Origin of the sequence: Streptomyces sp. NPDC047130 (genome assembly GCF_040643475.1) — a bacterium.
Classification (GTDB): Bacteria; Actinomycetota; Actinomycetes; order Streptomycetales; family Streptomycetaceae; genus Streptomyces.
In genome coordinates, this window is the sequence record NZ_JBEYUK010000004.1 from 170,538 (window position 1) to 227,144 (window position 56,607).

49 protein-coding genes, 2 tRNA genes and 1 pseudogene (2 of these 52 running past the window's edge) are annotated in these 56,607 nt (G+C 72.6%); 25 read left to right on the forward strand and 27 right to left on the reverse strand.

Annotated features, from left to right (window positions below; translation table 11 throughout):
- The 4 genes from ABZ836_RS08110 to ABZ836_RS08125 all read left to right on the forward strand — a co-directional run.
- Positions 1–302: the 3' end of a hypothetical protein gene (locus ABZ836_RS08110; protein ID WP_361140867.1), read on the forward strand. 367 nt of this gene lie to the left of the window's left edge; the window shows 302 of its 669 coding nt (coding positions 368–669); its start codon lies off the left edge, out of view; its stop codon occupies positions 300–302.
- Between the two features lie 107 nt (positions 303–409).
- Positions 410–1,828, forward strand: a complete 1,419-nt coding sequence (locus tag ABZ836_RS08115; protein WP_361140540.1) for a ParB/RepB/Spo0J family partition protein — start codon at positions 410–412, stop codon at positions 1,826–1,828.
- Positions 1,829–1,833: 5 nt separating this feature from the next.
- Complete coding sequence (locus ABZ836_RS08120; RefSeq protein WP_361140543.1) at positions 1,834–3,654, forward strand: DEAD/DEAH box helicase; 1,821 nt, start codon at positions 1,834–1,836, stop codon at positions 3,652–3,654.
- 240 nt (positions 3,655–3,894) lie between these two features.
- A complete protein-coding gene (locus ABZ836_RS08125; RefSeq protein WP_356134337.1) occupies positions 3,895–4,953 on the forward strand; it encodes a DNA cytosine methyltransferase in 1,059 nt (352 codons plus the stop codon).
- Here the strand turns inward: ABZ836_RS08125 and ABZ836_RS08130 are convergent.
- The 7 genes from ABZ836_RS08130 to ABZ836_RS08160 form a co-directional block, all read right to left on the reverse strand.
- Positions 4,941–5,459 (reverse strand): very short patch repair endonuclease, encoded by a 519-nt coding sequence (locus tag ABZ836_RS08130; protein WP_361140545.1) that lies wholly within the window; start codon positions 5,457–5,459, stop codon positions 4,941–4,943. The two genes, ABZ836_RS08125 and ABZ836_RS08130, sit on opposite strands and share 13 nt — an antisense overlap.
- A gap of 9 nt (positions 5,460–5,468) precedes the next feature.
- Positions 5,469–6,443 (reverse strand): NaeI family type II restriction endonuclease, encoded by a 975-nt coding sequence (locus ABZ836_RS08135; protein ID WP_361140548.1) that lies wholly within the window; start codon positions 6,441–6,443, stop codon positions 5,469–5,471.
- Between the two features lie 169 nt (positions 6,444–6,612).
- Positions 6,613–9,591 (reverse strand): Z1 domain-containing protein, encoded by a 2,979-nt coding sequence (locus ABZ836_RS08140; protein ID WP_361140550.1) that lies wholly within the window; start codon positions 9,589–9,591, stop codon positions 6,613–6,615.
- Between the two features lie 9 nt (positions 9,592–9,600).
- Positions 9,601–11,154: an ATP-binding protein gene (locus ABZ836_RS08145; RefSeq protein WP_361140553.1), complete on the reverse strand. Its 1,554-nt coding sequence runs from the start codon at positions 11,152–11,154 to the stop codon at positions 9,601–9,603.
- Between the two features lie 404 nt (positions 11,155–11,558).
- Complete coding sequence (locus ABZ836_RS08150; RefSeq protein WP_361140556.1) at positions 11,559–12,071, reverse strand: nucleoside deaminase; 513 nt, start codon at positions 12,069–12,071, stop codon at positions 11,559–11,561.
- A gap of 25 nt (positions 12,072–12,096) precedes the next feature.
- The gene (locus ABZ836_RS08155; protein WP_361140559.1) at positions 12,097–12,642 is read right to left on the reverse strand and encodes a hypothetical protein; all 546 of its coding nucleotides are present in this window, start codon (positions 12,640–12,642) and stop codon (positions 12,097–12,099) included.
- Positions 12,639–14,366, reverse strand: a complete 1,728-nt coding sequence (locus tag ABZ836_RS08160) for a hypothetical protein (protein WP_361140562.1) — start codon at positions 14,364–14,366, stop codon at positions 12,639–12,641. The genes ABZ836_RS08155 and ABZ836_RS08160 overlap by 4 nt, the downstream gene beginning before the upstream one ends.
- 412 nt (positions 14,367–14,778) lie before the next feature.
- Here ABZ836_RS08160 and ABZ836_RS08165 point away from each other — a divergent pair, with 412 nt between their 5' ends.
- The 3 genes from ABZ836_RS08165 to ABZ836_RS08175 all read left to right on the forward strand — a co-directional run bounded on the left by ABZ836_RS08165 (position 14,779) and on the right by ABZ836_RS08175 (position 18,083).
- Complete coding sequence (locus tag ABZ836_RS08165) at positions 14,779–15,315, forward strand: toxin-antitoxin system, toxin component (protein WP_361140565.1); 537 nt, start codon at positions 14,779–14,781, stop codon at positions 15,313–15,315.
- A gap of 3 nt (positions 15,316–15,318) precedes the next feature.
- Positions 15,319–16,539 (forward strand): MAB_1171c family putative transporter, encoded by a 1,221-nt coding sequence (locus ABZ836_RS08170; protein WP_356134355.1) that lies wholly within the window; start codon positions 15,319–15,321, stop codon positions 16,537–16,539.
- 95 nt (positions 16,540–16,634) lie between these two features.
- Complete coding sequence (locus tag ABZ836_RS08175; protein WP_361140568.1) at positions 16,635–18,083, forward strand: FAD-dependent monooxygenase; 1,449 nt, start codon at positions 16,635–16,637, stop codon at positions 18,081–18,083.
- A 399-nt stretch (positions 18,084–18,482) separates the two neighbouring features.
- Here ABZ836_RS08175 and ABZ836_RS08180 read toward each other — a convergent pair whose 3' ends face one another.
- Positions 18,483–19,142 (reverse strand): hypothetical protein, encoded by a 660-nt coding sequence (locus ABZ836_RS08180; protein ID WP_361140571.1) that lies wholly within the window; start codon positions 19,140–19,142, stop codon positions 18,483–18,485.
- A gap of 214 nt (positions 19,143–19,356) precedes the next feature.
- On the opposite strand from ABZ836_RS08180, the gene ABZ836_RS08185 reads away from it, so the two are divergent.
- Both ABZ836_RS08185 and ABZ836_RS08190 read left to right on the forward strand, forming a co-directional pair.
- Complete coding sequence (locus ABZ836_RS08185) at positions 19,357–19,692, forward strand: hypothetical protein (protein WP_361140574.1); 336 nt, start codon at positions 19,357–19,359, stop codon at positions 19,690–19,692.
- A 77-nt stretch (positions 19,693–19,769) separates the two neighbouring features.
- Positions 19,770–20,858 carry a hypothetical protein gene (locus ABZ836_RS08190; RefSeq protein WP_361140576.1) on the forward strand — a complete coding sequence of 363 codons (1,089 nt, stop codon included), beginning with the start codon at positions 19,770–19,772 and terminating at the stop codon, positions 20,856–20,858.
- On the opposite strand, the gene ABZ836_RS08195 is transcribed toward ABZ836_RS08190, so the two are convergent.
- A complete protein-coding gene (locus tag ABZ836_RS08195) occupies positions 20,843–21,868 on the reverse strand; it encodes a GNAT family N-acetyltransferase (protein ID WP_361140579.1) in 1,026 nt (341 codons plus the stop codon). The two genes, ABZ836_RS08190 and ABZ836_RS08195, sit on opposite strands and share 16 nt — an antisense overlap.
- Before the next feature lie 104 nt (positions 21,869–21,972).
- Between ABZ836_RS08195 and ABZ836_RS08200 the strand changes: the two genes are divergently transcribed.
- Positions 21,973–22,680 carry a VanZ family protein gene (locus ABZ836_RS08200; RefSeq protein ID WP_361140582.1) on the forward strand — a complete coding sequence of 236 codons (708 nt, stop codon included), beginning with the start codon at positions 21,973–21,975 and terminating at the stop codon, positions 22,678–22,680.
- Positions 22,681–23,150: 470 nt separating this feature from the next.
- A complete protein-coding gene (locus tag ABZ836_RS08205; RefSeq protein WP_361140585.1) occupies positions 23,151–24,245 on the forward strand; it encodes a peptidoglycan-binding protein in 1,095 nt (364 codons plus the stop codon).
- Between the two features lie 80 nt (positions 24,246–24,325).
- Here ABZ836_RS08205 and ABZ836_RS08210 read toward each other — a convergent pair whose 3' ends face one another.
- Both ABZ836_RS08210 and ABZ836_RS08215 read right to left on the reverse strand, forming a co-directional pair.
- Positions 24,326–24,934: a hypothetical protein gene (locus ABZ836_RS08210; RefSeq protein WP_361140588.1), complete on the reverse strand. Its 609-nt coding sequence runs from the start codon at positions 24,932–24,934 to the stop codon at positions 24,326–24,328.
- Positions 24,935–25,031: 97 nt separating this feature from the next.
- The gene (locus tag ABZ836_RS08215; protein ID WP_356134373.1) at positions 25,032–25,454 is read right to left on the reverse strand and encodes a DUF5958 family protein; all 423 of its coding nucleotides are present in this window, start codon (positions 25,452–25,454) and stop codon (positions 25,032–25,034) included.
- Positions 25,455–25,636: 182 nt separating this feature from the next.
- On the opposite strand from ABZ836_RS08215, the gene ABZ836_RS08220 reads away from it, so the two are divergent.
- Positions 25,637–26,686: a zinc-binding dehydrogenase gene (locus ABZ836_RS08220; protein WP_356134375.1), complete on the forward strand. Its 1,050-nt coding sequence runs from the start codon at positions 25,637–25,639 to the stop codon at positions 26,684–26,686.
- 28 nt (positions 26,687–26,714) lie between these two features.
- Here ABZ836_RS08220 and ABZ836_RS08225 read toward each other — a convergent pair whose 3' ends face one another.
- A complete protein-coding gene (locus tag ABZ836_RS08225; RefSeq protein WP_361140592.1) occupies positions 26,715–27,017 on the reverse strand; it encodes a hypothetical protein in 303 nt (100 codons plus the stop codon).
- Positions 27,018–27,118: 101 nt separating this feature from the next.
- Positions 27,119–27,517: pseudogene (locus ABZ836_RS08230) on the reverse strand (MerR family transcriptional regulator); the annotation flags it as partial.
- Between the two features lie 553 nt (positions 27,518–28,070).
- Between ABZ836_RS08230 and ABZ836_RS08235 the strand changes: the two are divergent.
- Entirely contained in the window at positions 28,071–29,564 is a 1,494-nt protein-coding gene (locus ABZ836_RS08235) for a SulP family inorganic anion transporter (protein WP_361140869.1), read from the forward strand.
- Positions 29,565–29,937: 373 nt separating this feature from the next.
- Complete coding sequence (locus ABZ836_RS08240; protein ID WP_356134378.1) at positions 29,938–31,068, forward strand: CDP-alcohol phosphatidyltransferase family protein; 1,131 nt, start codon at positions 29,938–29,940, stop codon at positions 31,066–31,068.
- Between the two features lie 502 nt (positions 31,069–31,570).
- Here ABZ836_RS08240 and ABZ836_RS08245 read toward each other — a convergent pair.
- The 3 genes from ABZ836_RS08245 to ABZ836_RS08255 all read right to left on the reverse strand — a co-directional run bounded on the left by ABZ836_RS08245 (position 31,571) and on the right by ABZ836_RS08255 (position 33,715).
- Positions 31,571–31,933, reverse strand: a complete 363-nt coding sequence (locus ABZ836_RS08245) for a beta-Ig-H3/fasciclin (protein WP_361140595.1) — start codon at positions 31,931–31,933, stop codon at positions 31,571–31,573.
- 168 nt (positions 31,934–32,101) lie between these two features.
- Positions 32,102–33,322, reverse strand: coding sequence for a PP2C family protein-serine/threonine phosphatase (locus ABZ836_RS08250; RefSeq protein WP_361140598.1), 1,221 nt, complete (start codon positions 33,320–33,322; stop codon positions 32,102–32,104).
- Positions 33,323–33,538: 216 nt separating this feature from the next.
- Positions 33,539–33,715 carry a hypothetical protein gene (locus ABZ836_RS08255; RefSeq protein ID WP_361140601.1) on the reverse strand — a complete coding sequence of 59 codons (177 nt, stop codon included), beginning with the start codon at positions 33,713–33,715 and terminating at the stop codon, positions 33,539–33,541.
- Positions 33,716–34,595: 880 nt separating this feature from the next.
- On the opposite strand from ABZ836_RS08255, the gene ABZ836_RS08260 reads away from it, so the two are divergent.
- Positions 34,596–35,102, forward strand: a complete 507-nt coding sequence (locus ABZ836_RS08260; RefSeq protein WP_356134386.1) for a L,D-transpeptidase family protein — start codon at positions 34,596–34,598, stop codon at positions 35,100–35,102.
- A 67-nt stretch (positions 35,103–35,169) separates the two neighbouring features.
- Here ABZ836_RS08260 and ABZ836_RS08265 read toward each other — a convergent pair whose 3' ends face one another.
- From ABZ836_RS08265 to ABZ836_RS08275, 3 genes are all read right to left on the reverse strand, one after another.
- Positions 35,170–35,670, reverse strand: a complete 501-nt coding sequence (locus ABZ836_RS08265) for a lamin tail domain-containing protein (RefSeq protein ID WP_356134388.1) — start codon at positions 35,668–35,670, stop codon at positions 35,170–35,172.
- A 93-nt stretch (positions 35,671–35,763) separates the two neighbouring features.
- Positions 35,764–36,789, reverse strand: coding sequence for an SEC-C domain-containing protein (locus ABZ836_RS08270; protein WP_356134390.1), 1,026 nt, complete (start codon positions 36,787–36,789; stop codon positions 35,764–35,766).
- 224 nt (positions 36,790–37,013) lie between these two features.
- Positions 37,014–37,616 (reverse strand): hypothetical protein, encoded by a 603-nt coding sequence (locus ABZ836_RS08275; RefSeq protein WP_361140605.1) that lies wholly within the window; start codon positions 37,614–37,616, stop codon positions 37,014–37,016.
- A 1,668-nt stretch (positions 37,617–39,284) separates the two neighbouring features.
- Here ABZ836_RS08275 and ABZ836_RS08280 point away from each other — a divergent pair.
- Positions 39,285–39,566 (forward strand): hypothetical protein, encoded by a 282-nt coding sequence (locus ABZ836_RS08280; protein ID WP_361140608.1) that lies wholly within the window; start codon positions 39,285–39,287, stop codon positions 39,564–39,566.
- 34 nt (positions 39,567–39,600) lie between these two features.
- On the opposite strand, the gene ABZ836_RS08285 is transcribed toward ABZ836_RS08280, so the two are convergent.
- Positions 39,601–40,092 (reverse strand): heme-degrading domain-containing protein, encoded by a 492-nt coding sequence (locus ABZ836_RS08285; protein WP_356134396.1) that lies wholly within the window; start codon positions 40,090–40,092, stop codon positions 39,601–39,603.
- Positions 40,089–41,168 (reverse strand): Gfo/Idh/MocA family oxidoreductase, encoded by a 1,080-nt coding sequence (locus tag ABZ836_RS08290; RefSeq protein ID WP_356134398.1) that lies wholly within the window; start codon positions 41,166–41,168, stop codon positions 40,089–40,091. Before ABZ836_RS08290 ends, ABZ836_RS08285 begins: the two co-directional genes overlap by 4 nt.
- 162 nt (positions 41,169–41,330) lie before the next feature.
- Between ABZ836_RS08290 and ABZ836_RS08295 the strand changes: the two genes are divergently transcribed.
- The 5 genes from ABZ836_RS08295 (at position 41,331) to ABZ836_RS08315 (ending at position 45,522) form a co-directional block, all read left to right on the forward strand.
- On the forward strand, positions 41,331–42,188 hold the full coding sequence (locus ABZ836_RS08295; protein WP_361140612.1) for a hypothetical protein: 858 nt from the start codon (positions 41,331–41,333) through the stop codon (positions 42,186–42,188).
- 35 nt (positions 42,189–42,223) lie between these two features.
- Positions 42,224–43,003, forward strand: coding sequence for an HAD-IIA family hydrolase (locus ABZ836_RS08300; RefSeq protein ID WP_361140615.1), 780 nt, complete (start codon positions 42,224–42,226; stop codon positions 43,001–43,003).
- Between the two features lie 147 nt (positions 43,004–43,150).
- Complete coding sequence (locus ABZ836_RS08305; protein ID WP_361140618.1) at positions 43,151–43,717, forward strand: hypothetical protein; 567 nt, start codon at positions 43,151–43,153, stop codon at positions 43,715–43,717.
- A 2-nt stretch (positions 43,718–43,719) separates the two neighbouring features.
- Entirely contained in the window at positions 43,720–44,376 is a 657-nt protein-coding gene (locus ABZ836_RS08310; protein WP_361140621.1) for a class F sortase, read from the forward strand.
- Between the two features lie 117 nt (positions 44,377–44,493).
- Positions 44,494–45,522, forward strand: coding sequence for a glycoside hydrolase family 6 protein (locus ABZ836_RS08315; RefSeq protein WP_361140624.1), 1,029 nt, complete (start codon positions 44,494–44,496; stop codon positions 45,520–45,522).
- Positions 45,523–45,577: 55 nt separating this feature from the next.
- Here ABZ836_RS08315 and ABZ836_RS08320 read toward each other — a convergent pair whose 3' ends face one another.
- The 3 genes from ABZ836_RS08320 to ABZ836_RS08330 all read right to left on the reverse strand — a co-directional run bounded on the left by ABZ836_RS08320 (position 45,578) and on the right by ABZ836_RS08330 (position 50,362).
- Entirely contained in the window at positions 45,578–47,524 is a 1,947-nt protein-coding gene (locus tag ABZ836_RS08320) for a kelch motif-containing protein (protein ID WP_361140627.1), read from the reverse strand.
- A complete protein-coding gene (locus ABZ836_RS08325; protein ID WP_361140630.1) occupies positions 47,521–49,875 on the reverse strand; it encodes a glycosyltransferase family 2 protein in 2,355 nt (784 codons plus the stop codon). Before ABZ836_RS08325 ends, ABZ836_RS08320 begins: the two co-directional genes overlap by 4 nt.
- Before the next feature lie 413 nt (positions 49,876–50,288).
- Positions 50,289–50,362 (reverse strand) — tRNA-Lys (locus ABZ836_RS08330).
- A gap of 186 nt (positions 50,363–50,548) precedes the next feature.
- Here ABZ836_RS08330 and ABZ836_RS08335 point away from each other — a divergent pair.
- From ABZ836_RS08335 to ABZ836_RS08345, 3 genes are all read left to right on the forward strand, one after another.
- Positions 50,549–51,889, forward strand: a complete 1,341-nt coding sequence (locus ABZ836_RS08335) for a peptidoglycan-binding protein (RefSeq protein ID WP_361140633.1) — start codon at positions 50,549–50,551, stop codon at positions 51,887–51,889.
- A 133-nt stretch (positions 51,890–52,022) separates the two neighbouring features.
- The gene (locus tag ABZ836_RS08340; protein ID WP_361140636.1) at positions 52,023–53,441 is read left to right on the forward strand and encodes an SPFH domain-containing protein; all 1,419 of its coding nucleotides are present in this window, start codon (positions 52,023–52,025) and stop codon (positions 53,439–53,441) included.
- 151 nt (positions 53,442–53,592) lie between these two features.
- Positions 53,593–54,198 carry a lytic polysaccharide monooxygenase gene (locus ABZ836_RS08345; protein WP_356139310.1) on the forward strand — a complete coding sequence of 202 codons (606 nt, stop codon included), beginning with the start codon at positions 53,593–53,595 and terminating at the stop codon, positions 54,196–54,198.
- Positions 54,199–54,251: 53 nt separating this feature from the next.
- On the opposite strand, the gene ABZ836_RS08350 is transcribed toward ABZ836_RS08345, so the two are convergent.
- From ABZ836_RS08350 to ABZ836_RS08360, 3 genes are all read right to left on the reverse strand, one after another.
- Positions 54,252–54,325, reverse strand: a tRNA-Lys gene (locus ABZ836_RS08350).
- Positions 54,326–54,463: 138 nt separating this feature from the next.
- On the reverse strand, positions 54,464–55,225 hold the full coding sequence (locus ABZ836_RS08355; RefSeq protein WP_361140871.1) for an IclR family transcriptional regulator C-terminal domain-containing protein: 762 nt from the start codon (positions 55,223–55,225) through the stop codon (positions 54,464–54,466).
- 193 nt (positions 55,226–55,418) lie between these two features.
- A complete protein-coding gene (locus ABZ836_RS08360) occupies positions 55,419–56,153 on the reverse strand; it encodes a decarboxylase (RefSeq protein ID WP_356139308.1) in 735 nt (244 codons plus the stop codon).
- A gap of 121 nt (positions 56,154–56,274) precedes the next feature.
- Here ABZ836_RS08360 and ehuB point away from each other — a divergent pair, with 121 nt between their 5' ends.
- On the forward strand, positions 56,275–56,607 hold the 5' portion of the coding sequence (gene ehuB, locus ABZ836_RS08365) for an ectoine/hydroxyectoine ABC transporter substrate-binding protein EhuB (RefSeq protein WP_361140640.1). The gene runs 570 nt beyond the window's last position; 333 of the gene's 903 nt are visible here — the first part of the coding sequence; it begins with the start codon at positions 56,275–56,277; its stop codon lies beyond the right edge, outside the window.

Here is a 56,607-nt window from a genome sequence, read left to right on the forward strand (position 1 = left end):
TCGGTACGGACGCCACCTCCCAGCTCGACGTGGCCCGCCGTCAGGTCAGGCTGCCCAACGGCCAGATCGAGATGCAGCTCGTCATCGAGTGCAACCGCTGCCGGATCGGCAACAGGAATCTGGTGGCCAACGTCGATGATCTGCTGAGCCGCATCAACCTGCTGCCGGCGTACGAGAAGAAGATCCTCGCCGGCTGGGTGGTGGACGACGCGCGCCACCTCAGCGAGCTGGAGAGGATTTGGGCTGATTACCGCTCGCTGCCGGCTGAGGCCCGCCAGCACGTGAAGGACGCCCTCTGCTGACCACCTAGGGCCGGCGGGGCGGTGGCGGTGCCTAGCCTGGTCTCCGCCCCGCCGGCTCAGCACCTCACCAGCCGCTCCCGCTACTGACTTAGAGAGACTTCTGACTCATGCAGACCGACTTCGGCACGCCACCGGAAGCACATGAGATCCGCGAAACCGTCGAGCAGCGACTGAAGGATGTGCACGACGGACAAGGTGTCCCAGAGACCCTGACCGTAGAGTTCCGGGGGCAGCCCCGGCATGTTGAGGTCATCGACATGCCCGTCCACCGCCTCTTCTATAACCCGGGCACTCACCGGATCCGTGCACAGCGCAGCCACGACCCCGAGCAGGACGGGCTCCTCCAGAAGGCGCCCTGGCGGGGCGAAAGCCAGGCGTATCTCCATGAGTTGCTGAAGGCGCTCCCCTCAGACCCGTCCAAGGAAGACCCGAGGTTCCGTGATCTGCTCGACAGCCTGCGGGATCACAAGCAGCTTGAGCCCGGACTCATCACCCGGGACGGAATCCTCGTCAACGGCAACACCCGCAGGGCCGCGCTCAAGGAGCTGGGCTTCGACAGTATCCGCGTGGGAGTGCTGCCGGCCTCGACGACGTGGGCGGACATTCACGCCGTCGAACTGTCGCTGCAGCTGCGTCCAGACCGTCGCCGGGAATATTCCTACATCAACCACCTGCTTGCGCTGGATGAGCAGCTGGCCTCCGGCAGGCACATCAGTGAGGTCGCCAAGGAGTTCCACACCACTTCTCCCGCCTGCGAGCGGGACATCTGGATTCTGAACCAGCTGCGGGAGCTGATCGACCGCAGTGAGCAGAGCGGCCGCAAACTGCGTCTGATGGACTTCGAGGAGGCGAAGGAGAAGCTGTTCGAGCTCTACCGCGCCTACACGAAGGAACACGCCAAAAACAAGGAACAGGCTGACCTGCTGAAGGAAGCCCGGCTGGTGGCGATCGCTCTTAACTTCTCCAAGACCGACGTCCGTTTCATCGGACCGAAGTTCCACGCACAGTATCTCGACCAGCGGCTCCCCGATTCGGTAAAGAAGGCGACAGCGGCTCAGGCTCCCGCCGCTGTCACCATTCCCGGGCTCAACCGGACCGTGCAGGCGAGTGGTGCAGAACTCGCCAGCGCCCGGGCGCTCACGGATTACGTGCTCAAGGCCAAGGCGGTCCAGGTGGGGCGCGGGAAAGAGGCGCCCCCCGAGGCCGTGGAGGCCGCTAAGACCGTCGACGATCTGAAGGCCGTCTTCGAGGAGGCCGTGGTCTTCGCAGGCAAGGACGTCCGGCTCCGCAAGAAGCGGCAGGCCGCTCCCGACCGGGTCACCGAGGCATGCAAGAGCTTGGAGCAGTGCATCACGGATCTGGTGATGGCCCGAGGCAAAGGCAGCCTCGACGAGGGGGCTTTCGATGACGCCCTGCTCAGCCTCCGCTCAGTGATGCACCGCCTTGCGGTGGAAGCCGGGAAGAGCATTCCGCTTCCCGACGAAGGGCTGACCTGGCTCCGCAGCGTGACGAAGTCACAGGGGTGATTCCGGTGAGTGAGTCCTCTGAGCCCTCGCTCCGTCTGGGCTTCGACGCGAGCAGGACACGCGTCGCGCTCCGCGCCAGGGAAGGCCTGCAGCAGGACTTCTCGGCGCTGGCCGCCCGCATCTCCGTGGGCGGCCAGCGCAGTCGGCTTTCCGCGGAAATCGAGCTCGACGAGTTTCTGGTCGGCCTCAATGAGCTGGGAGCCTGGCCCTACGCCGATGTGGTCTGGGATGAGTCCCTGGCCGCCGTGGTCACGAGCGTGCTGGACGACGCGGCTACCGCCGAGCAGAGGCTCAGCGCTCCCTCAGAAGGCCCGGTACCGGCTCCGTCTGCTCCCGGAGAGCTTGATGAGCTGCTCGGCCCACATTGGACCGGTGATCTCACTGCGTTCCAGCGCAGGGATGTCGCGCGGCTGCTGGAGCTGAGGCATGGCGCGAACTTCAGCGTTCCGGGGGCCGGCAAGACACGAGTAGCCCTCGCCCTCTTCGCTGCCATGCGGGCACGCGGGGAGGTCCGGCGGATGCTGGTCGTCTGCCCGAAGTCGGCGTACGAAGCGTGGCAGTCCGAGGTGGACGAGTGCTTCAAGGAACCGTTGCGCACTGAGGTGATGACTTCCCTCCCGGAGGCCGGAACCGAGCTGGTGCTGGTCAACTACGAACGGCTCAGCCGGCACACGGCCAGCCTTGCGGCGTGGCTCCGCGCCGCGCCCGCGATGGTCGTCCTGGATGAAGCACACAGGATGAAGCTGGGCGCACGAGGGGCGTACGGGGCGGCCTGCCTGTCTCTCGGACCTCTCGCACAGCGTCGTCTGATCCTCACGGGTACACCGGCGCCGAATGGTGCTCGTGACCTGGAGAGCCTGCTCTCCTTCGTATGGCCGGGACACGGCAAGCGTGTGGTGACCGAGGCGGTGAACGGCGGCGACCTCGCCTATGCCAGCTCCGTACTGCGGCCGCTCTTCACTCGCACCACCAAGAAGGAACTGGGGCTCCCTCCTTTCGAACCGAAGATCCGCTATGTGGATCTGCCCCCCTACCACCGCGAGGTGTATGAGGCGCTCAAGGGCAATCCGTCGGCCAGGCCCGGGGAACTGGACTCTCTGGGGAAGGCGATGCTTCGCATGCTGATGGCCGCCATCAGCCCAGCGCTGCTCGCCGAGGGGGAAACGCGCTACGAGCCGCTCGACTACCTCGTGCCGCCTCTGGAACCGTCGCCCGGGGACTCGCTCTACGAGCTTCTGAAGAACCTGCCGCACTACGAGATCTCCCCGAAGTACGAGGAAGCGGTCAAGATCGTGGCCGCCAACGCGGCGCAAGGCAGGAAGACCCTGGTGTGGACGGGGTTTGTCCGGAGTCTCACGACGCTGCAGCGGCTTCTTGCGCCCTACTCGCCAGCATCGGTGTACGGCGGCACGGAGGACAGGGAGGAGGAGATCCGGCGCTTTCGGAGCGATCCGACGTGCCAGGTGCTGATATCCAATCCGGCGACCTTGGGCGAGGGGATCAGTCTCCACCAGATCTGTCATGACGCCGTCTACGTGGACCGGGACTTCATGGCCGGCCGCTACCTCCAGAGCCTCGACCGCATTCACAGGCTCGGGCTCCCCCCGGGCACTGAGACAAGGGTCACTGTCCTAGCCGCCCGTGGCACCCTGGATGAGGTGGTCGCCATGCGGCTTGAGGAGAAGCTCGACTTCATGGGGCGGATTCTCGACGACCCTTCCGTCCAGCAACTGGGGGATCTGCAGGAAGAAGAACCTGAAAGCGCGGGCATGGACTCCGGAGACATCCGGGCGCTGCTTGCGCACCTGGGAGAAGGCACGGCCTGATGTCAGGCGGTGTCGGCAGGCTTGGGCGCGACCAGCCTGCCGACGCTGGTGCGTGAGGCGACTAAAGTGTCCCGAGCGTGTCCGGACGCGCTCGGGCATCCTGAAGCGACCAGCCGGGTGTCGGCCAGAGGCGTTCAGCGGACCGCTGGCTCAGCGAAGCCCGTTGTCAGTGAGGTGTGTCACCCTCGGTGACGGCGAGTGCAGAGTGTGCCTGCCGCTGCATGGTTGTAAGGAGAGGGCATGGCCCGCACCAACGAACTCAGGTTCACCTCGGTCGAGATCTGCGCTGGCGCTGGCGGCCAGGCCGTCGGACTCCACAATGCGGGCTTCAAGCATGAGGCGCTGATTGAGATCGACAGGGATGCCTGTCAGACCCTCCGGGACAATATCGAGACGCACCCGGAATGGTCTGGCTGCAAGGTCATCCAGGCCGACCTCAAGGAGTTCGACCCCATGACGCTGGGGCTGGTTCCCGGGGAGCTTGACCTTCTTGCTGGCGGCGTCCCGTGCCCGCCATTCTCCGTCGCCGGCAAGCAGCTCGGCCGGGACGACGAACGTGATCTTTTCCCCGAGATGATCAGGCTTGCAAGGGACCTGTCACCCAAAGCCGTAATGATTGAGAACGTCCGAGGCATCCTGGACCCGAAATTCGCGGAGTACCGGGAGGAGATCACCAAAGAACTCGAGTCCGATGATCTGGGCTATGCAGTTCAGTACTGGCGCCTACTGGAAGCCAAGGACTATGGCGTTCCGCAGCTTCGTCCCCGGGCGATTCTCGTTGCTGTGAAGCGTGACATCGCGAAATACTTCCAGGCCACTATTCCCGAGCCGCGGCAAATCGTGACGGTGGGCGAAGCCCTTGAGGACTCGATGCGAGAGCGCTTCAACCGGGTGGATGATGCGCGAGCGGGCGAGGCGTTCAAAAAATGGTATGAGAAGGCGCTGGAAGGTGTAGCGCCGACCATCGTCGGTGGTTCGAAGAAGCACGGCGGAGCCGATCTCGGACCCACGCGGGCGAAGAAGGCCTGGGCGGCTCTGGGTGTCTGTGGTCTCGGGGTAGCCAATGAGCCTGATGACATGAAGGACCCGGACCGCGATCTCTTCTCGCACAGTGGTCCGAAGCTGACCGTGACCCAGGCGGCCATCATCCAGGGCTTCCCAGAGCACTGGAAGTTCGCCGGTCGCAAGACCGCTGCCTACCGGCAGGTGGGCAACGCCTTCCCGCCGCCCGTCGCCCAGGCTGTCGGTGAGCAGATCTATGCCGCCCTGGTGGCGGCTGCCGAGGTTCAGGAAGGCTGATCGGGCACGCGCCTCCGGGTTTGTTCCGCCCGGAGGCGGCTGACCGTCGCCGCGATCTCCACGGCGGTTTCCTCTGCGGGCTCGTGCTCCCAGAACCTGAGCACCGTCCACCCCTCGGCCTTGAGGCGCTCGTCGGTGTCGCGGTCGCGTGCGACGTTTCGCAGGACCTTGTCGGACCAGTACCCGGAGTTCGTCTTGGGCGGGACGTAGTGCTCGGGGCAGCCGTGCCAGTAACAGCCGTCGATGAAGACGGCCACCTTGACCGGCCGGAAGATGATGTCCGCGGTTCGGCGGAAGCCGGGAAGAGGCTTCGCGGCCACCCGGTACCGCAGCCCCTGGGCGTGGAGCAGGCTCCGCACCAGACGCTCAGGCTTGGTGTCGCGGCTCCGGATCGCCTGCATGTTCCTGCGCCGAGCTGCTGAAGAAGCCCACGAGCCAAGGGGCGGCACCCACTGCGTGTCCTTCCCCGAGGGCTCGTCGGCCGAGTCGTCACTGCTGCTGGTCATAGAGCCGTCCTACCCGGCTGTATGACGGGGAAGCAGTGGGCCGGGCTCCTGCGGATCGTTGTCGTCGGCCAGAACCCATTCCCTGCAGTCGAGCACAACCCGTGGCGAAGCTCCGTGACGAGCTTTGGCGCCGACGACCCGGAAACTGACCAGTTCTCCAGAGCGCGGGACGGGCACACCGAGGGTCCGGGCAATTTCCTGGTGTTTCTCGTAGTGGCCGACGACGAGGATTCCCTCCTCGCGCAGCACGGTCCGGGCCCGTCCCTTTGCCTCCCGGATACGCGCCATATAGTCGTACTGCTGGGCTACCGTCCGGACGACACCTCGACCGATCCTTCTCTGTTGCACCCGGCGGAACAGTTCGTTCACACGGCGTTGCCCTGAGGGCAGAGAAAGAATTGCGGACCGCGTCTCCGGCGGGAGGTGGAGAAGTACGTTCTCAGGAAGAGGGGCGCGGTGCCAGATCCAGTGAATGCGCTGGCGGTTGCGTGCACTGATGGTGATTTTGCGATCGCGGTTGTTTCCCTCGTTCAGCAACTCGGGGAGAATGCGTACCAGGCCGGCGCTCCACAGTGTCTGGTAATCATCTGCCCACACGACAAGGCAGAGATGCCCTAGTGCTTCCGGGGGAATCATCCAGCTGCCGAATGTCTGCGAGAACTTGCAGTCCACGTCGACCCCGGCGATCCGGTAATCCATCTCTACGCCATCGCCGAACCCGAATTCCCGCTGCAAATTGATCTCGACAAGCGTTCCGGCATGAGTCTTCTCGGTCTTGAAGAGGGTTTTCCAGTCATAGCGTCCGGTCACTTCACCGTTGAGAAGCTGGTCTATCGTCTCGCGAAGCGTACGGGCGAATCGGTGACCACAGGGGTCCAGCGACAGGATCTGATCGCGGACCTTGACCAGCTCCGGATCAACGGCTGAGGACGCAGATGCCGAGATGTAGGCGGCGGCGCCGAGATCTTCATCGAACGGAAGCATGGATTCCCCCTGCCAGTGGTGCGCCCCGGCGCCCTCCGTCGTGAAGAAGGGGAACGGGACGTTCTCGGAGACTGTGTATCGGAGTCCGCGGCGGAAACGCAAAAGCGCAGATCCCAAAACCGTGGTGTGGACCCGGTGTATCGCCGGGACCACACCACGGCCATCCGGATCAGGAACCCGGCGCGTCGATGATCACCGCGTCCGGCTGGCTTGAGTCCTTGGCCTGGAAGCGCACGAGCTGCCGCTTGGAGTCGATCGCCGCACGCGGGGGGATCACAGTGAACGCTGTGATCACCTTGGAGGGATCGATGGTCCCGTCCGCGGCAGCCGCGTTCACTTCCGCGTCGCTGCTGGCCTCCACGACCGGGTAGAGCAGGACCACGCCTCGGTGCTGTCCCAGACCGCCCGTGACAGCTTCGCCCGCCTCTGCCTGGTCGATCAGCCACTGGGCGTAGGCCCGGTGCTCCATGCCGGAAATACGGCCGAAGGAGGCCTTCCCGTCCTGTCGGCTGCGCCGGGACAGCGAGAAGGGCCCGTGCCCGAGGATGGTGGCCTCTATCCGCTTCCGGGCTGTCCTGTGCGGCGCGAGCACCAGCCAGTCGTCGACCTTGGCCAGGCGCCCGTCCAGCTGTGCCAGGTACGTCAGGTGTGGCGCGAGAACATTGCCGTGCTCCCACTCCAGCGAGCTCAGGATGCTGAGCAGTTGCGCGTGATCCACCACTGTGGACGCCGCCTGGAAAGTCCTCGCGAGCGGAGTAGTGCTGTCAGGGAGCAGCTGACAGACCTCCGTGCCGCTGAGCGTCTTCAGTACCGGCTCCCACCGTTCGGTGTTGCGTGCGGTCATCGCCTTGTCGTAGGGGAAGGCGGCCGGCTCGATCGGACGTCCCGGGGACCGGATCTCGACCAGTTCCGCGTTGAACATCTTGTTCCGTGCGGACGGGCGGACGCCAGGCAGGTGCTGGGCCACCAGAGGCGGGATCTGGGCCGGGGTGAGCTGGGGCTTCCCGTCGACCAGCGTGGAGTACCGGGCCAGCTCTGCGCGGAAGTGCTCCTCATCGAGGCAGATGGCCTCAAAGGCTTCGTACAGGTCGACGGTCTTCTTGCCGACGGTTTCCTCGCGCCCGATGTAAAGGCGCACGAGATCCCGGTAGTTGGGCCGGAAGCCGAACCAGCGGCCCATCTGCATGAGAGTGTCCGCCTGCTGGGTCGTGCGACGGTAGTAGGTCACCGTGAGGCCCTCCACCGTGAAGCCGCGGGAGAGCTTCGTGCCGCCGACCAGAATCTTCCACACGTGGTCAGTGCGGTCGAAGTCGAGGTCGAGTTCCGCGAAGTAGCGGTCTGTGTCGCCGTTCACCACGATGACCGGGGTCCCGCCCTGAGTGATCATCTGACGTGCCGTGCTGACGAAGGGGCGCAGCTCCTCATACGAGGACGGGGTGGGAAGACCCTCAGCCTGAGCGGCGGAGACGAGGGAGAAGTCGTTCTCGAAGAGCTTGGCCAGCCGGGCATGCCCATTCGGGCCTGTGTACTCGGAGTTGTGCCACATGGTGATCAACCGCTCGGCAAGCGCGTTGTGCTCGCTGGTGCGCACTGACTCGTGCACCAGCATGGTGTGGTGCCGGAACGGGCCCTGGTGGATGCCCTTGGAGACGCGGTAGAGCTTCAGGGCGCCCGTCAGTACGAAGGCGTCCATGGCCTCCTGGAGCCGGTCGCCCGTGTTCTCCGTGATGCCGCGGACATGTGCCTTCTCCTTGGAGTTCGCGACGGTCCGTTCCTCCTCGGGGACGGCGGAGTCGAAGTCGTGGAATTCCTGGACGCCCATGTACTCCGTGGGGCGGGGCAGGGACAGCAGGAAGTCCCTCGGGAAGATGTCCTCTTCGTCAGACGGGTCGACGAAGACGTTGGCGAAGGGCGTGGCCGTGTAGCCCACGTACTGAGCCCGGGGAAGCGTCTTCAAGAGCTGGGTGATCAGCTGGTTGATCGCCGTGCGCTGGACGGTGCCCGACTCCCACTTCTTGGGATCAATGGTGTTCACCGAAGCCTGGTCGGATTCGTCATCAATGATCAGAGCAGGGATCTCGCCCAGGAGCGGGCCGATCTTCTTGAGGTCCTGGACCAGGTTGGTCAGGACTGACTTGTTCTTCTTGACGACCATTACCCGCGCGGAGGCCCGGTGCAGGTTCTCCGGGGAGTAGAGCGGCTTCTTGGGGTCGTGCTTGCCGATCTCCAGTGCCTTGATCCCACTGAACAGCTGGCGGTAGTCGTCGTCCCTGGTGGTCAGGCGCTCGATGTCGAAGGCGTTGAGCATGGAGGGACGGCCGCCGTGCGAGACGAACTTCTCGGGCCAGTCGGGGTCGTCCTGGTAGTCGATGCCGACCAGGGCGTCCGGGTCGTTCGGGTCGGCGCCGCGCAGGATGTTCTCCTGGCCGATCAACTCCATGTCAAGCCGGCGCTGAGTCTGACCTCGAAGCAGGTTGAGGGTGCCCCCGAGGACGATGACCAGGCGGTATCCGGCGTCGATGGCCTTGGCGATCACCCCAGTGAAATTGGCGGTCTTGCCGGACTGGACGTAACCGACCACTAGACCACGGGCGCCGTACGGATCCTCCCGCGTCGGGTCGGCCAGCCGCTCCACGATGCTGCGCGCGGCCTGGTCGAGGCTGGCGATGGCATCCGGCGACCAGCCCTTGTCGCGGAGAAGGTTCTCGTACGCTTTCCAGTAGAAGGGGGGACGCGACGGCGATCCGTCGAGCATGAACCAGGGCTCAAAGGCGGCGTCCTTGCTGATGACCACCGGGCCGGCGGCCTTGAAAATGGCGCACTGGTCGTTGAGCACCGTGCGGATGCCCTCAGGGAGGCCGAGCTTCGCGTAGGCGTCCGCACGGCGTTCGTCGGTCCGGGCCGGAAAGGCGGACCAGGTGGCGTGCTCGTCGAAATCCCAGCGGGTCAGGTAGTGATTCCACAGCGTTGCGAGAGGGTCACCCGGCTCGGCGCTGTTCAACCGGTCCAGCATCGGGTTCAGGGTCGCGTATTCCGGTGCGCCGATGGCGCCCGCCAGAGCCGCCGCGATCCCCTCGAACGGAAGCGGCCCGGTCTGGTCCATCGCACCGAGGACCGCCTGGTGAACGCTGTAGAGCTTGTCAGTCATGGGGTGTCCTCAGTCCTGTCCGTCAGCGCCGGACTCGTAACGGGCTATTTCGCAGTGCGCGGCGGAGAGCAGGACGCTGTTCCACAGCGCCATCTCGTCGTCGCGCTGTGCGCTGGAGCGGCCCATGCGGAAGTTCTTCTCCAAGAGCATGTAGAGCGTCGCCTTGAGGACCGGAGCATCGTTGGAGCCGCCGCGGCGGTCCCCGCTGAAGGCCTGACGGTACTTCTTGTTCAGACGGACGACGTGCTCCGCCCGGTCGATGGAGAAGAGCTGGTCAGCCGGGAGGCTCTCCCAGCGGAAGGCGATGGACTGTTCGGTGTCGTCCTGCGGGAGTTCGTCCTTCAGCGTGCGCTTCAGTTTCGGGTCCAGGCCCTTGCCGGGCGGGATGACCTCGGGCCGCTTGACCTCCGAGGTCCGGCGCGCGGCGTCCCGGTATGTGGCTTCGGCCTCCTTCAGGAAGGTGCCGAACGTGGTGCCCTCAGCGTCCGCGGCCTTTTCAAGGCCGCGGGCGAACGCCGGCGTCACCTCGACGCCGTCCTTCTTCACGGTGAGGCTGAAGACGTCGTTGTCGAAGGAGGGAAGGTCGACGGCGACGCGCGCGAGGCTGTGGTGAGTTTCCGGGGCCCGCGTGTTGTTCCAGCCGCCTGCCTGGACAAGGCGGTCGTTGCGGTAGATGTAGAAGCCCTGACGCTCGGCGACCGGACCGATGCCCTTGAAGGAAACGAGCCCGGACTTCGGCGGCCAGATGTGGGCCGTCATAGGGAGGTCGCCGACCTTCTCAATGGGAGCGGTGAAGACGCGCGGATAGCCCTTGCGGCCCGGCACTCGGTAGCCAAAGGGGTCGATCGGCTCGATGCCGTCGTGGCTGAGTTCTTCGCGGGTGTGCACATCCTCGACCACGACGTCGATGTGGAAGTCGTCCCGTGAGAGGAAGCGGTGGAAGTGAAGCCCGATGTGGGTTTCCAGCTTGTGCAGCGCCTCCATCAGGAAGCGGTCCGTCTGCCCGGTGGTCACCGTCTGGAACGCTCGCACGCCGTCCCAGCGAACGATCGTGCCGTGCCACTCGATGACGCCGTCGTACCGGTCGACCAGGTCCTGGCAGTAGCGTGCGTCGACGATGTCGCAGGTGAAGTCGGTCTGCGCGGCCGAGGTGAGCAGGCGACGGCCGGCCGAGGGGCTGCGCTTGGTGCGGCTGATCACCGAGAAGGAGTCAGCGTGGGACAGGGACGCGGCCTTGAGACCCGCGCCGAAGTGCCCCAAGGCGTCCGGAGCGTATTCACTCTGGCCGCCGACCGTCATCGCCACGTCGAGGCCGGCTTCATCCATGCCTCGGCCGTCATCAATGATCAGCAAGCTGACGAGGCGGTCGCCGTCCCGGAGGAAACTGATGACGACCTTGGTCGCGCCAGCATCGATCGAGTTGTCGATCAGGTCCGCGATGGCTGCTTCGAAGCTGTACCCCTGATGGCTCAGCGACTCCACAGACCGGGGCGCAGGCGGCAGGCGCTTGCTTCCGCTGGTCGGTACGTCGTACTGCCAGTCGTCGGAGGGGCGATAGGTCATGTGGTCTCTACTTCCGGGGCGCACAGGAGAGACGAGTGCCCGGGGCCGCGTCGTCCGTCCTGCTGGATCCTGCTGGTGAAGAGCGAACAGGGCGCTACGGAGGCTGAAGCAGTCTGCAGGGCAGCCCGGTGGATGCCGGGACTGGCGGCGAGAGGGTTCGGCGACGTGGCGCGTCTGATCAGGGGGTCAGTCGCGGCAACTTGGCGGAGCTGGCGGCTTCACGGATACCGGACTGGCGACGCTCTTGGCGTTGTCAGCCCATGGCTGTCCCACAGGGCCCGGAGTGGTCTTGCGTTTGCGCGTGCGCACGAGGTTCCCCCCTCGGTGGTGCAGTGAAGCAGAAGGAGCTTACCTGTAGGTGAAGACGTTGAGGCGATGGCTGCGGGGAAGACGCGGGCTGGAGGTCACAGCTTCGGCTCCACCTCGAACGGCAGCTTCGCCGCCCAGGCGGAGAGGGCCCCGGCGGCCGCCTCCCTGGCCTCGCCGCCCACCGCGACCTCGTCCAGCAGCACCCGTTCCGCCGCCGGCAGGGCGAGCTGGCGGTAGAACCGGAGGTCCTCGAAGCCGTTGACGGCGGCGTCGTGGCTGGTGGCGGCGTAGACGAGGCGGGGGATGCGGGCCCAGTAGCAGGCGACGAGGCACATCGGGCACGGCTCGCTGCTGGAGTACATCACCGCGTCCTCCATGAGGTGCCGCCCCAGCGCGGCGCCGGCCGAGCGGAGGGCCATGACCTCGGCGTGGGCGGTGGGGTCCTGCAGCTCGACGACCGAGCTGGTGCCGGTGCCGACGATCTCGCCGTCGATCACGACGAGGGCGCCGAAGGGGGTCTTCCCCTCGTCCTCCAGGGCGTGACGGGAGAGGGCGATGGCCTGCTGCAGGAACTCGTGGTCCTCGGGGGTCTCCGTGGCGTACGGCACGTCGTGGTCTCCCTCTCGTCGCGGCTCACATGTGGACCGACGGGTCGGCGTCTCCGAAGGGCCCGTCCAGGCCGACGTCGTAACTGGTCATGGGGGTGGTGTTGCCGGAATCGGCGCCGGTGAACAATCCCAGGGCCTGTGCGGCGCGTTGGGGGCTGCTCCACCGGCCCGCTTCGCGTATCTCGACCATATCCGGGACCGGCGCCCCGGCCTGGTCGCCCTGGATGATCAGGCGGTGGATGCGGGGGACGGGGTGGTCCCGCGTGCGGAGGAGGGCGATGGAGGAGGCGAGGCGGTGGTTCCACTCGTCGAAGGCGTCGTCCATCGCCCGGGGGTCGATGTCCGTGGGGCGGCCGACCGGGAGGTTCTGGAGGACCACGCGGTGGACGGTCAGTGCGGGGCCCCGGGCCAGCTGGGCGGCGAGCACCGCCCGGTCCACCTCGTTGCGGAAGGCGACCTGCTCGGGCCGCAGCCAGTCGGTGCCGCACTGCACCACCACGGCCTCCGTGACGGTGGGGGAGGCCAGCCGGTCGAGGCGTCCGCGCCACGCCGTCGGGTCCACAGCGGTCACTGCTGCTGCTCCTCTCGGGTGTGCGCGCCGACGAGCTGGAGGACGGAGAGGCCGCCGACCACCGTGTCGACGGGGTTGGTGGTGGCGGACCCGGACGGCAGGACGCGGGCGGCGAGCTTCGCCGTGGCGGTCAGCGCGGCGGGCGGCAGACCGGTCAGGAAGGCACGGAGCTCGGCGTCCGGCTCACCGGGGGCGAGGGGAGCCAGGCGGCAGGCCACGGCGAGGACGAGGGCGGCGGGACGCCGGTGCGGAGGGATCCGTGGCACGGGGACCGGGTAGTCGGCACGCCGCTGCAGCTCGCGGATCCGGCTGAGGACCGAGCCGGGCGGCTCCGTGTGGGAGATCAGGAGGAGCAGCGCCTCGCGGGCCTCGTCGGCCGTGCTGAACCAGCGGTGGCTCGCGAAGGAGCGGACGTACGCGCCGAGGAGCTGAGGGTCCGGGGTGAACTCCGGGCGGATCAGTTCCGGCGGGTGTGGATGGCGGGTGTCGCGCAGGGTGGCCAGCGCGCCCACCGAGACGAGCGTCCAGAAGCGGTCGTACTCCTCCACCGGGCCGAAGACCTGACGGGTGGTCTCCGCCTCGTGGGTGCGGAGGCGGCCGGTGGGGGAGTAGAGCGCGTCGCGGAGGCGGGCGAGCACGGAGTCGCCGTCCCAGTAGTTGCCCATGAACTTGGTGCCGGTCAGGTACTCGTGGACGCCGTAGAAGGCGCTGGCCTGGTGGGCTCCGTGGAACTCGGTGAAGTCGGCGAGCCAGGCCAGGTGCGGGACCGGGCCGGTCAGGATGCTGCCCAGTTCCTCCGGGCCGGTGGCCGAGCGGGGATCGGGGTCGACCAGGCGGAGGATCCTGAGGCGGCTGTCGGTGCTGAAGGCGACGATCTCCCGAGCCGCGCGGGTGGAGGCGATGCCGCGCACGGACATCAGGTGGGCGGCGCCGGCCAGCCAGGCCAGGTAGCGGCTCAGCGCGCCGAGCGCGGGCGCCGGCTCGTCGAGCCGCCGGATGTGGGTGACCAGCGAGCCGACGATCTCCTCGGCGCAGGTGGTGGTGACCACCGGATCGACGCCGCTGACCAGGCCGGCGCGGGACAGCTTGTGCAGCACGTCGAGGTGGAGGGCGACGGCGTTGCGGGTGGCGGCGGGCGGGATCCGGGCGTCGGTCAGCTGGTGGACGAGGTTGCGGAGGCCGCTGGGGTCGTTGGTACCCGCCGTGAGGTTCACCGTGCTGAGGTAGGCGGCGACGGTGGGGTCGTCCTGGAGCTGTCTGCCCGACGCGCCCAGCTCCTGCTGCCTGCCCGCGGGGGTCAGCGAGGCGGTGAGGGTGTCCCGGAGGAGGCGGTTGCGGCCGCCGATGTTGGCGAGACCGAAGAGGCGGACGAAGGAGAAGACGCCGAAGACGTTGGCGAGGATGAAGAGGAGGGCCCCGTAGGTGGCGGCCTCCTCGATGCCGCCGAGCAGGCCGCACGCCGTGAAGAGCGCCGCGAACCAGCCGACGAGCACCCACTCGCGGAAGGCGATGTGGTTGTCGATCGCCTTCAGGGACGGCCAGGAGCTGGCGGCCGAGAAGGTGATCGCGAAGATCACCGCCTCGCCGGTGAGGAGCGTGGCGAAGAAGGCGATGCTGAACTGGGTCGCGTCGACGATGTCGTCGGGCTTGCGGGGGTGGAGGACGGCGAGGCCGACGAGGAGGAGCGCGCCGGCGAGTAAGGAGAGCTGCCTGGGCCTGACCACTGTGCGCCGTTCACCCCGTCCCTGATCGAGTCGGAGCAACCTTGCCAAGCGGTGGGGAAGTTGCCAAGACGGGTGCGGGTACGCGGGGACCGACCGCGGGCCCGTACGCCAGGCGTCGTCGAGGCCGCACGGGGTTTCGTGGGCCGCGGGACGGGCCAGGAGCCGCGGCGCACCGGGTACGGCTGCTCGCGCGGCGGCAACTGCCCCTCGCGCCAACGGGGTACGGGTTGCCGTGACCCGGAGGGGAAGGCAGCATGTGAGCTCGTGTGCGGCCCCGGCCCCCCGCCCGCTGACACGGACGGCACGGAGCGACGGCCCGGGCGCGGGGACGGCGCGCGGCGGGCAACAGTCGGAGCGGCGCGCCGAGTCGGGGCGCCGCCGGGTCGGCGAACGGGAGGGGGAGGGCGCGATCGTGAGCAGCGTCGAGAAGGAACGGGGCCGCCTGCTGAGACGGTTGGTCGGCGGACTGCCCAGACCCCTGCCCGCGGACCCGATGGCGCTGATCGAGCTGCTGCGCGGGCGCATGGAGCGGATCGTCGCCCGGCCCGTGGAGGTGCGCGTCGAGCACTTCCCCCACGACACGGCGTCCGGGTTCTGGGTCCGCCTGCCGGACCGGGACATCGTCATCGTCGAGGCCACCGCACGGCCCGACCACCGGCTCGTGATCTTCGGGCACGAGCTGTGGCACATGCACGTCGGGGAGTGCAAGGCGCACGCCTCCCCGGAGGAGGTCACCGCCGCGGCGCGGTCCATCGGCCGCACGGACCCGGAGCTCGCCGAGGCGCTCCTCACCGCGGCGCGGGCCGCGCGCGACGACGAGGAGGAGACGGACGCCGAGCACTTCGGGCTGCACCTCGCCTTCCAGCTGCGGAAACTGGTCCGCGAGGACAACGCGCCGCTGGACGGTCTCAGCAGGAGGATCCACACAAGCCTCGGCTGGAACGGCTGACCGGTGGACGGCCACGCCTACTTCATCCCCACCGTCGTCCTGGCCGGCACCCTCGCCGTCCGCGTGACCACCGTCGTCCGTCACCGGAGCAACCCCTACGTCCACTACGGAGCGGGACTGATCGGCCTGGGCGCCGTCACCTTCGCCCTCGCCGCGCCGCCGACCATCCACGAGGTCAACGCCGCGACCGGCGTGCCGAACATCTCGGCGCCCGTCGTCTACGCCTGCAACGCGTTGTTCTCCTACGCGGGGCTGGCCCTGATCCTGTACTGGCGGGGCGGCGACCTGCGGGCGGTGCGGCGGCAGGCGAGGCGCTGGAAGGCCTTCTACCTGTCCCTCGCCTGCCTGATCTTCGGCCTGTTCCTCCTCGGTGAGGCGCCGCAGGAGCGGCTCGTCGACTTCGACACGTACTACGCGACGACGCCGGGCATGCGCGAGATGATCGTCGCCTACCTCACCGGCCACCTCATCGCCTCGACGACCATCACGTGGCTGTGCTGGCGGTGGTCGAGGCGGGTCACCGGCCGCTGGCTGCGGGCCAGCCTGCTCATCCTGGTGCTCGGCTTCTTCTTCTCGACCGGCTTCGGCGTCGCGAAGATCGTCGCGGTGTTCGCCCGCTGGACCGGACACGACCTGGACTTCCTCAGCTCCTACGTCTCTCCCCCGCTCGGCAGTGTCGGGGCGCAACTGGCCGCCGTCGGCTTCCTCCTCCCCCTCGTCGGTCCACGGCTCTCCGCCTGGCTGCGGGCCCGCGGGCAGTTCCGGCGCATGGAGGTCCTCTGGAGAGAGATGGACGCGGTCGCCGGCACCGCCGACCAGAGCCCGCTGCCCCGCCGGGCCGGCCTCGAGGTCCGGCTCGTCGAGCGGGAGACGCAGATCGCGGACGCACTCCTCAAGCTGGAGCCCCGACTGGACCTGGACCGCCGGCAGGCGGCCTACGAGGAGGCGGTCGCCGACGGGCACGGCCCCGAGGACGCCTCGCGGATCGCCGCCGCCGCGATGATCTCCCGTGCGATCGACGCTCCCGGCGACCTCCGGTGCCCCCGCCCCGACGGGCCGCTCGACCTCAGGACCGTGCTCGGCCAAGGAGCCGAGGACCTGGCGGCGGTCGGCGAGCACTTCGCCCGGCTGCACCAGGAGCGACAGGCGACGCCCTCTGCTTCCGGGCCGCCGCCCCGGACACCCGCCCCCGCCCCGAGTACCGGACGTGCCGGACGCCCTTGAGACCGCCGCACCGCCGCACCGCCGCACGGCCGTACCCCCGCCGTTCTGCCGGCCCCGCCCCCGCCAGGGCGGGGCCTTCCTCAGGAAGAGACACGATGCACGATCCGCGTTCATCCGCCCATGCAGTGGTCATCGGGGGGAGTCTGGCCGGCACGCTCACCGCCGCGGCGCTCGCGCCCCACTCCGGGCGGATCACGGTCATCGACCGCGACGTCCTGCCGGACACCCCGCTGCCGCGCCGCGGACTGCCCCAGGCTCGTCACGCCCACGTCCTGTGGTCGGGGGGCGCCCGGGCCATGGAGGCGCTGCTGCCGGGCATCCACGACCTCTGGCACGAGCACGGCGCGCACCGCATACCCATACCTCAGGGCATGCTGTCGTTCTCGCCGTCGGGCTGGTTCCGGCGCTGGCACGACGAGCACCCCCGCCACTACGCGATCGGCGCCGGCCGTGACCTCATGGACTGGGCCGTCCGGCAGCAGCTCACCCGCCTCCACCCCCACGTCACGCTCCGGCCGGCCTGCACCCCCGTCCGGCTGCTCGGCGACCGGCGCGGCGTGCGCGGCGTCGAGGTCCGGGACCACGACGGGGGGACGGAGGCCCTGGAGGCGGACCTGATCGTCGACGCGACGGGACGCGCCGCGGTGGGCGGCGCCCTCCTCCGGGCGCTCGGAGTGCCGGAGGTGGCCGAGACCCGCGTCGACGCCGGTGTCGTCTACGCCAGCCGCCGGTACAGGGCGCCCGCCGGCGCAGAACGGGACTGGCCGATCGTCAGCCTGCAGGCCGACCCGTCGAACGGGAGACCCGGCGGCATCGGCACCATCGTGCCCGTGGAGACCGGCGAGTGGTTCGTCAGCCTCTCCGGCACCCGCGGCCACCATCCGACCGGCGACGCCGCCGCCTTCGAGGACTTCGCCCGGACCCTCCGGCACCCGGTCGCGGCCGACCTCCTGCGACGCGCGGAGCCGGTCGGCGACGTCACCCTGTCCCGCTCCACCCCGAACGTCCGCCGGCACTACGACAAGGCGCGTCTGCCCGCCGGCTTCCTCGCCGTCGGGGACGCGGCCACCGCCTGCAACCCGGTCTACGGCCACGGCATGTCGTCCGCCGCCCGCAGCGCCCTGGCCGTGGGCCGGGTCGCGGCCGAGACCGGGCTCCGCCACCGGGACTTCGCGAAGAGGGCGCGGAAGGCCGTCGCGCGGGAGGCGTCGGCGGCGTGGACCCTGGCCACGGGCCAGGACATCTTCTTCACCGGTGTGGAGGCGCCGGCCCCGCCCGGCGCCGCCGACCGGGCGGCGAGCTGGTACGTCAACGCCCTGATGAACGCGGCCATCGGCAACCACGACGTGGTGCAGCGCTTCACCGACGTGATGATGCTCGAGGAGCCGGCGGGCCATCTCGTCACGCCGGGCATGGTCGTGGCCGCCCTGCGCGGCCCGCGGGTTCCCAAGCTGGGCGGACCCGTCCTCACCCCGCGCGAGCAGGCCGTCCTGGACGGCGCCGATCCCGTGGCCACGCCCACGGGGCCCGGCGCAGGGGGTTGAGGCGTCCTGGCGCCCTGAGAAGCCATGGGGCGCCCTGAGGCGCCCTGCGGAGGCCCGCGGCACCCTGGGGAGCCCGCGGCAGAGGATCGCGGACGGCAGGCGGACCACAGGGACGGAACCGGCTGCGGAACCGGCTGTGGAACCGGCTGCGGAGCCGGCTCCGATCCGGTACGCGCGAGAGCTGTTCCGCGGAGCCGCCCGACCGGTCGCGACGCTTCCGCAGCCACCACGGCGCGCCGACCGGGCCCGCCGGTCCGAGTACCGCCATCTTGGCCGTGCCCGTGGCCGCCGGTGCCGCCACGCTCCAGGACTCGGTCCGACCGAGCCACCGCAGGAGGCCTGCGGCCCCCAGCGCGCACAGTACGGCGACGACGCCCGCGACCGTTGCCCGCCCCGCGGTCAGGCGCCGTGGCGCGGACGGGGAGGGGAGGGCTCCAGGGCCTCGTCCGGACGATCGCTCCAGCCCCTCCACTGATGCCCGTCCCCACATCGCCACAGGACGCGGCAGACGCGCTTCCCGTCGTCCTCCCGGAACGCGAGGAGCATGCCGTCGGAGGTCATCACCTGGCCGCACGACGGGCAGTCGGGCGCCGTGTCCGCCCGCGCGCCGGGATGGCGGCGACCGTGGCTCCCGGCCGTCGCGGAGGCCGTCGCCTCCCCGGCGACGGGCGGACGGCTGCCGTCCCGGCTCGGGAGCCGCGCGCCTGCCAGCGCCTTACGGGCGGCGAGGTGCCCGGCGATCCTGAAGGCCGTCTCGTGGGAGGCGTAGTTGGCGCGGACGCGTCGCAGCACCACCCTCGCGGCGATCTCGAGCCCGTGCTCCGGCATGCGCAGCTCGTCCTCGATCCCCTGGGCGGCAGCCGCGAGGAGGCATGACAGAGGCGCAGCGGGTTCGTCGTCCACCGTCGGCTCCGTGTCCACCTCGAAGGCGAAGCCCTCGGACGCGGGCTCGAAGTCCACCTCGACCAGGGCGAAGTGAGGCGCGCAGTTCTGCTTCACGTGCAGGACCTCCACGCCGCGGATCGGGTGCGGCGGGAACCGGTGCGGCGTCGACGTCATGCGCGAACGCTACCCACTCCCGAGGGGGTAGCCGCCCGGGCACCTCACGCCGGGGGACGGCCCGTGCGGTGATGAGTACGCGAGCGGCCGCGGGCGAGTACGCGTACTCAGTGCTGCGGCCGTGCGGGCGGCGAGAGTTGAGGCGTGGCGAACGGGCGGACGAGCCGGCTCCAGCAGGGGGCCGGCCGCCCGGGCCGAGAAGCGGGGGACGGACATGGGCGTGCGCGTCGGGCGGAGGAGCACGGGCGGGACCACCGGAGGACGTGGCCGGGGGGCCGTCGCCGCCCTCGTGGGCGTCGCGGCGGCCGTGGCGGTGCTGAGCGGCTGCTCCGGGTGGGGGTACGAGGAGGACATCTGCAGCAAGGGCGAGTACCCGGTGCTGGCGGTGAACAACACCGGCAGCGCGTGCGTCGCGGACGGCGAGGAGCCGCCGGAGGGCATGGTGCGGTACCCGGAGGGCAAGGTGCCGCAGAAGGTCGGCGACAAGTGGGACGAGTACTGGCAGACCCGCACCCTCGACGAGAACGGCAAGGTCGTCGAGCTGCCGTAGGGCGACGAACCGCCCGCGCGGTGCACCGGCGCAGGGCCCGGGCGGTGGGTGTCGGAGCGGGCGCCTAGGGTGTGCCGGTGATCTTCAGGAGAAAGAAGGCCGCCGGACTCGGCGCCCTGGTCGACGAGTTGGAGCAGGCCGTCGCCGCACGTGACGGGGAGCGCACCGAACGGGCCTTCGGCGCCGTGATGCAGGGGCTGCCGGAGGCGCCGGACGGTGAACTGGTGGCGGCGGGACCGCGGTTGGCGGCGCTGCTGCCGGACTTCCCGCCCGTCGGGCCCCGCCCGTACCTGGCCCACGCGGCCGGGTACTGCGTCGAGCGCGGCGCCGACCCGCGGGCCTGCGCCGGCCCCGTCCTCGACGCCGTGCGGCGGGACCTGGCCGACGCGCTGGAGTTCGCCGCCCGCTGGAGGGCGGCCCAGGGCGCCGGGGCCGAACTGCCGGAGCCGGACGAGGAGTCGATCGACGAGGCGCTCCTGGCCCGCGTCGGCGGCGACGACGAGTACGAGGCGCTGAGGCTGGCGCTGGCCTGGTGCTCCGTGGAGAACTGGCAGCCGCCCGCGCTGGCCGTGCTGCTGGGCGACGCGGAGGTCCGGCGCCGGCACAGGGCCGCACTGCTGCCCCTGTGCCAGGAGGTGGCGGCGCTGGAGGCGCACGACCTCAAGTGCCTGGCCTACGCGCTCGCGGTGCTGGACGACGAGCCCGTGATCGTGCTCCACCGGCCCAGCGGCAAGGCGTTCGAGGTGCGGATCGGCGGCATCGGGGACAACTTCCAGCTGCACACGCTGCTCGCCCACGTGCTCGTCGGCGGCGGCCACGTCCCCGGCGTCGCCCCCTCGGCGGAGAGCGTCCGCCTGGCCACGGACCCCGCGCCCGCCCAGGGGCGCACGGACACGGTCGCGACGGGAGCCTTCGAACTCCTCGCGCCCGACGGCGGGCGGATCTGGAACGAGGGCCTGCCCGACGACATACCCGTGGTGGAGGGCCGCCGCCTGCTGGTGCTGGACGAGCCGCTGTACGCGCGCAGTTGGAACGCCGACCGGTTCTTCCCCAACCTGCCGGGCAGCGCCGAGCTGACCCGCGTCCTCACGGACGAGGAGGCGCGGAGCTGGTTCGCCCGCACCTCGGCCGCCGTCGCCCGGGGGCAGGGTCAGGAGAAGTCGTAGACCGCCCAGGTGGTCAGCGGGCGGTAACCGAGGCGCTGGTACAGGGCGTTGCTGGTCGGGTTGGCGAGGTCCGCGAAGAGGACGACGTCCCGCGCGCCCGCGGCCAGGGCCGCCCGGGTCACCTCGGCGGTGACGGCGGCGGCGTAGCCGCGACCGCGGAGGTGGGCGGGGGTGTGGACGACGTCGACCTGGACCTGGCCGCCGATCAGCGGGTTCCTGCCGGCGACCGAGACGGGCGTGCCGTCGGGGGTCTCCCAGAGGGTGTAGCGCTTGTCGGCGTACCGGGTGGTGGGCCAGGACTCGGCGTCCACGGTGCCGGTCTCGCCGACGGCACGGGCGAACGCGGCGCACCAGCGGATCGCCTCGTCGAGGTCGTCCTCGCCCAGGACGCGGGCGCGGCCCGGCGGAGACGGCAGCGGAGGGGTGAGGTCGGCGAGGTCGTCGAGGGCGTAGAGGCACAGCCGGGTCTCCCGGAGGGCGGCGGACGTGCCGGTGTGCCGTTGCCAGGCCTCCGCGAAGGCGGTGGCGGTGTCGTGGTCCGCGCTGACCCGTGACAGGTCGTGGCGGAGGCCGGCCAGGCGGGCGGCCAGGGCGTCGGCCTGCTCGGGGGTCAGCGGGGAGAGGCCCAGGGCGCGGGGCGGGAGGCGGTACAGGGTGCCGCGGACCTCGCCGTCCTCCTCCAGCGTGCCGAAGACCGGTCGTTCGGGGCCGGACGACCGTGGCCCACGGGTGCGGACCCGCTCGGCCCAGGTGAGCTGCAGGACGTGCCGGCCGGGGCGTGAGCGGAGGAAGGCCCCCGCTCGGGAGAGGAAGGCGTCGACGTCCTCGGTGAGTTCGAGGCGGAGGCCGGAGCCGGTGTCGGAGCCCGAGCTGAGGCCGGTGTCGGAGCCCGAGCTGAGGCCGGAGCCGGGGCCCGAGCTGAGGCCGGAGCCCGAGCCGGTGCCAGGGCCGGTGTCGGAGGCGGTGTCGAGGCCGGGGGTGGGGTCGGGGTGCCAGTCGTCCGGGCGCATGCCCCATCATGGCGCGTGCCCGTGACATCGGCCCGTGACATCGGCCCGTGGCATCGCGGGACCACTTACGCGGGCACGACGCCCGCCGCTCTTGAATGAGGGCCGTGAACCGGACCGCGCCCCCGCCCGCACCGCCCCGCCGCACCCGTCGGTTCCTGCTCGTCGTCCTGGCGGTCCTCGGCACGGCGGCCCTGCTGCTCCTCCTCCCGCACCGGATGCTCCTGATGGCCGCCCCCCGGTGCCTGGCCGGGCAGTGGCACGGGTGCGGCGACACGTTCAACGGCGTGGTGCTGATGACGCTGGTCACGGTGCCGCTCTCGCTGCTGGTGGCGTGGGTGCTCGCGTGGCGGCGGCGGGCGGCCGGGGCGGTGTCGGCGTGGCGGATGTCGCTCGCCGAGGTGGGCATGGTCCACGGCACCGTTCCGCTGGTGTGGCTGACGATGATGCCGGGCGAGGCGGCCGGCCTGGTGTCCGGCCGGGTGAGCCTGGTGCCGCTGCGGGACCTGGTCGTGATGGGGCCGCTGGGGATCGCCGGCAACCTGGTGATCTTCGCGGCGCTCGGCTTCTTCGCCCCGATACGGTTCGCGGCGGCGGCGTCCGCGCCGAGGATCCTGGCGCTCGGGGCGGGCTGCTCGGCGCTGGTGGAGGTCGCGCAGTACGTGCTGCGCCTCGACCGGGTGTCCTCGGTGGACGACGTGCTGGTCAACGCCACGGGGGCGCTGCCGGCCGGGCTGGCGTCGCGCCGGTGGTGGCGCACGCGCGAGGCCGCGCCCTCCGCGGAGGCTCGCCCGCTGCCGGCCCCGGCCGCCTGAGCCTCCGGCCCTCCCGCATCTCCCACACCTCCTGGCCCCCGCCCCCGACCCCTCCCGGGGAGGACCGCCCCCGCCTTGTCGCTCCCGCGTTCCCGGTTCGGTAACGGCACCTCCTCCCCGGACGCGCCCGCGAACCGGCGGTCACCGGCCGACGCCCCACCGCGTCCCCCGTGTCACCTGCGCGTTCACCCGTCCCCTCGGAAACGTTCGGTCGCCGTCGTCGCTGTGACACGGAGGGTCACACTCCCCGACGATGTCGGGGCCTTGTCACCGCCTGGTGCGGCTTCGCCACATCGCTGGGCCCGGGCCCCTCGGCCACGCCATGGTGTGGGGCGTCGAGGGCCACGGACGGCCCCCGACGCACAGGCACCGCACCACACCCACGACCCGTCCCACACCCAAAGCACGCCCCATCCCTGGCCGGCCGGCCCCTTGCGGCCTGCCTCGACCCAGAGCTTCCGGGAGAACCCATGTCTCTTCGCACCCAGCTCACCCGCCGTGCGCGGATCGCCGTGGCAGGCGTCGCCGCCGCCGGAGTCGCGGCCGCCGCCTTCGCCTTCGGGCCGGCGCAGGACGACGACGCGGCGGACCTCCAGGTGGTCGCCGCCCAGGACGTGAACTACGGCGGCGAGCCCGAGGCGGACGGCTCGCTCGTCACCCGGACCGACGGCATCGAGACCATGGCCGCGTCGACCATCACCCGCGACCAGATGATCGCCCGGGCCAGGACCTGGCTCACGGCAAACAACGGCAAGCCGGTGCCCTACAGCATGAGCGGCACCTGGGGCGGCTACCGCCGGGACTGCTCCGGCTACGTCTCCATGGCCCTGTCGCTCGGCAAGCCCGGCCTGAACACCGTGGGCCTGGCGACCACCCGCAGCGCGACCCAGCGGCTCGGCAGCGTCGGCCAGCTCAAGAAGGGCGACCTGCTGATCGACTACAACGACCGCCCGGGCGCCGACTTCCGCCACGTGGTGATCTTCGAGAAGTGGGCCAACTACGCGAAGACCGCCTACTGGGCCTACGAGCAGCGCGGCACCTACGGCACCACCCACCGGATCCTCTCCTACGGCATCGGCCAGGACGACTACGACCCGTACCGCCCGGTGAAGTTCGGCGACGGCAGCGGTGGCGGCTCGGCCCCGGCGCCCGCCCCCGGCGTCTCGTGGCCCGTCCTGAAGAGCGGCTCCCAGGGCGCGGACGTGCGGTCCGCCCAGTACCTGCTGAAGGCGTCCGGCCACCAGCTCGACGTCGACGGCAGCTTCGGGCCGAAGACCCGTTCCGCGGTGGTCGCGTTCCAGAGGTCCCGCGCGCTCGCCGCGGACGGGGTGATCGGCCCCAACACCTGGGCCAAGCTGATCAGGACGGTGAAGTCCGGCTCCACCGGGTCGGCGGTGAAGGCCGCGCAGATCCAGCTGAACGTCTACAACCACGGTCTGAGCGTGGACGGTTCGTTCGGGACGAAGACCCGGTCGGCGACGCTCGCCTTCCAGAAGAACCACCGCCTGGCGGCCGACGGCGTGATCGGCCCGAACACCTGGCGCACCCTCCTCGGCAGCCGCTGACCCGGCCGTCCGGCGCCCGACGGCTCCCCCGGCGCGACCGCGCCGGGGGAGCGGTTCGCCGGCGTACCGGGGCGTGGCCCTCAGTCCCCCGGGGCCTGGGGGAGGGGCCGTCCGCCGACGCCGAGTTGACGCACGGCACGGGGAGAGAACGCCACCGGTCCGATCCAGCCACGGCGGACGAGGGCGACCTGGGACGGCAGCGGGGCCACCGGATCGACCTCCCTCCCGCGCGACCAGTTGGCGATCAGGCCCTCCGTCGTCGCCACCGCGGACACCACCAGGGTCACCTTCACGCCCTCGTCGCCCCAGGTGTTCCACAGCGCCCAGCCCTCCGGCCGGGGCTCCGCCCCGAGCCGTGCGCACACCTCGTCGTACGGCTCGTCCACGCCGGCGGGCATCACCGCGGGCCTCAGCACGCAGGCCCCGACCAGCCGCACGAGGGGGCGGTCCTCCTCCAGGCAGCCGTCGCCCTCGAAGTGGTGGTGGCGACGGGCCCGCGCCGGCCTGCGGAGGCTCCGCCCCAGCGCTGTGCCGCCCCCACCTCCGCCTCCGCCCCCGCCCTCGCCTGCGCCCTCGCCTGCGCCTGCGCCGTCGTCGAAGTCGAGCCGCCCCTCGGCCACCGCGGCCTCGACGACCTGACCGGCGAGGCGCTCGATCTCCCGCAGGTGGTCCAGCTCGCTCGTCTCCACGGGACGCGAGGGACGACCCGACCGCCCACCCTCGGCTCCGGTCATGCCCGGCCCGCGTCCGCGACGCTCCCGACCCGGTACCGCACGGCCAGGTGCCTCATCGCGCCTCCTGCGGAGCGGCGTCAGGGCGGGGCGGCAGATGGTGCCACTCGTGACCGCATCCGTCGGCGCAGTGCCGCTCCCGCCGCCGCGCGTCCGCGACGGCCAGGAGGTGGACCAGCAGGCGGAACGCTCGAAGCCGCTCGTGCCGGGGCCGCAGCCCGCCGATCGTCGAGACCTGCCGGTCGACGTCCCCGCGGGCGAGCAGCACGCACGGCGTGCAGGTCGGCCGGAGTCCCGAGAGCCGGATGGCCTCCGCGGCCTCCTCCCGGGTGGCGTGCGCCTGCCGGCAGAACAGGCCGAGCGCGCGCAGGGTGCGCGCCTGCTCCTCCTCCGTCTGCCCCTCGAACCACGCCATGCCCTCGGGAAACGGGCGATGGCCCTGGGCCAGCTGGTTGAGCACCAGGGTGCGTTCGTCCATCCGTGTCCCTCCCGGGGGCCCGTGTCGCCCGACCGTGAGTGTGCGGACGTGACGGTGCGCGCGGCAAGGCGATTTCGGCGGTGGGCGGCCGCGGCCGGAGTTTCCGCTCGTGGTGGCGCGGTACGCGGAGGGCGACGGGTCCGGAACGGTACGGCGGTAGTGGAAGGGCGAGGGGTTCTGTCATGGGTGTGCCCGGGACGATGCGCGCGGTGCGGCTCACGACGCACGGCGGGCCGGAGGTGCTCGAGCCGGCGGAGGTGCCCGTGCCGGCGCCGGGGCCCGGGGAGGTGCTGGTCCAGGTCGCCGCGGTGGCCCTGAACAACACCGACATCTGGACGCGGGACGGCGCCTACGGCCGCCCGGGGGATCCGAAGGCGCTGTCGGGCTGGCGAGGCCCGATCGACTTCCCCCGCATCCAGGGCGCCGACGTGGCCGGACGGGTGGCGGCGGTCGGCGCGGGCGTGGACGACGGCCTGGTGGGACGCCGCGTGGTGGTGGACCCGGCGATCTACGACACCGACGGCCCGGACGCGAACCCGGTGGGCCTGATGGGCAGCGAACGGGACGGCGGCTACGCGGAGTACGTGACCGCGAAGGCGGAGCGCGTCCACGACGTGACCGGCTCGCCGCTCACCGACGACCAGCTGGCCGCGCTGCCGACCGCCTACGGCACGGCGCTGGGCATGGTCGAGCGGGGGCGGCTGCGGGAGGGGGAGACCGTCCTGGTGTCCGGGGCGTCCGGCGGGGTCGGGATCGCGCTGGTGCAGATCGCGCGGGCGCGCGGGGCACGGGTGCTGGCCGTCAGCAGCGGGTCCAAGATGGCCGCGGTGCGCAAGGCGGGGGCGCACGAGGTGGTCGACCGGGGGCGGGACATCACCGAGCAGACGCGCGCGGTGGCTCCCGAGGGCGTGGACGTCGCGCTGGACGTCGTCGCCGGGGACCTGCTGAGTGACGGGCTGCCGCTGCTGCGCGAAGGGGGCCGCTGGGTGGTGGCCGGGGCCCTCGGCGGGTACGACGTCGACTTCGACGTGCGGCGCCTGTACCTGCACAACGCGCAGGTCGTCGGCTCCGCGATGCACACGCCCCGGTACTTCGACGCGCTGATGGAGATGGCGCGGAAGGGGACCGTCCAGCCGTTGATCGCCGCGGTGTTCCCCCTGGAACAGGCCGCCGAGGCGCAGGAGGAGCTCGCCAAGCGGGGACACGTGGGGAAGATCGTGATGCACCCGTAGGACCCGCCACGGCAGGCCCGGCACCCGGTCACTCCCGGAAGCGGGCCTGCCCGTCGGCGATGTGGATCATCCACGGCCGGATCGCCGGCCCGCCCGCCACCGGCCGCAGCTCCAGTTCCAGGTCCCGGACGGCGGCCAGGGCCGACACCAGGTGCTCCGGGAACCCCTGCCGTGCCCACTCCTCCACGGCGGCGAAGAGGGGAGCGAGCGGCTCCCATCCGGCGCCGGGCGTGAACCGGCCGTGCACCCACGGCTGGTCGCTGCTCACGTCCCGCAGCTCGCCGACCGGTGTGTCACCGTGCCACACCGTGTACGAGGCCGCCCCGGTCACGCCCGGCCGCCCTGTGCGCCGCGTGCGCCGCGTCCGTCCGCGTCCCGGCCGTCGGTGTCAGGGTCCACGGTGGCGCCCCCGTCAGCGCCCCGGCCGTCCGCCGCGGGGTCGTCGTCCAGGCGGGCGGTCAGGGTGGCGGCGAAGTCCTCGGCGCGGGCGAGCTGGACGCGCAGCTTCTCCACCTGCTCGTCCGCGGCCCGCCGGTAGGCGCGGACCCGCTCCAGCAGGGCCTCGCGTTCCCCGGCGCCGAGCCCGGTGCCGGCGTCCAGCCGGTCGGTGGCGTCCAGCAGGTCCCGCATCTGCTCCAGGGTGAACCCCAGCGGCTTCATCCGCCGGATCACCAGCAGACGTGCGACGTCGGTCTCCGTGTAGAGCCGGAACCCGCCCTGCGAGCGGGCGGAGGGGACGACCAGGCCGGTCTCCTCGTAGTGGCGGATGGTGCGCAGGGACAGCTCCGTGCGCGCGGCGACCTCGCCGATCTGCATGTGCTTGCCGTCCACGCTGGTCGTCCTCCGGCGTTCGTCCTCGTGTGCGGTCCCGACCGCCGGGGCGGACGCGGACGCCCATCTCTACCCTAACGTCAGGGTAGAGTTGCCCTCGGCCGGGCGGCGGGCAGTCGCCCGCCGTTACCGTGCCGGGGCCGATGGCGCCCCCGGCGAAGTTCCGATTCTCGCAGGAGAGACGCGTGCGCGAGCCCATGACTCCCGCCGCCCCCTGCCCGCCGTGACGCTCCCGCCCCGGACGTGACCCGCGGAGCGCGCTCCCGGGCCCTCGCGGGACCGCGGGACCGCGGGCAGGACCGGAACCCGGCCGCCCCGCCGCTCCCGCAGCCTCCGTCTCCGCCTCCGGCTCCGGCACGCGCGCGGACCTTGCCCGGTCCCGTCCCGGCCTCGCTCCCGGTGATGCCTCTGCCGGCCCCGGTCGAGCCCGTCCCCGGCCACCCGCCCCGGTGCGGCCCCGGCCGTCGCACCCGAGAACCCCCTCACCCCGCACCGCCCCGCCGGGCCGTGCCCGACCACGACAGGTACCCCCTTGTCCTCTCCCGCTGTCGCCGTGTCCCCGGTCGCCGCCCGCCTGCGCGGCCTGAAGCCCGACTGGTGGTCGGACCCGAAGGTCTGGCGCACCGAGATCCTGGCCGGACTGGTCGTCGCTCTCGCGCTGATCCCGGAGGCGATCTCCTTCTCGATCATCGCGGGCGTCGACCCCGCGCTCGGCCTCTTCGCCTCGTTCACCATGGCCGTCACCATCGCGGTCGTCGGCGGCCGCCGGGCGATGATCTCCGCCGCCACCGGCGCCGTCGCCCTCGTCATCGCCCCCCTCAACCGTGAGCACGGCCTCGGGTACCTGATCGCCGCCGTCATCCTCGCCGGCGTCTTCCAGGTGGTCCTCGGCGTGCTCGGGGTCGCGAAGCTGATGCGCTTCATCCCCCGCTCGGTGATGGTCGGCTTCGTCAACGCGCTCGCCATCCTGATCTTCATGGCCCAGGTACCCGAGATGCGGGACGTCCCCTGGGCCGTGTATCCGCTGATCGCCGCCGGGCTCGCGCTGATGGTGCTCTTCCCGAGGATCACGACCGTGGTCCCCGCGCCGCTCGTGTCGATCGTCGTCCTGACCGTGATCACGCTGGCGGCGGGCATCGCCGTGCCCACCGTCGGCGACAAGGGCGCCCTGCCCTCGGCGCTGCCCACGCCGGGCCTGCCGGACGTGCCGTTCACCCTGGACACCCTGACGACCGTCACCCCGTACGCGTTCGCGATGGCGCTGGTCGGGCTGATGGAGTCCCTGATGACGGCGAAGCTGGTCGACGACCTCACCGACAGCCGCTCCGACAAGACCCGCGAGTCCGTCGGACAGGGCGTGGCCAACATCGTGACCGGCTTCTTCGGCGGCATGGGCGGCTGCGCCATGATCGGCCAGACGATGATCAACGTGAAGGTGTCCGGCGCCCGCACCCGGGTGTCGACCTTCCTCGCGGGCGTGTTCCTGATGGTGCTGTGCATCGTCTTCGGGCCGGTCGTCCAGGACATCCCCATGGCGGCGCTGGTCGCCGTGATGGTCATGGTGTCGTTCGCGACCTTCGACTGGCACTCGGTGGCCCCGAGGACGCTGCGCCGGATGCCGGCCGGGGAGATCGCCGTCATGGCGATCACCGTGGTCTGCGTCGTGGTGACCCACAACCTGGCCGTCGGCGTGGTCGTCGGCTCGGTCACCGCCATGGTGATCTTCGCGAAGCGGGTGGCCCACCTGGCCGAGGTCACCGCCGTCACCGACCCCGACGGCGGCACGGTCGTCTACCGGGTCACCGGCGCCCTCTTCTTCGCCTCCTCCAACGACCTGGTCGGCCGGTTCGACTACGCCGGCGACCCCGCGAGGATCGTGATCGACCTGTCCGCCGCGCACATCTGGGACGCGTCCTCGGTGGCCGCGCTGGACGCGATCGCGACCAAGTACGCCCGGCGGGGCAAGAGCGTGGAGATCACCGGGCTCAACACCCCGAGCGCCCACCTCCACGGCAGGCTCAGCGGCGAACTCGCCGGCAGTCACTGACCGGACACGGCGCTCGCGCCGCCGCGGCGGAACCGCGGCGGCAGCGTGCGTGGCGGCGGCGCGCGGAACCTCGGTGATCCCGCGGCGGCATGCGCAATCACCGGCACTTCCGGCATCGACCGAAAGAAGAAGCGGACCGCGACATTCAGCTACAAGGACGGTTGAGAGGGCACAAGGTTGTACGCGAAGTGCTGTGACAAACGACGCCCGAACGGAAGGTGAAGTTCGCGCGTCGTAAGGGTGAGTGATTGCTACAGTCCGAATTCCCCCCATGGGCGTGATCTTGGTACCGCCGGAGCGAGTGGGGCGGTCGTCGGGGGTTCACCGACGGCGCGAGCAGCCAATCGGAGACGCGTCCCTGTGACGAGGAGCCATGAGTCAACTTTCGCTGAAAGCCGTGCAGCATCTGACCTGTAAGAAGCGGGACGCCTGGTGGACGGTGTTTCTCGTCGACCCGCTGGCGACCCGGCTGCTGCTGGTGCTCGCGAAGTTCCGGTTCGTCACGCCCAACGGCGTGACCTGGGCGGCTCTGGTCTTCGGTCTGGTGTCCGCCGGGTTCTTCTGGGCGGGCGACCCGCTGTCCCTGGTCATCGGCGCGGTGATCTACCACTTCAGCTTCGTGCTGGACTGCGTCGACGGGAAGCTGGCCCGCCTCAAGGGCAACGGCTCGCTGTTCGGCGGCTGGCTGGACTACGTCTTCGACCGCGTCCGCGTGCTGTGCTGCGCCCTCGGCCTGATGGGCGGTCAGTACGTGCGCACCGGTGAGGGCGTGTACCTCCTCGCCGGCCTGGTGATCGTCTTCCTGGACAGCCTGCGGTACCTGGACGCCCTGCAGATCTACAAGATGCGCGCCGGCATGCGAGGTCGCATCAAGAAGGCCGTGCGGGCCCGCCGCGCCGCCGCTGCCGCCGAGCTGGAGGCGGACGGCCGCCCGGCGGCCACCTCCGGCGACCCGGAGTCGGGCGTCGTCTTCATGGAGGACCTGCTCCGCGAGAGCGAGAGCGAGGGCGAGAACGACTCGAACGACGAGGCCGAGGCCCGCGCCGAGGAGCTGCGCGCCGGGGCGCTCACCCCCGACCGCCAGGTCATCGACCTGCACACCGAGTTCCGCTCCAAGTTCCCCTGGTACACCCGGGTCCGCACCGCGCTCCTCGAGCGGCGGGTCAGGCCGCACCTGGTCAGCGGCATCGAGTTCCAGATGTTCGTCTTCATCGTGGGCCCGCTGATCGGGCAGCTGCTGTGGACCACGGCCGTCGCGGCGGCGCTGATGATGGCCTTCGAGCTCGTGATCATGTACAAGTTCTGGCTCTCCACCAAGGACTTCAACCGGGTCATGGCCGAACTGGACCCCGGAGCGCGGGTGAACGCCGGCGTGATCAAGCCGGAGGCGTTCAAGGGGTACGTGCCGCCGGAGCCCGTCGTGGCGGAGGACGCCGAGCCGGCCGCCGGGGCCCTCGTGCCCGGGCAGTCCCGGACGGAGAAGGCCTCCACCTCGACCTCCTGACGCACCCGAGGTGCGCGCCGCCCCCGGCCTCCGCGTTGCGCGGGAGCCGGGGGTCTCGCGTGCCGGAAATCGCGGCGGGGCGGAAAACGGGGAAAGGGCGGCCGGGGAAAGGTAAGGAAAAGGCAAGGAGAGGCGGCGGCGATCGAGTGATCCTTTGATCCTTTTCCGCCGCCACCTCGTTCCGCCGCCACCCGGAGCCGGCCGATAACGTCGATTTCACGCCACGCCACGCCACGCCATGCCGCGCCGCGCCCGATGACCGGCCGTCGCGGAAATGGACCAGGCCTTCCGCATCGGCCGGGAAAAAGCGGGGGGAGGGTCGGGGCGTGGGGAAGTCATGGCTGCCCGTGCCCTGGTCGTCGGCCGTCGGCCGTCGGTGTCGGTTGTCGGCCCCGCTCGGCTCTGACCCGGTGGCGCGGGGCCGACGTGACGAGTCCACCAGCGACCGCTGGCCCGCGCACTCCCGTGGGGCCGTCCGGGGGACCGCCCGGGGACCGTCCCCTCAGCAGGTGACGGTGCGCTCGTAGCTGCCGGTGATCGACTCGTGGGTGTAGATCACCGACGCCCTCGGGTTCAGCGTGTAGCAGGGACTGTCCCCGGCGTTGTCGACGACGACGCGGACCCGCACCGTCTTCGAGCAGTCGTTGGTGAGGTGGACGTCGAACCCCTCGTGGGTCGGGTTCACGTACCGCTTCACGCAGGCCGGGGCGGTGCCGGCGGCGGCCACGGCCGACTGGGAGGGCCACAGCGCGGCGGCGGTCGCTCCGACCGTCAGGGTCGCGGCGGTGATCACGGTGGCACGGCGGGCCGACAGGCGTATGCGGCGCGGCGGCCGGGAGGACGTGCCGGAGGAGGTGGGGGTCATGGGCACTCTCGCTTCCTGGGAAGGGGCCGAGGGTGGCTCCATCCTCGTGCCGTCCCCGGACGGCGGCATCCGCGATGGGCGGAACGGGTGACGCCGCCGGCCCCGCCGGTCAGGCGTCCGCTCCGCCGGTCAGGCGTCCGCTCCGCCGGTCCCCCGTCCGCCCCGCGGTCAGGGGGTCAGCAGCGACTGGTAACCGCCGCGCCACTCGGTCAGCAGCACGGTGGCGTCGTCCGCGAGCTCCCCGTCGTGGTGCTCCAGCACCGCCGCCATCAGGCGCCGCAGCGTCTCGTGCACGGCCAGGCCGCCCGAGTGGTGGCGCAGGACGAAGTCGACGAACCGCTCCCGCCCGAACTCAACGCCACGGGAGTCGCGGGCCTCCACGATGCCGTCGGTGTAGAGCAGCAGGCGGTCGCCCGGCTCCAGCTGCTCGGTGCACTCCCGCAGCGGAAGCCCGAGGTCGGTGCCGAGGGGGCCGGCCGGAGGGCAGGACAGTTCCGTGATCCACCGGTTGCCGCGCAGCAGGATCGGCAGATGGTGGCCGCGGTTGATCCAGGTCAGCCGGCCGGTGTCCATCCGGAGCTCGGCCATGATGCCCGTGACGTACCGGCTGGTGCTGAACTCCCGCACCAGCGTCCTCTCCACGTGCCGGCTGGTCTCGGTGAGCGAGGCGCCCTGGCGGCGGGCGTTGCGGCAGGCGGCCACCGCGACGTTGGCGGTGATGCCGGCCGTGGTGTCGTGGCCCATCGCGTCGAAGATGCTCAGGTACAGCGTGCTGTCGGCCACCGCGTAGTCGAAGGCGTCCCCGCCCACGTGGTAGGCGGGCTCCATGGTCGCGCTCACGGTCACCTCGTGACCGGCGAAGGCCGGGGGCGGCGTGAGGTTCCACTGCATCTCCGCCGCGACGTTCATCGGCTCGTTGCGGGTGAGCCGCGCGTAGGAGTCGCTGTAGGAACGCTTGCTGAGCAGGACCAGGGCCGTCACCGACGCCAGGTCGCGCAACATCTGCCGGATCGGCTCGCCCGCCGTGTCGGTGTCCGCGCGCAGCACCCCCAGCCGCTCCACCCCGTCGGTGACCGGCACCCACCAGCGCTGCCGGCCCGAGACGGGCGGGGCGAGGCGTTCCGGGACGATGTCGACGCGCTGGAACGCCTGACCGGGCAGGCTGCCCTGGACGTTGAACCGCTCCCCGCCGTCGCCCGCGTCCGGGCCCTCGCCCGTCAGCTGGCGCAGCGTGCTCTCGCGGATGTCCGCGATGTACACCGTCGTGTCGAACAGCCCGGCGGCCTCCGCGTACCGGGCGACCATCTTCGGGAGCTGCTCGAGGGTGGCGGTGTGGCTGGCCTCGACCAGGCGCGCCCACTGCAGCGTGGCCGTCGCTCTCTCATCCACCGCTCGTTCCTTTCCCCCATGCGTCCGCTGTCACCGTGCTCGGTCCTCCGTGCCCTGTCGTGCCGTGCCGCGTCCCCCTCGGGCCGGTGCGATGCGGGCGTCCGGACCGCGACGCGCCGCACCCCCGAGGCGGACGCGTCGTCGGACGCGGAACCTGCGGGGGTGCGGAGCGGAGTGGACGTGACCCAGCGCGGCCAGGACGTCGCGCGGGAGTCGTCAGTCGACGCGACCGGCGTTGGCGGTCCCGTAGTTGCCCTCCTCGGAGGTCCACAGGGTGCCGGAGAACAGGTTCGGCGAGTCGTCGTCGCCGGCGGCGACGGCGGTCCCGGCGCCGAGGCCGGCGACGAGGGCGAAGGCGGCCAGAACGGTGGCGGTGGCGCGGCGAACGCGCATGGTTCCTCCTCAGAGATCGGACCCCGGACGCGGAACGGTCGGGCGGGTGATCGCGTCCGGTGCCCCCATGGCACCAGCCGACGGCCCCCGTCGACCGCCACCCGCCCCGTGTCGCACCCTTCGTTCACCCATCGGACGCAGCAGAGGGCGCACCCGCCGAGGCGACGCGCCCCTCTCCCGCGCCCCGCTCACTCCCGCGCGGTGGCTCGGGACGGCCGCGCCGCGCCACCGGGGCGGTCCCGCTTCCCCCGGCGCGAACACGCAGCCGGGGAGTGCCCGTTGAGCCGGAACGCACGGCCCGTGCGACGGCGGGACACCGGGACCGGTCGGGCGTGCGGCGGAGGCGGGCTCCGGCCGACCGGGTGAATCGGCGGTGCGGGCGCTGCCGCCGGCGGTGATCTCTGCTGATCCTGCGAGAACGGCCCGGTGATCCGGAAGGGCCTTCTCGCGGGAGGTGTGTGCCGATGACACGAGGGATGTTTCTGCGTCTGACCGCCGGACTCGCCGCCGGGGCGGTGCTCGGAAGAGCGCGACGGGGCAGGCGCCCCGCGGTCCGGGCCAACCCGCGGTCACAGGCCCGGCACGGCTGAGCCCGCGGCCCGCCCGGGGCGCTCACCGCCCGCGCGCGGGGCGTGCGACGGGACCGTGCTCCTGCCGTCCGGGTGGCCCGCCCCGGCCTTGCTTCCCCCGCCGGCCGCGCACCGCCGATGCTGCGGACGGACGGCCGGACGGATGGCCGGACGGCCGGACGGACGGACCGGCCGGTGGGAAGCCGAAGGCGAAAGGCGGGAGCGCGGTGGCGACGGGGACGCGGGCGACAGGACGGGCGCGGTGGACGCGGTGGACGCGGTGGTCGCGCGGGATGTGCGGGGTGGTGGCCGTGGCCGCCGTGGTGGCGGGGACGGCCGAGGCGCCCGCAGGAGCCTCGGCACGGCCCGAGGTGACCCTGGTCTTCGACAAGAACCCGGCCGACCCGAGCCGGTCCACCCTCACCCTCCACCGCGACGGCGAACGCCAGGCCCGCTACCGGGCCGGATCCGGCGACGGCAGCGTGGACGACTGCGCGGCCGGCCGGGGCTGGCTGCCCGACGGCGCGTGGCGGATCGTGCTCAAGGACCGGCGGTTCAAGGGCGCCAAGGTCCGCGGGTACGGCATCCAGCTCGGCAACCTGCGGTGCTCCCGCTCCACCGTCACCCGCACCGACCTGTTCGTCCACTCCGAGATGCACCGCGACGGCACCCAGGGCGACACCGAACCCCGCCGCTGGGACGGCGACTCCGACTACCGCTCCGACGGCTCCGTGAAACTCCGCCCGGACGACATCAAGGACCTCTTCACCCGCCTCGACACCCTCGGCTGGCCCCAGCAACTGCGGGTCGTCCCCTGACACGCGGACGGGCGCGCCCCTCGGGAGCGCGCCCGTGCGTGACGTGACGTGCGGAACCGTCCGGCGGTCAGCTGTGGAACGTGATGTACCCGTTGCGGTCGCCGTCGGCGGACCTGGTGTAGCCGTGGACGTCCGAGCGGGGACCGGACGGCTTGTACAGGTAGATCGTGTCCTTGTCGTTGTTCCACATGAAGTTGCAGTTGTCCCGGTAGACGACGTTCTTGGCGTCCGAGTCGGCGCCGTTGCCGCCGCGCAGGCGGATGTAGTCCCCGGGCTGCAGGGAGTGGCTCGCGGTGAAGGTGAACGAGTTGCCGGCCGCGTCCTCCACGACGTACCCCTTGAGGTTGATTGTCGCGGTCTTCGAGTAGTTCTTCAGCGTCAGGTACTCCTCGTCGGTGTTGCCCGACGTGCAGCTGTTGCGGTCGGTGCCCGGGGCGTCGTACTGGACGCCACGGATCTTGAGCGCGGAGCTGTACTCGGCGGCCTGCGCCGGGGCGGCGGTCAGAACGCCCAGGGCGGCGGTGGAGACGGCGGCCAGCAGGGCCGCGCCCACGGTGGACTTGCGCATGAGGAATCCCCCCTCGGTGATGCGGGTGAAGCGAGGGGAGAAACTCTAGCCGTGTGAATATTGTGTGACAGTCCTGTGAGTGTTGAGGTTCTGTTACGACTTCGGCCCGTGGCACTCCCCGTACGCGCGGGCCGAGCCGCACCAGCAGGGGGCGGTCGGTTCCGGGGGCCAGGGGAGGGCGCGGCCGCGGGCGGCCAGGGTGGTGGCGTACTGGGGGAGGAGCGTGGCGTCGCCGGGGGAGCCCTGTTCGGAGGCGGCGAAGGCCTCGTAGGAGGGGACGGTGCCGGAGACGATGCCCAGGTTGGGGGTGCCGGAGGCGGCGAGTTCCCGGAGGCTGGCCTCTATGGAGGCCACGTGCGCGGCGTGCGACGGGTACTCCTGCGACAACTCCGGGTAGGCGGCGAGGAGTTCGGTCAGCTCCTGCTCCGGCCAGTGGAGGACGGCGACCGGGAACGGGCGCGAGATCTCCCGGCGGAACGCGCCCAGTTCGGCGCGGAGCCGGGCGATCTCCGCGGCGAGCTCGCCCGGGTCGGAGGAGCCGAGGGACCAGACCCGCTTGGGGTCGTGGAGCTCGTCCAGGCGGACCGCGGACGAGCCGTCGTGCAGGCGGTCGGCCAGCGAGTCCCAGGCGTCGTGGTCCGCTCCCAGCATGCGGCGCACCCGGTGCCGGCCGTAGAGCAGCGGGCGGGTGGCGGACGAGGGATCCTGCGCGTCCCCGATCAGCAGACGCGCTCCCTCGCTGAACGTCTCCTCCGCGGCGGCGAGTTCGTCGTGGGACTCGAGGGCCTCCGCGACGATCACCCACGGCTCCGGCGTCCGCGGCGCCGCCGCGCGCACGCCGTCGATGATCGCCCTGGCCTCCGCGACGTGGTCGTACCGCCACAGGTTGGACGCCTTCAGGGCGCGCACCAGGTGCGGGTCGTCCAGGGCGCCGGGCCGGACGAGCAGCCGGTCGTAGAGGGCGGTGGCCGCGGACCGGTCCCCGGCCAGCTCGTGGTGTGCGGCGGCACGCAGCAGCAGCGCTTCGGCGTCCTCCGGGTAGAGACCGGCGGCGCGCTCCAGGCGGGCCGCTTCTTCGGTGTGGTCGACGGCGTTCTCTGCAGGCATGTCGGGGCGCATGTCCTCACGGTAGCGCCGGGGTCCGACGCGGCGGGGGGAGCGGGGGCACGGTGTCGGCAGCGTCACGGCGCGCGGGCCGCGGCACCCCGGGCACACGTCACCCGGCGGTCGCGGGGAACCGCCGGGTGACGTGGGCATGGAGACGCGGAATGGAGGTGCGGAGCAGGCGCCCGGGCGGGGAGCCGTACCCGGGTCGGGTCCGGGCGCCTGCCGTTCGGCGGACGTCAGAAGTAGGTGACGTCCAGGACACCGCGCTCCAGGTCGTACTGGACGTACGGGCGGCCCCGGAAGCTGTCGCGGTAGACGACCTCGCCGCGGGCCCCGCGGACGCGCTCCGCGGTGTCGCGGATGTGGCGGATCAGACAGCGGTTCTCGCGCAGGTCGACCTTGTGGCCGTTGGCGTGGGTGTACCGGCCCCGGCCGAAGCGGTCGTTGCCCACCTCGGTGCCGTTGACCACGACCACCTGACAGCGGCTGTCGCGCTTCAGCCGCACCAGGCCGCGGACGGTGTCCTCCTGGATGCCGTCGTAACTGGTGCAGCGCGAACGGTTGGGGTTGCGGCAGTCGCCGGGCGAGACGCGGCGCACACCCGCGCGGTCGAGGATGCGGTCCGCCTCGCGGTCGCTGAGACGGTCGCCGGGCCGGGACGACGAGGTGACGGCGTCGCCCGCGGCCGGGGCGGCGGAGGCGACCGGGGAGAAGGCCATCAGGCCGCCGGCCAGGGCCGTGGCGAGGAGGGCGGCCACGGCTCCCCTGCGGCGACGGGCCGGCGTGCGGGACGGGGCGGCCTCGGTGGCCGGGGCGAGCTGCTCGGTGGCGTTGCGCACGGGTGCGGGTCCTTTCGACTGCCGTCGCGGTCGCGTCGTGGATCGCGGGCGACGGTGGTTTCCCCGGCCGATGACGCTCGACCGGGTGGCTTGGACGTCTCAACACTGCCCCGGCAATTCCGGCGAGTTCTATACTTCCGGCAGGTCAGTTGATTCATGCATAAAACGGTTCCTATGCACGCGGCCGACCAGCGGTCATGCAAGGGGCCGTGGGGGAGGCGCATCAACATGCGTGAGGACTTGGGCCGGGGGCGCGGGGAGTTGGCGAAGGGCGGTGCCGAGGCGCGGCTGAAGCTGGCGGCGCTGCTGAGGAGTTGGTGGCAGGAGGACCCGGGCCGTGCCACGCAGTCCTCGCTGGCGCGCCGGCTGGGGGAGCGGGGGGTCAGGACCAGCCAGGAGATGCTCTCCCGCTACCTGCACCGGACCCGGCCGACGGTGGCCCGGCCGGACGTCATCCGGGCGCTGCACGAGGTGCTCGGCCGACGCGAGAGCGAGCTGACCGAGGCGCTGGAACTGCACGCGGCGGCGCGTGGCGCCCCCACCGCCACGGGGCAGCCGGCCCCCACCGGAGCTCCGCCACGCCCGCCCGCCACCGGGACGGCCCCGGAGCCCCGGCGGCCCGCCTCGGCTGCCCCCGGGGCGGTGCCTCAGCCCCGGCCCGGGGCGGCTCCCGAGCCTTGGTCCGGGGCGGCGCGCGAGCCCCAACCCGGGGCGGTGCGTGGTGAGCCTCGGTCTGGGGTGGCACCCGAGCCTTGGTCCGGGGCGGTGCGTGAGGCTTGGTCCGGGGCGGGGTTCCCGGCTCGGACCGGGACGGCCGGCGAGCCCTGGTTCGCGGCGGGGGCCGAGCCCGAACGTCACCCTGCGGCCGGGGCCGAACCCGACTCCCGGTTCGCGTCGGGGGTCGAGTCAGGGGACCGGTTCTCTGCGGGCTCCGAGTCGGGGCCGCAGCCCTCGGCAGGGGGCCAGCCCGGCTCCCGGCCAGTGTCGGGGGCTGAAGGCGAGCCCGGGTACGGGACACTTCCGGCGCCTTGGCTCGCGGCGGGGTTCGAGGCTGAACACCGCTCCGCGGCAGGGGCCGACGCCCACTCCGCGGCCGAAGCCGCACCCGATTCCCGCTCCCCGTCGCGAGCCGGCCTCGGGACGCGGCCCTCTGAGGGGTTCGAGTCGGGACACCGGCCCGCGACGTCGCCCGAGCCTCGACCCGCGGCGGGAGCCGGACCCGGACGTCGCTCCGCGGCAGGCGCCGAGGCCCCCTCCGCCGGAATCGGTCCTGAACGCCGGCTTCCGGCCGAGGCCGAAGCCCGGTCCGCGGCGGCTTCCGCGCAACAGCCCCGGCCCGAGGCGCGGTACCCGGCAGGCGACGAGGCACGAACCGTGACAGCACACGAGCCCGAGCACTGGCCCCCACCCGGGTCCGAGCTCGGCATCCACCCCGCGCCGGGGGCCGGGCCCGAGACCCGCTCCGCACCAGGGGGCGGGCCCGGGGCCCACTTCGCGCCGGGAGGCGGGCTTGGGGCCCAGGCCGCGGCAGGAGCCGACCCCGGGCTTCACTTCCCGCCGGGGGCCGCACCCGGGGCCCATGCCGCGGCGGGGCGCGGACCGGGCCCCGGGGGCGCGGGCGGGGCGGAGGCCGGGGCGCCGTACGCGGCGGCGGAGACGGCGGGAGCGGTGGCGGCGGAGCTGCGGTGGCGGCGATGGTCGGCCGTGGTCACCGCGGCGGCGGCCGCGGCGGCGGGCATGGTCCTGACCGCCGCGGTCACCCTGGGCGACGTCCAGACGACCCGCGGCCAGGCCCCGCCCCTCTGCCCCGTCGCCCCCACCGGCCCGGCCCAGCCCCACCCGACCAGACCAGCCCGGCCCGGTTCAGCCCCACCCGACCTGACCAGCCCGGCCCGGTTCAGCCCCACCCGACCTGACCAGCCCGGCCCGGTCCAGCTCCACCCGACCTGACCCGCCCCGACGGGGGCGCCCAGGGGCGCCCAGGTCAGTCCGTGGTGAGGCCCAGGAAGCGCTCCAGGGCCTCGACCACCAACGCGTGATCCTCCGCCTGGGGAAGCCCGGACACCGTCACCGCGCCGATGACGCCGACCCCGTCGACCCGGAGGGGGAACGACCCCCCGTGCGCCGCGTAGACGTCGGGGTCCAGCCGCGAGGACTCCTCGAAGCTCCGCCCCTTCGCCCGGAACCGCGTACCGACCAGGAAGGACGCGTGCCCGTACCGCATCACGACCCGCCGCTTCCGGTCGATCCACGCGTCGTTCTCCGGCGCGGACCCCTCCAGCGCGGCGTGGAACAACTGCTGCCCCGCCCGGTGGATGTCGATCGCGACCGGCGCCTGCCGCTCCCGCGCCATCGCCACCAGCAGCGAACCCAGCTCCCACGCGTCCTCGTTGCCGAACCGCGGCAGCACCAGCCGCCGCTCCTGCGCCTCGAGCTCCTCGACGGTCGGGGAGATCTCCGGGATCACCCTGCTCATGCCGGCTTCACCGTCCCCCCGTCACGCGCGGACCGCGCGGCCGCCTCCAGCACCGCCAGCGCGTCCGCCGCCTCCAGCGCGGTCACCGGGTTCGCCCCGCCGCCCGTCACCGCCGCGGCCACCGCCCGGTAGTACGACGGGTAGTCACCGGCCAGCGTGGGCACCGGCCGCCCGCCTCCGGTCAGCGGGGACTCGCCCGCGCCGACCGCGCCCCACATGTCCTCGGGCTCCTGCCCCCAGCGCTCGCCCTCCGAGGCCGGACGCAGGCCCGCGCGCAGGGCGTTCTCCTGCGGGTCCAGCCCGTACTTCACGTAACCCGCCTTCGAGCCCAGCACCCGGAAGCGGGGGCCGAGCTGGGCGGTGGTCGCCGAGGCGTACAGGTGGGAGCGGACACCGTTCGCGTGGGTGACGGCGATGAACACGTCGTCGTCGATCGTCGCGGCGGGACGCCGGGTGTCGACCTCCGCGTAGACGGCCACGGCCGGACCGAAGAGGTGCAGCGCCTGGTCGACGACGTGGCTGCCGAGGTCGTACAGGAGCCCACCGAGCTCCGCCGGGTCGGCGGACTCGCGCCAGCCGCCCTTCGGCTGCGGACGCCAGCGCTCGAAACGGGACTCGAACCGCTGGACCTCGCCGAGCGCGCCCTCGTCCAGCAGCTTGCGGAGGGTGAGGAAGTCGCCGTCCCAGCGGCGGTTCTGGAACACGGAGAGCAGCAGGCCCCGCTCCTCGGCCAGCGCGGCCAGCTCGCGGGCCTCGGCTGCGGTGCCGGCGACCGGCTTGTCCACCACCACGTGAAGGCCCCGGCGCAGGGCCTCGGTGGCCAGCGGGACGTGCGTGCGGTTCGGGGAGGCGACGACGACCAGGTCCAGCTCGCCGGCGCGCGGCCACAGCTCGTCGGCCGAGGCGGCGATCCGCACGTCGGGGTACTCGCCGCGGGCCTGGGCGGCGCGCTCGGGGTTGGAGGTGACCACGGTGTCGAGGACCAGGCCCTCGGCGGCGGCGATCATCGGCGCGTGGAACACGGACCCGGCCAGACCGTAACCGATCAGGGCCACGCGCAGCGGTGCAGTAGTCATACGACCACTCTGGCACGAAAGGTTCCGCCGCTGGTCCGGGCGGGGGGTTCCGTACGTCCGTTCGGGTGGCGTGACGGCGTGTCGGGGGTCGCGGGCGGAGCCCGGGGAAGTCCTCGGGACATGCGCGGGTGCCTGCGACGGTGTCGACGGAGCGCGGCCGCCGTGGTGCTCGCCGCCGCGGCCGTGGCCCCGGCGGCAGGCTGGGCCCCGGCGGCCCCGGCGGCCCCGGCGGCCTCGGCGGCCCCGGCGGCCCCGGCCGTGCCGGCCGTGCCGGCCGCGCAGGAGCGGAGTTGCGAGGGGGTGGGAAAGGGGCGGCGGGGGTTCCCGGTGGTGGCGCGGCTGCGGGGCCCGGACGCCTTCCGGGCGGGCGGAGTGCCCGAGGCGTGGGTGCTGGAGCTGACGAACCGGTCCGCGCGGGCGTGTGCCGGGCTGCACCCGGTGGTGGTGCTCACCGACGAGCGGCGGTCGCTGCTGCCCTCCCAGGCGGCGCTGTTCTTCTTCGACGGGGAGCGGCCGCGGGCGGTCGACTTCGAGGGCACGGACCGTGCCGAGCTGGTGGGGGTGTTCGGCGACGAGCGGCGCGCGAGGAAGGGGGACTTCGACGGCTTCACGGTGCGCGCCGGCGAGACGGTCCGGGTGCGGGTGCTGCTGTCGGTCGCCCCGGACGCGGCGGCGAACGAGGTCACGGCGGAGGCGGTGGTGGTGCGGCGGTCCGGAGCGGGCGGCGCCGACGGTGAGTGGGTCGGCAGGTCGCAGGACCCGTACCGCTTCCGGATCCGCCCCGCCGCCGCCCCCGCCCACGGCGCCTCCGGCCCCGCCGCGGCCCGGGAGGCCCCGTTCCCCTGGCGCCCGGTCATCGCGGCCACGGTGGCGGCCGGGACCCTCGCCGCGGTGGCTGCCCGGACCGTCCGGCAGGTGAGGCGCCGCCGCCCGGTCCGGCCGGGCGCTCCTCCCGGCACCCGTAACCCGGGGAAATCCGGGAGGCGGGCCCTGGACCGGGGCCGGGGGCGCATAGGGTGAGCGCCAGGTGGCAGTAGAGGTTCAGGAGGCTGTGGATGTCCGAGCGGAAGCCCATCGAGTCATGGCTCACCGACATGGACGGCGTCCTCATCCACGAGGGCGTGCCGATCCCCGGCGCGGAGGACTTCATCAAGCGCCTGAAGGACAAGGACCGCCCCTTCCTGGTCCTGACCAACAACTCGATCTACACCCCCCGCGACCTGCAGGCCAGGCTGCGCCGGATGGGCCTGGACGTGCCGCTGGAGAACATCTGGACCTCCGCCCTGGCCACCGCCCAGTTCCTGGACGACCAGCGTCCCGGCGGCACGGCCTACGCCATCGGCGAGGCGGGCCTGACCACCGCGCTCCACGACATCGGCTACGTCCTGACCGACCACGACCCCGACTACGTGGTCCTCGGTGAGACCCGCACCTACTCCTTCGAGGCGATGACCAAGGCCGTCCGGCTGATCAACGCCGGCGCCCGGTTCATCGCCACCAACCCGGACGAGACCGGCCCCTCCACCGAGGGCCCGCTGCCCGCCACCGGATCGGTGGCCGCGCTCATCACCCGGGCCACCGGCAAGCAGCCGTACTTCGCGGGCAAGCCCAACCCGCTGATGATGCGCACCGGCCTCAACCGGCTGGGCGCGCACTCGGAGAGCTCCGCCATGATCGGCGACCGGATGGACACCGACGTGCTGGCCGGCATGGAGGCCGGGATGCGCACCTACCTGGTGCTCACCGGCTCGACCGGCAAGGACCAGGTGGAGAACTACCCGTTCCGCCCGTCGGAGGTCGTCGAGTCGATCGCGGACATCGTCGACCTGGTGTGACGCCCGGCAGGGCGAGGCCCGCGGCGCCCGAGCCGCCCGCGCTGCTCCGAACGGGCGGCGCGGGCACGTTCGTTCGTGGCATACCCGGTACGGTCCCGATCAGGACCGCGTGGTCCGGGGGAGTCTCCTGGTAACGGGAGGTTCGTGATGGGTGCACTACGTACGACGCTCAGCTGTGCGGGCGCCGCGGTGGCCGTCGCGCTCACCCCGGTGGCCGGCGGCACCTTCGCGGAGGAGGGTGACAGGGCCGTGGCCGTGGCGCCGACCGCGCCGCGCCCCGGCGACGACGTGCGGGTGACGGTGGACGGCTGCGACGGCCGCACCGGCACCGCCGCGTCCGACGCCTTCGTGGCGGAGGCCAGGCTCACCGGTACCGGGGCCGACGGCAGGCTCAGCGGCGAGACCCGCGTGCGGTCCGGCGCGCGGCCGGGCCCCTACCCGGTGCGGGTGCGGTGCGACGGCGTGCCCGAACGCCGCGCCGCGGTGACGGTGGCCGGCGCCCGCGCCGACGCCGGCAGCCCGCCCGCCACGCCGACCGCCCCCGTCCCGGCCGGGGGCGGCGGCCTGGCCCGCGCCGAGGCCGAGCCGGAGGCGGACGCCGCCGCGCCCGGCGCGGCCCAGACGGTGACCGGCCTGGTGCTGGCCGGGGTCGCCGCGGCCGTGGTGGTGCTGGTGCCGCGGACCGCGCGGAGGCGACGTGCGAGGCAGCGGTGACCGTGCGCGGCGGACGACTGCTGCCCGCCCTGACCTGGACGCTCCTCCTCGGCGCCACCCTGACCTGGGCGGCCGAGCTGACGGACGTCGACCCGGCGCCGCCCGCCGCCCGGAGCCGGGACGGGGCGGGCCCGGCGGCCTCCGCGGCGCCCGGACCCGGTGTCCGCCTGCCGGCCGCCCGGCGGCCCCTGCCGCCCTCCCCGCCGGTGCGGATCGCCGTCCCCTCGCTGGAACTCGGAGCGCCCGTGGTGCCCCGGCCGCTCGACGCCTCGGGCGCCCCGGGGACGCCGCCGGCGGAGATGGCGGGCGCGGTGGGCTGGTGGCAGCGCGGCCCCGCCCCCGGAGCTGCGGGCCCGGCCCTGCTGGCGGGCCACCTGGACACCGCGAGCGGGGCGGCCGTCTTCCACCGGCTCGGCGAACTGCGGCCCGGCGCCGAGATCAGGGTCCACCGGAGCGACGGCCGGGCGGCCCGGTTCACCGTCGAGGATGTGTGGACCCTGGACCGCGACCGCTTCGACGCCCGTCTCGCCTACGGCCCGCGCAGACCCGGCCGCGCCGAACTGCGGCTGGTGACCTGTGCCGGGGCATGGGACGAGGCGGCGCGGGCCTATACGGCCAATGTGGTGATCTCCGCCTATCTCACCGGTTCGGACGAGTGATGATCCGGAACTTCCGTCTTGGTGCCCTGCGTTGGATTCGCGTGGGTGACAACTGAAATGTCAGGACTGAGAATGAGGACGACAGTGCGCCCAGGGGGGACACCAGGGGGGAAGAGGATGGACGCCATCAGGCGAGCCCGGGCAGGAAGACGGTTCTGCGCGGCGGCGCTCGGCACGACGCTGCTGGTGACGGCCGCGGCGTGCTCCGGCGACGACGGCGGCGGCGAGAAGCGGCAGCCGCCGCAGGAGCGGGGGGCGGCCGCCGCGCCGGGAGCGCCGTTCTGGGTCAACCCGGACGGCAACGCGGCCCGTCAGGTCCAGGCCTACGAGAGGGAGGGCCGGGAGGCCGAGGCCGAGGCGATCCGGCGGATAGCGCGACAGCCGGTGGGGGAGTGGATCGGTACGGACGCACCCGAGAGCGAGGCCCGCGCGCTCACCGAGGCCGCGGTCGAGGCCGACCGCAGGGCCCTGCTGGTGCTCTACAACATCCCGCACCGCGACTGCGGGAACTACTCCGGCGGCGGCGCCCCCGACGGCAACGCCTACCGGGCGTGGCTGGACGGCGTGATCCGCGGCATCGGGGACCGTCCGGCCACGGTGATCCTGGAGCCCGACGCCGTGCTCCACCTCGTCGACGGGTGCACGCCCGCCGAGTTCCACGAGGAGCGGTACGCGCTGCTCGACGAGGCGGTGGGCCGGCTGAAGGAGCTGAAGAACACCCAGGTGTACCTCGACGCGGGCAACGCGGGCTGGGGGCAGCCGGAGCAGATCTGGGAGCCGCTCCGGCGGGCCGGGGTGGAGAAGGCCGACGGCTTCGCGGTCAACGTCTCCAACTTCTACTCCACCCAGGACTCCATCGCCTACGGCAAGGCGCTCTCCGGGAGGACCGGCGGCAAGCACTTCGTCGTCGACACCAGCCGCAACGGCAACGGCCCCTACCAGGAGGGCGATCCCGGCGAGCGCTGGTGCAACCCGCCGGGCCGCGCCCTGGGCGAGACACCCACCACCCGGACGGCGGACCCGCTGGTCGACGCCTACGTCTGGGCCAAGCGGCCCGGCGAGTCGGACGGCACCTGCAAGGGCGGCCCGAAGGCCGGCGAGTGGTGGCCGGAGTACGCGCTGGAGCTGGCCCGGGCCTCCGGGTGACGGCACGGCGGAGGGGCGGGCCCGGTCCCAGGGCCCGCCCCTCCGCCGCCCGGCCTCAGGGCACCCTCACCCACCGGGCGGTCGACGGCACCCCGTCCCGGTCGGTGAGGAACAGCATGTACCACCCCGGCTGCACCAGGTTCCGGTTCTTCGGCACGGTCACCTCCACGCCGCCGGCCGTCCTCTCCAGCCCCAGCGCGATCGACCGCTGGTCCACGTCCGTGACGTGCGTGGAGGCGCTGGGCCGGATCAGCCGAGCCGTCTCCAGGCGTGCGGCGTCCGGGGAACGGAAGACCGCCGTGCCGCCCCGCCGCAGGGTGCCCGGGCCGCCCTTCACCACCGGCCGCCCGCCCCGGTACAGGTACGGGGGCGTGTAGACCTCGATGCGCTGCTCGAAGACGCCCGGCCTGGAGTTGGCCGGGTCGGCGAAGAGCGGGTCGGAGCCGAAGAACATCACCCGCCCGTCCGGCAGCAGGAGCGAACCCGCGTGGTAGTTCCGGCCCACCAGCGGGTCGGCGACCCGGCGGAAGCTGTTGCGGTCCGGGTCGTAGAGCCGGGCCTCGAGGATGTCGGAGCCCGACCGCCCCCGGTAGTCCTCCGAGCCGCCGGAGACGAGCACGGTGTCGTCCGGCAGGATCGAGGACTGCGGGTAGCGGGTGCCGCGGCCGAGCGAGGGCCCGTCGGTGAACCGCGGGTTCTCGGCCCTGAGGTCCACCAGCCGTGTCCTCCTGGTCGACGCCCGTGACTCGCCGACCCCTCCGCCGCCGATGACCAGGTACTTCTCGTCCTGCGCGGGCGGCAGCAGCACCGTCCCGGAGGTCTCGAGCCGGTCCGGGTCGCTCATCCCCGGCACCTTGGTGAACTCGTTGGTCCGCACGTCCCACACACCCGGGTCGCGGCCCTTGTCGGCGGGGCCGTAACCCGCGTTGGAACCCGAGTAGAAGACCTTGCCGCTCTGCGTCAGGAACAGCGCGGGATAGGTGGGGAACTGACGTTCCTTCCCGGTGTACTCCCACGACCGCGTCGCGGGGTCGTACACCTCGTTCTTCCCGGGCACGAGCTGCCCGACCTCGTCCAGGCCCGACACGGACAGGACCTTCCCGTCGGAGAGCGTGGTGAGCGTCGGGTACCAGCGGGCCTCCTTCATCGGGTCGACCTTGACGTACCGCTCGGCCACCGGGTCGAACTCGTAGGCGTCGCGGATCCCCTGGAAGTCCTTCTTGTCCAACGCCAGCTTCTGCGCGATGCCGTAGGTGTTGCGGGCGTCCGCGCCCCGCAGGCCCCGGACGCGGTAGTTGTCCTCGGCGCCGGTCTCGTGACGGGCGCCGCGCCGCTCCGCCTCGACGTAGACGCGGCCCACCCCGGCGTCGTTGCCGAGGAACCTGCCGGTCTCCGGGTCGAACCGCTTCCTGGCGCGCGGGACGAGCACCGCGTCCTGGGCGACGAAGGTCTTGCCGTTCTTCCTGCCGGTGAAGCGGGTGCCCGCCTTGATGGTCATCGGCTTGTCGGGGTTCTCGTTGTGCACCACCATCAGGCCGCCGGCCTTGGTGACGTCGCCCTTCAGCTTCTCGTAGCGCTGGGTGCCGCCCGCGATCAGCAGGTTGCCGTCGGCGAGCTGGGTGTGGCCGGTGCAGAACAGGTCGCTGGGGGTGGGGACCTTCTTGACCGTCCCCTTCACGGGGTCCCAGACGCGGGTGTCGAAGCGCCTGGCGTCGAAGTTCTCCTGGTCGTTGCCCGACCCGGCGACCAGCAGCACCTTCCCGGTGCGCAGAAGGGCGGCGTGGATGGTGTTCTGGCGGTACCCCTCCGGGAACTCCACGATCTCCCAGCGGCCGTTGCGCGCCTTGTACTCCGGCCGGTCGATCCGGTACGCGTGGTACTTCTCGGAGCCGAAACGGTAGAGCCACGGGCCGTTGGCGCCGGCCAGGGCCAGCACCACGGCCGTCACCACGGCGATGCGGCGCCACCTGCGCCGCGTGGGGTCGGGCCTGCCCGGCGTCATCCCCGCGTCCCCTCCCCTCGGGTCTCCCGGGTCTCCCGGGTCTCCACGGCCACGGCCGGGTCCGCCGCGGGCCGGTCGTCCACCGGCCCCGTGCCGGTGCCGGCGGGCGGCGCGTCGGCCGGTTCCGCCCCGGCGGTCCGGGCCGCGGTCACCGCCGCGGCGGCCGGTGCGGACGGGCCGCGGGCATCGCGGGGCGCGGTCAGGGCCAGGGTCTCGCGGGGGTCGGCGGCCCAGCTCGGGCGGCGCTGTTCGGACGGGCCGCCGGAGGCCTCGCGATCAGGCCGGGCCGGCGGGGGCGCCGTGGCCTGGGCGGGCATGGACGGGGACGCCCCGACCGCCGCCGGCACCGGTACCGGCACCGTCGCCGGCATGGGCCGCGCGTGCGCGCCCGAGCCGATCGGCGGCCTGGTCGCGGACCAGGCGGGCGTTCCGTGCGGCGGTGCGACCCGGGTGGCGGTGGTCGCCGCCACGCCCGGAACCGGGGCCGGAGCGGGCCGCGGCGCGGCGAGCCGGCGGCGCTCCTGGCGCAGCGTGAGCCGCCACACCACGATCGGCAGCGCGGTGATCAGCAGCGCGAAGGACGCCCAGACCACCATCGCCGGATGCGCGTGCCCCTGCCAGAAACCGGCGCCGATGGCCGCGCCGAAGACCGTGATGAAGAACAGGTGGATGCGGAACGTCCCGAACAACGTGTCCGGGCTGGCCGAGTCGCCCTTGGGCGTCACCACGAACCGGCTCCGGCGCCGCAGCACCGCGTCCAGCAGCGACCGCGCGTACACCGGCGCGGACAGCGCGGACATCACCATGCCCGCCACGCCGCCCGACCCCTCCGGCTCGTGCGGCGAGACGTTGTGCCGCCGGTTCCACACGTACAGCCCGATCTGCAGCGCCGACGCGTTGCCGTACAGCATCAGCCAGACGACCGGGTCGATGTTCACGCCCGACGCGCCCAGCCCCATGAACAGCGCGCAGCTCAGGGCCGCCAGGATCCAGTTCAGCGCGGAGACCGGATAGAAGATGATCATCATCGTGTAGTTGAAGAGCTTGCCGGGCGGCAGCGACCAGAAGCCCTTCGCGTACTGCTTGAGGATCGTCTCGTAGGTGCCGCGCGACCAGCGGAGCTGCTGGGTGAAGAAGTCCGTCCAGGAGTTCGGCCCCTCGCCGACCGCGAGCACGTCCGGCGTGTACACCGACCGCCACTTGCGCCCGGTGGCCGGATTGCGGTGCCGGTGGATCTCGAACCCGGTCGCCATGTCCTCGGTGATCGAGTCGTACAGCCCGCCGATCTGCCGCAGCGCCGAGATCCGCACCGCGTTGGACGTGCCCACGAACATCGGCGCGCCGTACCGGTTGCCCGCGCGCTGGATCAGCGCGTGGAAGAGGAACTGCTGCGACTCGGCGGCCTTGGTGACGAAGGTGTCGTAGTTGCCGTAGACCTGCGGGCCGATCACGAAGCCGACGTCCGGGTCGCGGAAGAAGCCGAGCATCCGCTCCAGGTAGTTCGGCAGCGGCACGTGGTCGGTGTCGACCGAGGCGAAGAAGTCGTAGTCGCCGCCGTGCGCGTCCAGCCACGCGTTGTAGTTGCCGTGCTTGGTCCTCGCGCGGTGCGGCCCCTTGGCGGTGTTCCACCTCTCGACGCCCTTGCGGGAGAAGTGCCGCACGCCCAGCCGCGCGCAGACCTCCTTGACCTCGGGGTCGTCGCCCTCGTCGAGCAGCCAGACGTGCATCACGCCCCGGTGGCGGATCCGGACGGCCGCCTCCAGGGTCCTGGTCACCATCGCCAGCGGCTCCTTGCCGGGCACGAAGGAGGTCAGGAAGGCCACCCGGGTCCCCGTCTCCGGCACCACCGGGACCGGGTCCCGGGCGACCAGGGTGGCGTGCGCGTTGGAGAGCACGTTGGCGCAGCGGAACAGCTCGATCAGCCCGATCGACACCAGCATCACGACGTCCAGCGCCGGCAGGAAGGCGTACGTCGGGTAGTCCCGCTCGGTCCAGTGCGACGGCTGGAGCAGCCAGACCAGCAGGCCCACCGACAGCAGCGGGGCCGCGAGCAGCATCAGGGAGACCCGCACCCGGTGCGGCTCCTGGGAGAGCAGCGAGCGGTAACGGACCCGGTACGGCTGCTCCGGATCCGGGCGGGTGAGCGGCCCGGCCAGCCGGCTGTAGTGCTCGTAGTCGTAGGCCGGCAGGGACCGCCGCAGCCGGCGGAAGACGCCGGTCGTGGTGGTCGTGCCGGTCGCCGGGGTGCGGCCGGCGGCCGACGCCCCGTGGTGCGGTGCCGCGGCTCTGCGCGGCGATGCGTTCCTGGACGCGCCGAAGTCCTGCGCGGCGCCTTGCGGCGTCGACGTCATGAAGTCATCCCCCCGCACGCGCCACGGCGATGCCGCGGCGCGTGTCCGTCACTCGTGTCCTCCCCCTGGCCGGCTGCTGGACGCCCCCCAGGCGTCCGGTCCGTACGGGGCCCCACCCCCGCCCGCGGCGGCAGCCGTGCGCCGCGCCTCCCCCAACGGCCGCGACAACGCGGCGACTTGTGTCCAGGGTTCTACGGGTTTGAGCATGATCGCAAGATGCGAAACGCGGTCGTAACCGGTCATACAAGCACAATGGGGCGGTCGGGGGTGAGGGTGGGGTATGTGGGGCGGCTGTGCGCCCCCCGATGGCGGCGGGCTCCCCCCTCGCGGAGGGTCTGGCCGACGGCGGCGACGGTCGCGGTGGCGGTCATGGGGACAGCAAAAAGGCCCTCGCTCGCGCGAGGGCCTTGTCGTGCGCCGCCAGGGACTCGAACCCCGGACCCGCTGATTAAGAGTCAGCTGCTCTAACCAACTGAGCTAGCGGCGCCTGCTGACAGAGAAAACTCTACCCCACCCGGTGGGGTGCTCCCGACCGCCCCACCTGCCCCTTTCGTCCCGCCGGGTGGCCGCGTACATCATTCGGACCGTCAACATGCGGCGCAGGCGCGGGGTTGCGAGACTGGCGAACGTACACGAGCGCGGACATTTCCCTACGAAATGTGAGGCAGATCGCATGACGGAACCGGCCTTCGAGGAGTTCGACCCCGCCGGGACGTGCGACTGCGCGGGGTGCGTCCACTGGCGGCGGGCGATGCCGGGGAGCGCGGGGGGCGCCGCGGTCCGGCACCCGGCCGGGGCCCGCGTGGTCACGGTCACCGCCGCGGCGGCCACCGCGATGGGCGCGGGCCCGGCGGTGGCGGCCGTCGCCCCCGCGGCCCAGGAAGGCCCCGAGGCGGTGGCCGCACCGGTGGCCGCACCGGTGGCCGCGCCGGTGGCCGCGCCGGTGGGCCGCCAGGCCGAACGGTCCGGCGCCGGCCAGGCGGAGCAGGGGCGGCCCGGGGGCGCGCGGGCGCAGGCGGCGCAGCCCGGGACGCTGCGGTCGGTGTCGCGGGGGGAGATCCTCGAACGGGCGCGGCGCTGGACCGACGCGGGCGTGCCGTACGACATGACGCGGAACTGGAGCGACGGCTACCGCCAGGACTGCTCCGGGTTCGTCGCGATGGCCTGGAACCTGCCGGCGAACGCCTGGACCGGCACCCTCGACGACTTCGCCGTGCGGATCGAGAAGGACGACCTCCGCCCCGGCGACATCCTGCTCCACCACGACCCCGCGGACCCGGAGAACGGCTCGCACGTCGTGATCTTCGGCGGCTGGACCGACTACACCCACACCCGTTACGTCGCCTACGAGCAGACCCGCCCGCACGCCGTGCGCCGGGTGCTCGCGTACCCGTACCCGAAGGACGGCGGCCGTTACGTCCCCTACCGCTACCGGGCCCTCGCCCCCGGCGGCGCCGGGGAGCCCGCCTCCGGCGGCGGGGCCGGGCAGGCCGCCGCGTTCCCCGGCCGGGCCTTCTTCGGCCCCGGCGCCGGCAACGCCCACGTCACCCGCCTCGGCCGGATGCTCGCCGCACGCGGCGGCGCCCGCTTCTACCCCGACGGCCCGGGCCCCCGCTGGACCGAGGCCGACCGCCGGGCCACCCGGGCCTTCCAGCGCGCCCAGGGCTGGACCGGCCCGCAGGCGGACGGCGTTCCCGGCCCGGAGACCTGGCGGCTGCTCGTCACCGGCGCCGGCCGCGACATCCCGCCCGAGGGGACCCCCTCCTCGCACGGTGTCACCGGCTACCCCGGCCGGGCCGCGTTCCGCCCGGGCGCGAGGAACGCGTACGTCACCCAGCTGGGGCGGCAGTTGGTGAAGAAGGGCTACGGCCGCCACTACACCGCCGGTCCGGGACCGGAGTGGACGGACGCCGACCGCAGGGCGGTGCAGGAGTTCCAGCGCTCCCAGGGCTGGCGCGGCGGCGCGGCCGACGGCTACCCCGGGCCGGAGACCTGGCGCCGGCTCTTCTCCTGAACCGGGTGAACCGGGTGAACGGGGTGCACCGGGGCCCGCGCCCGGCCCGCGCGCCCCACCCCCGGACGAACCACCAGGCGCAGACGAACCACCGGACGCAGACGACGCAGCAGCGACACGAGGGGCAACCGGCATGACAGCGACCACCGACGAGATCCCCGCCACGGGACCCGAGCCCGACCCCGCGGCCCGGCCCTCCCCCCAGGGCGGCTCCGCCGCACTCCCGGCGGAGCCGCCTCCCGCGGCACCCGTGACACTCCCGACCGCGCCGACCGCGCAGTCGGCCCAGACGGCCCAGTCGGCGCAGCCCACGTACACGGCGCAGCCCGCTCCCGCGCCGCCGTACGCCCCGGCCGCGCGGCCCCAGGCGCGGCTGATCCAGAACGAGGCGACCACCGAGATCCCCGTCCACCTCCTCTTCCGCGACGACCCCGCCACCGGAGCGACCCCCGCCGTGGTCGCCCGCGTCGAGACCACCGCCACCCCGGGCGGCACAGGCACGCGCGCGGGTGCCGGCACCCGCGGCGGCGCCGGCACCGGACCCGGCGCCCCCGCCGACACGGCCCCCGGCGCCATCGGCCCGCAGCGCCCGCCCCGCGCGGGCCGGCGCCGTCCGGCCCCGGTGCCCGCGGTCGCCTCCGACGTCGACCCGGCGCTGGAGGAGCGGCCCGGCCGCGCCCTGCCCGGCGCCCTCGGGGTGCTGGCCGGCGCGGTCGGGGCGGCGGGCGGCGCGCTCACCACCTGGTGGGCCGGCGTGGTGCCCCCGGCCGCCCTGGAGATCGCCGGACTGCCGGCCGTGGCCGGCGGCGGGGCCGGGCTCGGCCCCGTGCAGTGGGCCGCGTACACGGGCTCGGCGGCGCTCGGCCTGTTCGGCTTCGGCGGCCTGGCCCGCGGCAACACCGGCTGCGCCTGGGTGCTGGGCATGTACGGCCGCTACCGCGGCACCGTCCGCCGCACCGGCCTGCTGTGGGTCAACCCCCTGCTGCTGCGCCGCAGGGTCGACGTCCGGCTGAGGCACTGGCGCAGCGAGCCGCTGTGCGCGACCGACCCCAACGGCGTCGCGCTGCGGGTGCGGACGCTGGTGGTGTGGCGGGTCAAGGACACCGCGCGGGCGGTGCACGCGGTGGCGGACCACGAGGAGTACCTGCGCCGCTGCGTGGAGGCGGCGCTGGCCCGCGTCCCGGTCGACCCGCCGATGGAGCCGGCCGACGAGAGCGCGGGGACCGATGCCGAGGAGCCGGGCCTGGAGGAGGCGCTGACCGCCCAGGTCGCCGCCGACGCCCGGGCGGTGGGCCTGGAGGTCTTCGCGGTGCGGCCGATCCGCGTCGAGTACGCCCCCGAGGTCGCCGCGGTGATGCAGCGGCGGCGGATCGCGGCGCTGGACGCACGGCAGCGGGCCGGGGTGCTCAGCGCGGTCGTCGACTCGGTGGAGGACACCGTGAACCGCCTGACCCTGCGCGGCCTGGTGGAGCTCGACGACTACGAGCGGAAGGTCCTGGTGAAGGACCTGACCGTCGCGTTCTGCGCCGGACGGGGTGAACCGGCGCCGTAGCTTCCGGAGTTGGAGGATCCGCCGAGCTTCCGAGAGCGGCCGAGATTGGTATGGACATGTTCAGGTTCCGCTTCTAGCGTGGGACTTGGTCTAGACCTTCTCGGAACGACTCGGCACAGCAACGGATCCCCACCCCTCAGGGAGCGTCGGCATGCGCAAACGGACAAAGATGTACGCGGCCTCGGTCGGCATGGCCACCGCGGGAGTCATGGTGCTCTCGACCGGCGGCGCCAGCGGCCACGGCTACACGGACCTGCCCATCAGCCGGCAGAAGCTCTGTCAGAACGGCACCGTGACGAACTGCGGCTCCATCCAGTGGGAGCCGCAGAGCGTCGAGGGCCCCAAGGGCTTCCCCGCCGCCGGCCCCGCCGACGGCGACATCTGCTCGGCGGGCCACGGGACCTTCAACCAGCTCGACCAGCCGAAGACGCCCTCGGGCGCCGCCTGGCCGGCGACCAAGGTCACCGCGGGACAGAGCTACACCTTCCGGTGGCAGTTCACCGCCCGCCACTCCACGAGCGACTTCCGCTACTACATCACCAAGCCCGGCTGGAACCAGAACGCGCCGCTGACCCGGTCGGCCCTGAACCTGACGCCGTTCCTCACGGTGCCTTACAACAACCAGCAGCCGCCGCAGACGCTCTCGCACAGCGGCACGCTGCCCGGTGGCCTCAGCGGCCGGCACATGATCGTCGCGGTCTGGACCGTCGCCGACACCGCCAACGCGTTCTACGCCTGCTCGGACGTCACCTTCTGATCGGGCCGCGTACGCCGAAGGGCCCCTCGCCGAGGCGAGGGGCCCTTCATCCGTGCGCCGCCAGGGACTCGAACCCCGGACCCGCTGATTAAGAGTCAGCTGCTCTAACCAACTGAGCTAGCGGCGCATGACTCCCGCCGTCCGCGTTCCGCGGCCGGCGACGAAGAAAATACTACCTGGTCCTCGGGGGTGCTCGTGAACGGGTTTTCCCGCGGACCGGGCCCCTCCGCGGCGGGGAGGCGGCGCCAGGGCCCGGCGGGCGGCGTCAGGAGGCGATGGACATCGACAGCAGCACCGGCGCGGCCTCCCGGTGCAGCCGGTCGGCGGCCACCCGGAGCCGGTGCGCCTGGCTCACCGGCATGGACAGGGCCAGACTGTTGACCCGCCCTCCCGTGGAGAGCGGCACCGCCGCGCAGACCGTGCCCACCGCGTACTCCTGGATGTCCAGCACCGGCGAGGTCGGCGGCTGGGCCTCCAGGTGGGAGAGGAGCAGCCGCTCGCTGGTGATGGTGCGCGAGGTCAGCCGCGGCATCCGGTGCCGGGAGAGGTGGTCGCGGCGGCCGTCGCCGTCCAGCTGCCGCAGCAGGCTCTTGCCGACCGCGCTGGCGTGCGCGGCCGAGCGGAAGTCCACCCACTCGTTCACCGCCGGGGCCTCCGGGCCGGCGGCGTACTGGGTGACGCTCACCTCGCCGTCCACGTAGCGGCTGAGGTAGACCGCCGCCCCGACGTCCTGCCGCAGCCGGTCGAGGGTGCGCTGCAGCTTCTCCCGCAGCGCCTGCTCGCGCCCGTCGGCCGAGGTCAGGCGCGTGAAGGCGTCTCCGACGGCGTAGGCGCCGTCCGGGAGGCGCAGAACGTAGCCCTCGCGCCTGAGCATCCGCAGCAGCGTGGTCAGGCGCCGCACGCGGAGGCCGAGCAGGCGGCCCAGTTCTGCGTCGGTGATTCCGGCGGGGTGCCGCGCCACCACGTCCAGGACCCGTTGGGCCTCCTGGACCGAGTGGTGCGACTCGGCCGGTTCGTTCAGCGCCACGGTTTCCCCCTGCGCCAGCGTGTTCGGGCCGTTGATCCGGTCGATCGACAGCCTCACGATACCGGGGCGACGCGATCCGGACAGGGCCTTCCGGCCCCCGGCCGTGCCACCGGTGGTGCTTGCGCAGGTGGCATATGTCGGGGGCACGCACCACTTCATGAAGAAGGCTTGAAGACGACGTGCGGGCCGGTGGTCAGACCTGGACCAGCGGCTCCCGGGTGAAGAGCGCGCCCAGCTCCGGGGCGTTCACCCGGCGGTCCGTGAGGCGCAGCGCCTCCCAGGCCGACACCTGGTTCGCGGTGAGCACCGGCTTGCCCACCGCCGCCTCCAGCGCCGGCAGCGAGGAGACGGTGTGCAGCGCGCTGTCCGGAACCAGTACGGCCTCCGCGTCCGGGCGGTCGGCCGCCAGCACCAGCTCGTGCACCCGGTCCGGGCCCCAGGCGGCCACCTCGGCGGCGGTGGCCGCGCCCGCCCCGTGCACCGAGGTGACCTCGACGCCGGCGCCGTCCTCCAGGAAGCGCACGAAGAGCTCGGCCACGTCCTCCGGATAGGTCGCCGCGACCGCCACCCGGCGCGCACCGATCTCCCGCACCGCGTGGGCGAAGGCGAAGGACGCCGAGGAGGCGGGCATCCCCGCCGCCACCGCCAGCGACCGGACCTGCTCCCGCGAGGCCTCCCAGCCGTCGACGAAGCTGCCGGCCGTGTTCACCCAGACCAGCGACTCCGCCCCCGACAGCCGCAGCTGCTCGCAGGCGTCCGCCAGCGGCCCCGGCGCACCGGTCGCCCGCAGGACATCGACCCGCCGCACGTCCTCGCCGAGCTCGGTGTGGACCACGTCGACCCGGATGTCGCTGCCGAGGAGCTGCTCGATACGCGGGTAGTCGTCCTCGGCCGAATGGCCCGGGTAGATGAATCCGAGTGCGGTCATGTCCAGCCTCTCCGTCACCGTCACGTGCACCGTCACCGTCGTCGCGGCCCTGTCCGGGTACCCAGCACCGCCCGGGAAACCGATCGGATTAGGCCATCGAAGCTCGGGTAGGCGCGCGGCCATGTCTTCACCTCCCTTCAAGAAGGAAAGACCACTCACCCGGCGGAGCGTGCTGGCCGCGGGGGCCGCCACGGCCGCCGTGATCGGTGTCTCCGCCTGCAGCCGGGTCCCCACCGAGGACTCCAAGGACGGCGGTGACCTGCTGGAACGGCTGCGCGCGCTGGGCGTGGTGCGGGTCGGCATAGCCGGCGAAATACCCTTCGGGTACATCGACAAGGACGGAAACCTCACCGGGGAGGCGCCCGAGCTCGCCCGGGTGATCTTCAAGCGGCTGGGCATCGCCTCGGTCCAGCCGGTGCCGACCGAGTTCGGCTCCCTCATCCCCGGCCTGAAC

Coding starts and splice junctions, on each gene's coding strand:
- ABZ836_RS08135 (WP_361140548.1), bottom strand. CDS start 6,443: ATGCTTCCGTTCGATGAAGATCTCGGCGCCGCCGCCTACATCTCGGCA.
- ABZ836_RS08270 (WP_356134390.1), bottom strand. CDS start 36,789: ATGCGCCCCGACATGCCTGCAGAGAACGCCGTCGACCACACCGAAGAA.
- ABZ836_RS08300 (WP_361140615.1), top strand. CDS start 42,224: ATGTCCGAGCGGAAGCCCATCGAGTCATGGCTCACCGACATGGACGGC.
- ABZ836_RS08325 (WP_361140630.1), bottom strand. CDS start 49,875: ATGACGTCGACGCCGCAAGGCGCCGCGCAGGACTTCGGCGCGTCCAGG.
- ABZ836_RS08140 (WP_361140550.1), bottom strand. CDS start 9,591: ATGACTGACAAGCTCTACAGCGTTCACCAGGCGGTCCTCGGTGCGATG.
- ABZ836_RS08285 (WP_356134396.1), bottom strand. CDS start 40,092: ATGAGCAGGGTGATCCCGGAGATCTCCCCGACCGTCGAGGAGCTCGAG.
- ABZ836_RS08245 (WP_361140595.1), bottom strand. CDS start 31,933: ATGACCCCCACCTCCTCCGGCACGTCCTCCCGGCCGCCGCGCCGCATA.
- ABZ836_RS08345 (WP_356139310.1), top strand. CDS start 53,593: ATGCGCAAACGGACAAAGATGTACGCGGCCTCGGTCGGCATGGCCACC.
- ABZ836_RS08255 (WP_361140601.1), bottom strand. CDS start 33,715: ATGCGCGTTCGCCGCGCCACCGCCACCGTTCTGGCCGCCTTCGCCCTC.
- ABZ836_RS08115 (WP_361140540.1), top strand. CDS start 410: ATGCAGACCGACTTCGGCACGCCACCGGAAGCACATGAGATCCGCGAA.
- ABZ836_RS08185 (WP_361140574.1), top strand. CDS start 19,357: ATGGGCGTGCGCGTCGGGCGGAGGAGCACGGGCGGGACCACCGGAGGA.
- ABZ836_RS08125 (WP_356134337.1), top strand. CDS start 3,895: ATGGCCCGCACCAACGAACTCAGGTTCACCTCGGTCGAGATCTGCGCT.
- ABZ836_RS08315 (WP_361140624.1), top strand. CDS start 44,494: ATGGACGCCATCAGGCGAGCCCGGGCAGGAAGACGGTTCTGCGCGGCG.
- ABZ836_RS08215 (WP_356134373.1), bottom strand. CDS start 25,454: ATGGACGAACGCACCCTGGTGCTCAACCAGCTGGCCCAGGGCCATCGC.
- ABZ836_RS08335 (WP_361140633.1), top strand. CDS start 50,549: ATGACGGAACCGGCCTTCGAGGAGTTCGACCCCGCCGGGACGTGCGAC.
- ABZ836_RS08320 (WP_361140627.1), bottom strand. CDS start 47,524: ATGACGCCGGGCAGGCCCGACCCCACGCGGCGCAGGTGGCGCCGCATC.
- ABZ836_RS08205 (WP_361140585.1), top strand. CDS start 23,151: ATGTCTCTTCGCACCCAGCTCACCCGCCGTGCGCGGATCGCCGTGGCA.
- ABZ836_RS08305 (WP_361140618.1), top strand. CDS start 43,151: ATGGGTGCACTACGTACGACGCTCAGCTGTGCGGGCGCCGCGGTGGCC.
- ABZ836_RS08175 (WP_361140568.1), top strand. CDS start 16,635: ATGCACGATCCGCGTTCATCCGCCCATGCAGTGGTCATCGGGGGGAGT.
- ABZ836_RS08195 (WP_361140579.1), bottom strand. CDS start 21,868: ATGCGCCCGGACGACTGGCACCCCGACCCCACCCCCGGCCTCGACACC.
- ABZ836_RS08145 (WP_361140553.1), bottom strand. CDS start 11,154: ATGACCTATCGCCCCTCCGACGACTGGCAGTACGACGTACCGACCAGC.
- ABZ836_RS08290 (WP_356134398.1), bottom strand. CDS start 41,168: ATGACTACTGCACCGCTGCGCGTGGCCCTGATCGGTTACGGTCTGGCC.
- ABZ836_RS08220 (WP_356134375.1), top strand. CDS start 25,637: ATGGGTGTGCCCGGGACGATGCGCGCGGTGCGGCTCACGACGCACGGC.
- ABZ836_RS08180 (WP_361140571.1), bottom strand. CDS start 19,142: ATGACGTCGACGCCGCACCGGTTCCCGCCGCACCCGATCCGCGGCGTG.
- ABZ836_RS08240 (WP_356134378.1), top strand. CDS start 29,938: ATGAGTCAACTTTCGCTGAAAGCCGTGCAGCATCTGACCTGTAAGAAG.
- ABZ836_RS08130 (WP_361140545.1), bottom strand. CDS start 5,459: ATGACCAGCAGCAGTGACGACTCGGCCGACGAGCCCTCGGGGAAGGAC.
- ABZ836_RS08265 (WP_356134388.1), bottom strand. CDS start 35,670: ATGCGCAAGTCCACCGTGGGCGCGGCCCTGCTGGCCGCCGTCTCCACC.
- ABZ836_RS08340 (WP_361140636.1), top strand. CDS start 52,023: ATGACAGCGACCACCGACGAGATCCCCGCCACGGGACCCGAGCCCGAC.
- ABZ836_RS08360 (WP_356139308.1), bottom strand. CDS start 56,153: ATGACCGCACTCGGATTCATCTACCCGGGCCATTCGGCCGAGGACGAC.